We start from the raw sequence: 55,106 nt of genomic DNA on the forward strand, positions 1-55,106 counted from the left end.
ATTCGAACGTCCGACCCTCAGATTCGTAGTCTGATGCTCTATCCAGCTGAGCTACGGGCGCGTTGGAGAGGCGCCAATAGGAGTGCTTCGCGCTGCCGTCAACGCCTATATCGCCTTCTCGCGCAAGAATGTGGATAAGGCGGCGGCAAGCGGATAATCGAGCGGCGGCATCGCCAGTTCCGGGATCGCTTCGGTGGCATACCAGCCCAGCGCCTCTGCCTCATGAGCCTGCGGCTCTCCCTGCCAATGCGCGCAGGCATAAAGCAGTATGACGATAGCGCGCGCGCCCTGCCCTGCCTGAGACGTGACTCCGGGGCCGCTGGCGAAGCCCACGCTCGACAGGGAAGATGGCGAGACTTTCACGCCCAGTTCTTCTTCCAGTTCACGGACGGCAGCGTGCTCCGGGGTCTCGCCGGGCTCGACCTTGCCGCCCGGGAATTCCCAGAGGCCGCCATGCATGGCCGCGAGAGGCCGTTGCTGCATCAGGATCCGCCCATCACCGCGGACAAGGGCCACGGCGACGACCAGCAGGGGTGTCAGAGAATTTTCCAGTGAAAGGCCCTCCTTTAGGAACTCTTTAACGCTGATAGCCTAATAAAGGTCATGATCGGGGGTACTGCAAGTAATCATGCCAATATCATCCATCATGATTCGCCTTATCAAAGATAAAATCGGCGCAACTGCCGTAGAGTACGGACTCATCCTCGCGATGATCGTGCTCGCCATACTTGTTGCGCTCAACAGTCTCGCATCGGAAACGATCGCACTGTGGAGCAATGTTTCAGACAAGTCCGCAGCTGCTATCTCAGGCGAGTAATCATCTTTCTCGTTTAAGTTTTTTTCAACACTTCCGGGTTAGAAAGCAACCTGTCCAAAGCGCCGAAGCGAGTGCCTTACCGGTCGAAACGGGGGCGGGGCGGACCGGGTACACAAGTTTGCATTCATTCAGGAGACACCAGATGAAGTTTCTCGCCAAGCTGCGCCGCAACGAAGAAGGCGCCACCGCAATCGAATACGGCCTCATCGCCGCCCTCATCGCCGTCGCCGCGATCGCCGCCATGCAGGGCCTCGGCACGCAGCTGACCAACACGTTCAACACCACGTCGACCACGCTGGAAACGGCTAACGAAGCTGCAGCTCCGGCTGGTGGCGGCAACGGCAGCTAATAAGAGCCAACGCTAAACCAACTCTTGAAGGGCGGCAGGGAAACCTGCCGCCCTTTCCTTATGGCTGGAATGAATAGATCTCGGCATCAAAGAAAAACGTCATCCTGAACTCGTTTCAGGATCCATTTCTGACCATCGACGGCCGCTCGATTGGCAATATACCTCCCGAAAAAACCAAAGACGAGGCGCGCAACCAACAAGCGCCACCCTCAATAAGTGACCAGCTTCACCTTCTGCCCCGGCACCAGCCGCGCGCCGCTCTCCAGCCCGTTCAGCACCAGAAACCGCTCCACCGCCGCATCGGTATAGGCCATGCGCGCCGCCAGCGACTGCACGGTGTCGCCAGCCTTTACAGTCACCACCGCCAGGCGGCGCGGCCTGACCTGTCCGGCATCGGCAGCCGAGATCCGCCGCAGGCTCTTGAACATCGGGTTGAACACTCCCGCCCCGCCGACGCGCGTGATCGTCAGGAAGTGATAGGCCTTGCCGCCGCCGAAATCGTAAGCAAACACCGCCACATCGACCGGCCCGCTGGAGGCCTGCACCCGCGCCACCCCATAAGCGGCGGAAAGACCGTTCACGGTGGTGCGCTCGATGCTGGACGGCGCGATTCGCGCCTGGCCCGATTCGGTCAGGCTGGAAAACACCGTCTGGATATAGGCATCCAGCCCGGTGCCGAGCGGCCCGCCGGCAAACTGCGCCTTGCCCGAATCACCGTTGATCGAAACCGCCTGCGTCCCGTTCACCAGATAGAATCCGTCAGGCGCCTGAAACGCCAGCCGCAGATCGGGATGGGTGAAACGGCTGCCCTCGATGATGCCCTGCTTCGGATCGTCGCCGTAGACGAGACCGTCGATTCGCGTGAGGAAAGCATCGCGATTGGTCGTGCCGGTCGCGCCGGAGCCTGCCTGGGCCAGAGCATCGCGCACGCGCGAGGCGGGATCGGGGTGCGTGGATGCCCATTGCGGCACCTGATTCGAAGTCCCGCGCAGCTGCGCCTCCAGCGCGTTCTGCCGTGCCAGCGAATCGAGGACTGTCGCCATCGCCCGCGGATCGTAACCCGCACGCTTGAGGTAGGTGATGCCGAGACGATCGGCCTCCAGCTCCTGTCCCCGCGAATACTTCAGGGTCAGCATCTGCGAGCCCTGCGACGCCAACTGCTGGCCAAGCCGTCCGAAAGCACTGTCTCCCAGCAGGACGCCGGACAGGAGTGATCCCAGCACCCCGAGGATCTGGTTGCGCGAGGCGGCTTCCTGGCGCTTGGCGGAGTGCCGCGCGGCAACGTGGCCCACTTCGTGCCCGAGCACGCCTGCCAGTTCCGCCTCGTTGTTCATCAGCGCGGTCAGTTGGCGCGTGACGTAGATATAGCCGCCGGGAATCGCGAAGGCATTGTTCACCGGCGAGTTCAGCAGTGTGACGGTGAAGTCCCCCTTCGCGTTGGAAAGGCCGGACTGGATTGCGATGGTCTTGCCGACCTGCTCGACATAGCTTGCCTGCGGCCCCGTCACCCCGCCGCCGAATTCGGCGAGCAGTTCGGGATGCGCCTTGGCGCCTTCCGCCTTGTCGGCACGGCTGATCGCATTCACCGTTGCCGGTCTGGCGGCCGCCGCCACGGCAATTCCCGTGGAACTCGGCGCCAGCGCCAGCAGCACCGCGCCCAGCGCAGTGGCGGCAAAGGCGGGCGCGCGGCGATCTCGGGCTGCGGCATTGTCAGGCATGAACTTCCCCTCGAACGATACTATTGCAACGGAAGGCACCGCGCTCGGTTCCCCCCGGAACCCCACCTCAACCTCGTGCCAGCGGATGCCGTGCGTTGACGAGGGCCACCAGCCGGGCGCTGTCCACATGGGTGTAGATCTGGGTCGTGGCGATATCGGCATGGCCGAGCAGCATCTGCAGCACCCGCAAGTCCGCGCCGCCTTGCAGCAGATGCGTAGCGAAGGCATGGCGCAGCACATGCGGCGAGACCCGCGTCGGATCGATCTCCGCCCGCACTGCGAGGGCCCGCAGCAACTGGAACAGGCGGACGCGGGTAAGATGGCCGCTCTCCCCGCTCGACGGAAACAGGAATTTCGAACTTCCCCGGCGCACCGCCAGCCAGCGCGACAGCACCGACCGCGCCCGCCCGCTCACCGGCACCATGCGCTGCTGCCCGCCCTTCCCGGTGACATGCAGGAACGGCGCGTCGCGCGGTACCGCCGCCAGCGGCAGGGAGACGAGTTCCGTTGCGCGCAGGCCCGATCCATAGAGAAGTTCCAGCAGGGTCAGCAGCCGCACCGCGTCCGATCGCTCTCCCGCCGCTTCGGCTTCGGCGGTGGACAGGAAGCGCTCCACTTCCTCATGCGAAAGCAGTCTCGGCAGCGGGCGCCGGGTCCTCGGCTTGGGCAGCGCGCCGGAAGGGTCGTCAGCACGCACCCCTTCATCGACAAGGAAACCGTAGAACTGCCGCAGCGCCGAGCAACGCCGGGCAAGGCTGGATGCCGCCAGCGTGCTCCAGGCATCCCCCAGCGCCGCGAGCGAATCGCCGTCGGCAGCGGCCAGATCGCCCAGTTCCTCCTGCGCGGCTGCCAGATCGCGGCGATAGGCCGCCAGGGTATTGGCCGCCGCGCCGCGCTCGGCCGCCAGCATCGCCAGGAAGCGTTCGGCGTGGCCCTCGCCCGCCATGACCCGATCAGGCCCGCGCCACGGCTTCCGCGGCGATCATCCGCGCTTCCGCCTCAAGCCCGACCGTGCGGAGCGCCGAAACGATGTGATAGAGATAGCGCGGCGTCATGCGCTGCCAGCTGCTTCCCTGCATGCCGAGACCCGCGAGCAGCGCCACGCTCGCAGCATCGCCCGCCGTAGCTGCCCTGTCGATCGCCGTGGTGAAGTGGCTGCTGCTGTCGAGTTGCAGGCCCCATTCGCCGGAATAACGCGAGGATGTGCCTTCATCGATACGGCCAAGACCCGCCAGGCCGGCCACCAGGAAGGCGCTCTTGCGTTTGTTCGGGCTGTCGTCGGCACTGTAATAGGTGTCCACCGCACCCGAATCGACCGCACGGATACGCCCCGGCGCCGCGACCGTGAGCAGGCCCCAGCCTTCGCTGCCCGATGCCACGATCGGCGACCAGGCCAGTGCATTGGTGTCGTAGCCCGCCGAGAGCATCGAGGCGATCAGCGCTGCGGCATCGCCTTCCAGATCCTTGCTCGGCGCGATGCGCGCGGCCGCAGCGGCGGTCAGCACCTGCCGCGCGTAACCGGCATCGCCGCCGTTGGCACCGCTCCACAGGCTCTGCATGGCGGAAAGCCGCGCCGCCGGTGCCTCCAGGGTATAGGCATCGCGAAGGCTCTCGGCCCGCTTCTGCCAGTCGCCGGTAACGTCGGGATCGGCGTAGACCTGCGCATAGAGATCGACCATGGCCGCGTTGGAGAGCACCCCGCTGGCCCCCGCGCGGTCGGAAGCCGCCGCGCGGCGGTCAAGCCCGACCATCGGCGCCAGAGCGGTGATGGAATCGTACATCCGGCCCGATGCCGACATGGCGCCCGACATCGCGCTTTCCGGCGGCGTAAGCCCGACGCCGATCGCCAGGCCATAGCGCCAGGGCGTCATCGTATCGACGTCGTTCCACTCGATCGTCACCGCCTTGCGCGAACGGCCCGCCGCGCCGGCGTACTTCTGCGCGAGCAGCGAATCGATGCGCGCCATCTTGCCGCTTACCCGCGCCTTCTCCAGCCGCGAGAGCGCCGCCGCGCCGCTGCCGCGAAACGCATCGCAGATGGACTGCGCAGCCCCCCATTCAGCACCGGCACCCTGCACGCCCTGGATCGAGAGCACGGGGCACATGCCGGTGAAATCGGCCGTGCGCTGGTAGATGTCGAAGGCTTCGCGCGTTAGTTCCGGGGTGAAGTTCGAGATGTCGAGGCCCTGGATCAGCGCGCGGGCGGCGTCGGTCTCGCCCATGCGGATCAGCAGGCCGACGCGCAGCGCCAGGAATTGCTGCGGGCTCATGCCGGCAGGCGCCTGAAGGCGCGAAGCCAGCGCGCGGCGCAGCAGGATATGCCCCCAGCGCGAAACCAGCGCGCCGCGATTGGCGGCGATCGCGGTTTGCACCAGATAGGGATTCTGCACCGAGAGCGAGGTGACGGACATTCCGCCCTCGGTCTCGTCCATCAGGCCGATCTGTTCCATGGAACGGCGCGCGCCCGAAGGCATGTCGAGATTGAGCTTGTCGGTCAGCAACTGCTCGAAGGCTTCGGGCGACATGCCCTGAAGCTCCTCCAGCGTCGGCATGCGGGTGAGCGTGCTCTTGCCGCTGGCGTCCGTGGTCATGAAGGAATCGGCACCGAACACCGGTACCTGCTCCATGGGCAGGCTCTGCACCACCGGCGTGGAGACCGAGCGCGGCGCACTCGCAGCGGGGGAGGCCGACGAAGGGGCGGCCGAACTGGGCGCGTTTGGCCGGCTGGGCGGGGCTGCGGGCGTCGGCGTCGCGGCGGGACGCGCGGGCTCGTCGAACATCTTGGGCAGGAGCGATTCGGGCGCGTCCTGCGCCACCGCCCAGGCCGATGTCAGCCCGAACGCGGCGCCCGCCAGCAGATGCCAGGTCCTCATGCGCAAGTTCATTGCGGCAACTCCGGGACCGCAACCGGCTGGACGATGTCTCTCACGGGCGAGCGACCGCCGTCCATCCAGGCGCAAACGCCCGTCAGGACAACCAGCAGAAGGACCACCGGTGCGACGATGGAAACGGCAGCCACGCCCGATAACTTGCGCCTGCGTTTTTGTATCGTCACTCGCCTTCCTTCACCGATGCTTGCGCTGCGACCTAGCGCAACTATAGGCGATGGAGCAATGGACGTTCAACAGACCCGGTTTTCCGCGCAGGAAATTGCCGCGCTCGCGCGGCGCATCGATCGCCCCATCGTGCTGGTCGGGATGATGGGCGTGGGGAAATCGAGCGTGGGCAAGCGCCTGGCGACTCTTCTGGACTGCCCTTTCGTGGACGCCGACGAGGAAATCGAACGCTCCGCCCAGATGTCGATCCCCGAGATCTTCCAGACTTACGGCGAGGCCTATTTCCGCGACGGAGAGCGCCGCGTGATCTCCCGCCTCATCGATTCCGGGATGGAGCGGTGCGTGATCGCGACCGGCGGCGGCGCCTTCTGCAACGAAGTGACGCGGCAACTGATTCTGGACAAGGCCATCACGGTATGGCTCGACAGCGAAGTCGATACCCTGGTCGAACGCACGGCGCGAAAGGACAATCGCCCCCTGCTGCAAGGGGGTGACCCGAAGGACATCCTGTCCCGCCTGCGGGATGACCGGCGACCACACTATTCGCTCGCGCCCATCCATGTGATGAGCCACAGCGGACCGCACGTCCAGACGATCAACAAGGTGCTCCAGGGAATTTCGCAATGGCTGTAATCCCCGTCGATATCGCAGGCCGCCCCTACGAAGTGCGCGTCGGCGCCGGGCTGCTCGCCGAACTCGTCCCGAACTGCCGCGGCCTGCTGCGCAAGCGCGGCGTGCCGATCATTACCGACAGCCATGTCCATGCGGCCTGGGGCGAAGTGGTTGAGGCCTCGCTGCGCGATAACGGGCATGAACCGCACTGGCGGATCCTGCCGCCCGGCGAAGCCACCAAGTCATGGGACGAACTGGCCGCGACGGTGAACTGGCTGCTCGAACTTGGCGTCGAACGCGGCGACAGCGTGATTGCGCTGGGCGGCGGCGTGATCGGCGATCTCACGGGCTTCTGCGCCTCGGTGCTCAAGCGCGGATGCAAATTCGTCCAGGTGCCCACGACGCTTCTGGCCCAGGTCGATTCCAGTGTCGGCGGCAAGACCGCGATCAATACGCCCGCAGGCAAGAACCTGGTCGGCGCCTTCCACCAGCCCTCGCTGGTGCTGGCCGACCTTTCGGCGCTGGAAACGCTTCCCGAGCGCGATCTGCTGGCGGGCTATGCCGAAGTGGTGAAGTACGGTCTGATCGACGATGCCGACTTCTTCGCCTGGTGCGATACCAATGCCGCAGCGATGATCGCGGGCGACAGCCAGCTTCGCGAATATGCGGTGGCCCACTCCGTAGCCAGCAAGGCGCGCATCGTGGCGGAGGACGAGTTCGAAACGACCGGGAAGCGCGCCCTGCTCAACCTCGGCCATACTTTCGGGCATGCGCTTGAGGCCGAAACCGGCTTTTCCGCGCGCCTGCTGCATGGCGAGGGCGTCGCGCTCGGCATGGTGCTGGCGGCGCGCTATTCGGCACGCCGAGGCCTGATGCCGCAGGCCAGCGCCGAGCATGTCGCGCGCCATATCGGCGAAATCGGGCTGCCCGCGGGGCTCGCCGCGCTGGAAATCGACTGTGACGGACGTGCGCTGGTCGAACACATGCTGCACGACAAGAAGATGGATGCCGGCACCCTGCCCTTCCTGCTGATGAAGGGTATCGGCCAGACCTATCTCGACAAGAACGTCTCGCTCGATGACGTAGCGGCGTTCCTCGACGAAGAACTGGCCAGAACGAACTGATATCGCGGAAACTTCGTCGTCCCGTGCCCTACGCGGGGTGAGCGCAAGCAGCCGGGGAAACCGCAAGAGCCCTGTCACGTTCCATAGTTCCTCCCCTACGAGAGGAACAGGCGCCGATCGTTCGACCTTCACAGGTCCGGGGGCGTACGGGAAGGCGACAGGTCGATCGGGTCTGTCGCCTTTTCCGCGTTTGCCAAAAGGGCTTAAAGCCCGTCAGCCCTTACAAACCTTTGCCTGACGTGACATTACCGTGACGCGCCACTATGGTGCGCGTCGTAATAACAAAAATACCGGGCCGTCGCAGAAATCAGGATCATCATGACAGTTGCCGAAGCTACTCCCGAACTCGATTTCCCGGAGGAAATCGAGCGAAACGACCGCGCGTTCCTGGGCCACCCCAAGGGCCTAGGCTATCTTTCCTTCGTCGAAGGTTGCGAGCGCTTCTCGTACTATTCCATGCAGACGCTGCTCGTGCTCTACATGGTCAAGTATCTGCTCCTGCCCGAGAATATCGGCAATGTCGTGGGTCTTTCGTGGCTGCGCGGCTGGCACTATTCGGGCCTGGAAGGGCAGCCGCTCGCGTCGGCGATCTTCGGCGACTATACCTCGCTCGTCTATCTCACCCCGATTTTGGGCGGCATCGTCGCCGACCGCTGGCTCGGCCGCAAGGCCACGCTGATCGCAGGCGCGGTGGTAATGTCGCTCGGCCACTTCCTGATGGCGTTCGAGGGGATGTTCCTCTTCGCGCTGATCTCGCTGGTGGTGGGTGTCGGCCTGTTCAAGGGCAATATCGCCAGCCAGGTGGGCGAACTCTACAAGCCGGGCGACCTGCGCCGCGCGATGGCGTTCCAGATCTTCTATATCGCCATCAACGTCTCGGTCATCGCCGCACCGCTGGTGGCGGGCACGCTGGGCGAGAAGGTGGGCTGGCACTACGGTTTCGGCACGGCCGGCGTGGTCATGGTGCTGGGTCTGATCATCTACCTCAAGGCCGGACACTGGCTCCCGGCCGACAATCGCGCGGCCAAGGGCGACAAGACCCCGCGCGCGCCGCTCACCCGCTCGGACTGGCCGCGCCTCGGCGCGCTGGCCGTGCTGGTCCCGGTGCTCGCCGTCGCGATGATGACCAACCAGGAAATCTTCAACGCCTATCTCGTCTGGGCGGACGACAAGTTCCAGCTGACCTTCTTCGGAGACACCCTGCCCACCAGTTGGATGATAACCCTGGATGCCACGCTGAGCTTCTCGATGCTGGTGGCCGTGGCCGCGTTCTGGAAGTGGTACTCGGCCCGCACCGGCCGTGAGCCGGACGAACTGGGCAAGATGATCATCGGTTCGGTCTTCGCCATCTGCGGCGGCATGTGCCTGGTGATCGCCGCGGCCACTGCCGGAAATGCCAAGATCGGCCTGTTCTGGCCGGTGATGTTCCACTTGTTCAACTCGATCGGCTTTGCGCACATCATGCCGGTCAGCCTTGCGCTGTTCACCAAGATCGCGCCCCGCGCGCTCAACGCCACGGTCGTGGGGATCTACTACCTCGCCTTCTTCGGCGCCAACAAGGTGGTGGGCGTGGTCGGCGGATGGTATTCGTCGATGGATACCGTCTCGTTCTGGCTGCTTCACGTCGGTGCCGCTGCCGTCGGCCTGATCGCCTTCGCGGCCTTCAAGATCCTGTTGGGCAAGACGCTGGCGGGTGAGCCGAACCCCGGCTGATCGGATCGGCATAAAGCCAACAAACCTAGTCGTCCCCGCGCATGCGAGGACGACTAGGTTTGAAATTGCAGAGTTGGAGGGACAGACCCCTCAGCCGAACACGGCGACCGACTGCATCCCCGCAATCACCGGCCTGCCCGCAGCATTCCACTGGAGAATCTGCTCGCTGGCGCCGCCATGGCGCGCGAACTCGCTTGTGGAGCGCAGCAGCCACCAGCCGTCCTCGGTCGTCGGCGCGGGTTCCAGCATGTTGACGTGCCAGTGCATCGAACTGATCGGCACGCGGAAACCCAGCAGCGGCAGTACCGCCGTCGGCAAGGCATCGCCGACCAGCACCGCTTCCAGAGCCGGGTCCAACCCCTCACGCCCCTTGAGCCGCACCCACCAGCACAGATCCGCCTCGCCCAGTTCGGACTTCGGCAAGGCAAAGCGCGCGTCGAAATTGCGCTTCAGGAATTCGGGCGCAACCTCCATCGGCACCGGCCTGGCATCCGCGACAGGGCTCACGCCTTCCGGCATCGGATAATCCGCAATGTCCGCCGCACTTTCGATCTGGCGCATGAACACGAAGCTGGCGCTGAAACCAGCACCCTTCTCGTTCGACAATTCCGCCGCAACCCAGGTGGCATTGCGCCCCTTGCGCACGATCCGCGCCCGTGCTTCGACACGCCCCGCCAGCGGGGCAATCATGGCGAACTGACCCGAACGCAACGGCGGCAATTCGGGATCGACCCGCTGCGCCGCCGCCAGCGACAGCGCCGACGTCAGCCCGCCGTAAGCGGTGCGGCCCTGAAGCCAGTCCTCTGTAATCTCGAAAGCGAAACCACCCTCGATCTCTTCGGCGGCGGCAAGCAGCGCGGCAAAACCCGTCATCAGAACAACCTCGAACCGTTGGGAACGCGGCTGTCCGGCGCGAAAAGGACTACCCGCCCCTCTTCGTCCGCAAAGCCGAGCGTCAATGCTTCGGACAGTGCCTTGCCGATCTGCCGCGCGGGAAAGTTCACGACCGCCGCCACCTGCCGGCCGATCAAGTCCTCCGGTGTGTAGAGCGCGGCGACCTGCCCCACGCTCTTGCGCTCGCCGATGCCGGGGCCGAAATCGATCCGCAGCTTGAGGCTCGGCTTGCGCGCTCCTTCGTAGACTTCCGCAGCGACAATGGTGCCGACGCGGATGTCCACTTTCAGGAAGTCGTCGAAGGTTATCTGTTCGGCCGCAGGTGCGGCGGGGTCGTGATCCAGATGCATCTTTTCCATTTCGAGGATCATGGGCGCCACCGCAAGCCGTCCGTCACTTCATCAGGACGAGTTCTTCCGACATCGTCGGGTGAACGGCGACAGTGGCGTCGAAGTCCGCCTTGGTCAGCCCGGCCTTGATGGCGATCGCAGCGGCCTGGATGATTTCCGGCGCGTCGGGGCCGATCATGTGCAGGCCGACGACTTTCCCGGTCGTGCCCTCGCAGACCATCTTGTAGAGCGACCGCTCGTTACGGTGCGCGACGACGTTCTTCATGGGGCGGAAATCGCTCGTGTAGATCTCCACCGAGCCAAGCTGCTGGCGCGCCTGGGCCTCGGTCATGCCGACCGCGCCGATCGGCGGATGGCTGAATACCGCAGAGGGAATGCAGGAATAGTCCACCGTCGTCGGTTTGTCGCCGAACACCGTATCCGCAAAGGCTTGCCCTTCGCGGATCGCCACCGGCGTAAGCTGCACCCGGTTGGTAACATCGCCCACGGCATAGATGTGATCGACATTGGTCTTCGAATGTTCGTCGACCCGGATCGCGTTCTTGTCGTCCAGTTCTACGCCGACGCTATCCAGACCAAGCCCTTCGACATTGGGCACGCGGCCCGTGGCGAAGAGCACGCAATCGACCTCGAGCGGTTCGTGGCCCGTCATGGATACGGTGAGCGAGCCATCCGCATTCTTTTCGATCCCTTGGAAGTCGGCGTTGAAGCGGAAGTCGATGCCCTTGGTCAGGGAGATCTGGAGCAGGCGGTCGCGCATGGATTCGTCATATCCGCGCAGGAGCTGGTCCGAGCGGTTGATCAGCGTCACCTTCGAGCCGAACTGGTGGAAGATGCCCGCGAACTCGTTGGCGATATATCCCGCGCCCGCGATCAGGATGCGCCTGGGCAGCGCATCGAGGTGGAATGCCTCGTTCGACGTGATGCCGTGCTCGTGGCCCGGGCAGGACGGGATCAGCGGCCGCGCGCCGGTGGCGATGAGGATGACTTTCGCCGTCTTCTTCGCCCCGCTGGCAAGGGTGATCTCGTGCGGGCCGGTGATCGTGGCACGCTCGTGGAAGATCTCGACCTTGTTGTTCTCCAGCGTCTGCGTGTAGATCCCGTTGAGGCGATCGACGTCGCCCAGCACGTTATCGCGCAGCTTCACCCAGTCGAACGTCGCCTCGGGAATGTCCCAGCCGAACTGCTTGGCGTCTTCCAGATCCTCGGCGAAATGGGCGCCGTAGACGAGCATCTTCTTCGGCACGCAGCCGCGGATCACGCAGGTGCCGCCGACCCGGTACTCCTCAGCCACGGCCACGCGGGCGCCGTGGGCAGCGGCGATCCGGCTGGCGCGCACACCGCCCGATCCTGCGCCGATGGTGAAGAGGTCGTAGTCGAATTCTGACATGCACTTGGCTCCTGCTGCGCCGGCGATCGTCCGGGGCACGGGGCATATGGGGCAGGTCGCAGCCGATTGCCAACCGCGTCTTCCATAACGGACCGTCGAAACCGCTGCCCCGCCTACCGCAGACGCATTGTCAACCGAACAAGTTGAGTTTACAGGAGTCGCATAGAATGCCGCTCCCCTACAGGACAGCCTGCGACGGCGGACCCGAAACGCCTCCATCGGGAGAAGAGAGAATGGCAAAGACGAATCGAGAACCGAGCGCCCCCGCGCAAGAGCCGCTCATCCTGCTGATCCCCGGCCTCGACGGCAGCGGCCCGGGCCACTGGCAGCGCCGCTGGGCCGAAGAGATCGACAATGCCCAGATGGTCGACCTCGGCCTATGGGAAAAACCGCATCGCAACACCTGGATCAACCGCCTGAACCATTCGGTGCAGCGCGCCGGGCGGCCGGTCGTGCTGGTGGCGCACAGCCTCGGCTGCCTCCTGACCGCCTGGTGGGCCAAGTTCGAGCAGCCGGGCTTCTACTCGCCGGTCGTGGGCGCCCTGCTGGTCGCGCCGCCGGAAGTGGATTTCTTCCCGCGCGACGACCGGCTGAACGGCTTCGCCCCGACGCCCAGCGACGCACTGCCCTTCCCCTCGATCCTGGTGGCCAGCCGCAACGATCCGTGGATCGGCTTCCCCACCGCCCGCCTGCTGGCGCGGCAATGGGGCAGCGAGTTCGTGGACGCCGGCGAGACGGGCCACATCAATGCGGATTCGAAGCTGGGAAGCTGGGAAGACGGCAAACGACTGCTGCGCCGACTGTCCGGCGCCGCCATCCCCCCGGAAAACCTTGCCTGCCCAGTACCGGGCGAGTGGCCGGAAGGCCTGGAACAGCGCTCCTGAGCGGAGCGCCCTTTTTGCGAAGCCCCTGAAAGGCCGGGGCAGGTTCAACACCTGCCCCGGCCTCTTTTTCAGTTGATGCCCGAAAGCTGGAGCAGCGCCTCGGTCGAGGGATCGAAGCTGGCGCCGCCCTTCTCGATCTGCTTGGCGATTTCCTTGCCCAGTTCGACGCCGAACTGGTCGAAGGGATTGATCTCCATCAGCACGGCATTGGCGAAAGTGCGGTGCTCGTGGAAAGCGACGAGCGCGCCGAAAGTCGCGGGCGAGACTTCGTCGAGCAGGATCGTCGCGGAAGGGCGATCCCCCGCATAGGCGCGGGCCGGATCTTCGCTGGCCTTGCCCGCCATCAGCGCCGCGCCCTGTGCGAAGCAGTTCGACAGCAGGATGCGGTGATGCGCCGGGTTCAGGTCGTCGCCAGGAGCGATCGCGGCGATGAAGTCCACCGGCACCAGGTTGGTGCCCTGGTGCAGCAGCTGGAACACCGCGTGCTGCGCATCGGTGCCGACGCCGCCCCAGGTGATCGGCGCGGTCGGCCCTTCGACCGGCGAGCCGTCGACTTTCACGCTCTTGCCGTTCGATTCCATCTCCAGCTGCTGGAGGTAGTCCGGCAGCAAGGCGAGGCGTTCGTCATAGGCGAAGACCGCGCGGGTCTGGCAGCCCCGCAGGCGCGTATAGTACTGGTCGGCGAAGGCCGCGCGCAGCGGCAGGTTGTCGATACCGTCGGTATCGCGGAAATGGATGTCCATGGCCGCCGCGCCGTCGAGGAATTCGGCGAAGTCCGGCCAGCCGAGCGCCATGGCGACCGGGAAACCGATCGAGGACCACAGCGAATAGCGGCCGCCCACGCTTTCCGAGAAGGGCAGGATGCGCGTCTCGTCCACGCCCCATTCGACCGCCTTGTCCGGCGCCGCGGTGAGCGCGACGACGCGGCCATAGGGATCTTCCACGCCGTTTTCCCGCATCCACGAAAGGACGCTTTCGGCATTGGTCATCGTCTCGATGGTGGTGAAGGTCTTGGAGGCCACCGCCAGCATCGTCGTCGCCGGATCGCACTTGGCGAAAGCCGCCTCCAGCGCGCAGCCGTCGATGTTGGAGACGACATGCACCTCCACCATGGCACCGTCACGCGCCAGCGCGTCCACGGCGAGCGCCGGGCCGAGCGCCGATCCACCGATGCCGACGTGGATCAGGTGCTTGACCTCGCCCATAGCGCCGCGGTGGATGGCCTCCACGATGGCCGCCATGCGGGCGTGATATTCGTGGGCCAGCGCAACGCTTTCCTCGTTTCCGACACCGCGCTGGGCCGTATGCTCGGCCGCGCGGCCTTCGGTGGTATTGACGATCTCGCCCGCGAACAGCGCGGCGCGGCGTCCGGCAAAGTCGGTAGCCTGCGCCAGTTCCTCGAAAGCGGCGATATGGGCGGCATCGAGGTGGGTCTTCGACCAGTCGAACCGGATCGCGCCGGGGCTGGTCTCGTCACCCAGCTCCAGGCGACTGGCCAGCAGGTCGAGACGGGCCGGGTCGGCTTCGAAGAGTTCGGCAAGCGTCGGTTTGGGCAATCCTTTCAGCTTGTTCCATACCGCTTCGCTCATGCCATGGTTCCTTTGTTCAGGTTGGGGGTCCGTCTTATGCCCAGCAGGTCGCAGAAGGCCAAGTGTCATTCTTGCGTCCGTGAAAGGCAAGGAGATGACATTTTTGGTCGATGCGGATAGCCGTTTGCGCGGTATCTCACTTGACGGATGGCCCGCCGCACAACAAGGGTTCGAGCCATGAGCGACATCGAAACCGCGACTTCCCGCCCCACCCCGGACACTTCCGTCCCTTCTTCCTCCGGCCCCGCCTCAGGCGCCCCCGGAAAGAAGGATGCCAAGAAGGATGCCAAGAAGGATGAAGGCTTCTTCTCCTTTATCCTCTGGCTGGTGCTGGGCGTCGTGGTGCTGCGCAGCTTCATCATCTCGCCCTTCAACATTCCCAGCGAGTCCATGCTGCCGCGCCTGCTGAACGGCGATTACCTGTTCGCTTCGAAGTGGTCCTACGGCTATTCGAAGTACTCGCTGCCCTTCAGCCTGCCGCTGATCCCCGGCCGCATCTTCGCCGGCCAGCCCGAGCGCGGCGACGTGGTGATCTTCAAGGCACCTCCGGGCAACGATATCGACTACATCAAGCGCGTGATCGGCCTTCCGGGCGACGAAGTGCAGGTGAAGGGCGGACAGGTCTGGCTCAACGGCAAGGCCGTGCCGCGCGTGAAGCAGCCCGATTTCGTGCTGCCCGTCACGGCGAACACCCATTGCTATGCGCCGGAATTCGAAGGCAAGGATGCCCAGGGCGGCGCCGTCTGCAACTACCCGCAGTTCCGCGAGACCCTGCCCAATGGCAAGAGCTACAACGTGCTCGACCTCGGCCAGACCCCGCAGGACGATACCGGCGTCTACATCGTCCCCGAAGGCCACATGTTCCTGATGGGCGACAACCGCGACAATTCGCTCGACAGCCGCTTCCCCGCGATCGAGGGCCAGGGCATCGGCATCGTCCCGCAGGACAACCTGGTGGGCAAGGCCGCGGTGATGATGTTCTCCACCGACGGCGACGCCGAATGGCTCAAGCCCTGGACCTGGTTCACCGCCGCCCGCTGGAGCCGGATCGGGAGCGTGATCTGAGTGCTTGAAGCAAACGACCGCGCCTTCCTCGCCGAAATCTCGGGTGCCGCGCCTGCGGACGAGGCACTCTGGCTCTCCGCCCTCACCCACGGCAGCACCGGCGAAAAGCGCAACTACGAACGACTGGAATTCCTCGGCGACCGGGTCCTCGGGCTCTCGGTCGCCGAATGGCTGTTCGAGAACAGCGAGGAAGCGGAAGGCCGCCTTTCGCAGCGCCTCAACGCGCTCGTCAGCCGCCAGACTTGTGCCCAGGTCGCGCGCCGGATCGAACTCGGCCCGCACATGCGCCTCGGCAAGCAGGCGCGCGACGACGGCGGGCTCGATAGCGACAATATCCTGGGCGACGTGATGGAAGCGCTGATCGGCGCCTGCTTCACCGAGCGTGGCTTCGAGGCCGCGCGCGCGATGGTGCGCAAGCTCTGGGCCGAACCGATGCAGGGCAAGGCGGGCAAGCGCAAGCATCCCAAGTCCGCATTGCAGGAATGGGCCGCGGGCAACCGCCGCCGCATGCCGGAATACAAGCTGGTCGAGCGCTCCGGCCCCGATCATGCCTCGCAGTTCACCGTCGAAGTGGCGATCCACAACGTCGGCGCGGCGCGGGCCACGGCCAATTCCAAGCAGGACGCAGAGACTCGCGCTGCCGAGGAATTCATGAGAAAATTCGGGTAGGATCGCGTTCTCGCCCGCCCGGATGAGCGGGTGCCTTCGCTGACACAAATTCGGTTCGCGCGTGTTATGGCGTGGACCGGCCTGAAAAAATGCAGATTTCAGGCGCAAAGGCCTGACCAAAGGAACTGAAATGACGGAAAAATGCGGACTCGTCGCCGTGATCGGCGCGCCAAACGCAGGCAAGTCCACGCTGGTCAACGCGCTGGTCGGGCAGAAAGTGGCGATCACCTCGGCCAAGGCCCAGACCACGCGTGCGCGCCTGCTGGGCATCGCGCTGGCCGATGAGGTCCAGATCATCCTGGCCGATACCCCCGGCATCTTCGCGCCCCGCCGCCGTCTCGACCGCGCGATGGTCGCCGCCGCCTGGGAAGGCGCGCAGGAAGCGGACGCGGTTCTGCTGGTGGTCGATCCGATCAAGAAGCGCCGCCACGAACTGGAGCCCCTGCTGGAGGCCTTGGCCACCCGGCCGGAGCGCAAGATCCTGGTGATCAACAAGGTCGATGCCGGGGCCAAGGAGCCGCTGCTGGTGCTGGCGCAGGAGCTTACCGGCAAAGTCCAGTTCGACGAGGTGTTCTTCGTCTCGGCGCTCTCGGGCGACGGCGTTCCCGAGCTCAAGGCCCATCTCGCCGGCCTCATGCCGGAAGGCCCCTGGCACTATCCCGAGGATCAGGTGTCCGACGCCAGCGAACGCCTGCTGGCCTGCGAAATCACGCGCGAACAGCTCTACAAGCAGCTCCACGAGGAACTGCCCTATGACGCCGCCGTCCGCCCGGAGGCTTACGAGCAGCGCAAGGACGGTTCGGTGGAGATCCGCCAGCAGATCGTCGTCATGCGCGACAACCAGCGCGCCATCGTGCTGGGCAAGGGCGGCTCCAAGATCAAGGCGATCGGCGAGGCCGCGCGCAAGGAACTGGCCGAAGTGCTCGGCCAGAAGGTCCACCTCTTCCTTCACGTCAAGGTCGAGGAAAACTGGGCCGAAGCCCGCGACCTCTATGAGGAAATGGGGCTGGACTGGGTCAAGTGATGGCACGTTTCACGCTGGCGGCAAGCGCTGCCGCCGTCATGATATCCGGGGGAGCCATATTCGCGACCGGCACCGCACAGGCGCGGGCCGCCGAAAGCGAGCCTGTGGTCGCGCCTGTAGTCGCTATCGAGGAAAGCCTCGTCGGACAGCGCTACGTGGCGATCGGTTCCTCCTTCGCGGCAGGACCGATGCTGCCGCCTGCCAAGTCCGGCGCGCCTGCCCGCTGCGGCCAGAGCATGAACAACTACCCGACGCTTCTGGCCGAACGCTTCGGGATGATCCTGACCGACCGCACCTGCTCCGGGGCCACGACCAACAACGTGCTCGGCCCCTGGGGCGAAATCGCGCCGCAGATCAATGCCGTCACGCCCCAGACCCGGCTGGTCACGGTGACGATCGGCGGGAACGATCTCAATTACATCGGCAATCTCTTCACGGCGACCTGCCTCTATCGCGCCAGCCAGATGCCTGCGGGCAGCAAGCGGGCCGCCTGCGGCGCCGTGAAAGTCCCCAGCGAAGTCGACTACGCGCGCGACGAGATGCAGATGATGGAGATCGCCCGCCGCATCCGCACGGTGGCGCCGCGCACGCGGCTGGTCTTCGTCCAGTATCTGACGCCCTTGCCCCAGGCAGGCGGGCTCTGCGCGGTCACGCCGATCAGCGAGGAACACGCCGCCGTGGTCCGCCGCACCGGCCAGCGACTGTCGGAAATCACCGCCCGCGTCGCGCAGGCCTACAATGCCACCGTCGTCGGCATGGACCTGTCCTCCGCCGCCCATACGCCGTGCGACCCGCTGCCCTGGATGATCGGCTCGCCGGAAGGCTACGACGGCAGCCAGGGCCTGCAATGGCATCTCAATTTCGCAGGCATGCAGGCCACTGCCAACGACATCGCCTGGTCGCTGACCCGCAGCGGCGTAAGGGCCCCCAAGCCGACACTGACCCTGCAGCCGCAGAACGTTCCCGCGCCTGCCCCCGTCATCGCGCCGCCGCCGCCCCGCGCGGCCACCACGCCCGCAGCAGCCACGGCCAAGCCGAACGGCTCCAAAGCTACAGGCGCCGGCACATCCAGACCGAAACGCTGAGATCGCGGGCATCGGACAAGTCCGGTGCCCGCCAACCTTTCGAACTGAGCCTCGCGTGCAGCGAGTCTCCAAACCGCAACTTTGCCGCTCCATGACCCGCGACTGAAAGCACCTGCCCCGGGCGTCCCGAAGGCTGGGGACGCATAAGGGTCGAAGTCATGTCAGCAATCGTGCGGCCTCTGGCGGCACCCACCGCGTTCAGGCCCGCAATCGCCTCGCTGCCCCTCTACCTGCTGTCCGCCCTCGCGCTTCGCCTGCTCATGCTCGGCAAACCCGCATTCCAGTCCGACGAACAGTTCTATTTGCTGGTGGGCCAGCGCATGGCCCAGGGGGCGCTGCCGTTTGTCGATATCTGGGATCGCAAGCCCTATGGGCTGTTCCTGATCTATCGCGGCTTCCACGCCCTGCCCATCGATCCGGTGCTCGGCTATCAACTGGCCGGGCTTGTCTTCTCGGTACTCACGGCAATCCTGATCGAGCGAATGGCGCGGGCGATAGCGCCGCCTAACGCAGCCCGAACGGCAGGACTGGCCTACCTGCTCTATCAGCCGGTTTTCAACGTCGCGCTCGGCCAGTCGCCGGTGTTCTACAACCTTCCCATGGCGATGGCGGCCCTGCTGGTCCTGAAGGCTTTCGCGCGGGCCGAAGACCCCGCCCTGTTCAGGCGAGGCCTCGCCGCCATGGCGCTGATCGGCCTCGCCCTGCAGATCAAGTACAGTGCGGTCTTCGAGGGCATGTGGTTCGGGCTCATGCTCCTGGCAAGAGCCCGGGCGGATCGCTGGCCGCTGCCCCGCCTTACGGCAAGCGGACTGGCCTGGTGCCTGGCAGCGATGACACCGACGCTGATCGTCTGGGCCGGCTACGCGATCGCCGGACACGGCGATGCCTTCGTGCAGGCGAATTTCCTCTCGATCTTCGGCCGCACCGTCGATCAGGCCGATGCCTTCACGCAGCTCGCCAAGGAGTGCCTGGCGCTCATTCCCTTCGCTCTTGCCATCGGACTTGCCCCCCGCCGTGTGACGCCCGTGACGGGAGAGCATCCGGGAATGCTGCGGGGCTTGCGCATCTGGGCGCTGGTTGCGGTGCTCGGCTTCCTGGCCTTCGGCACATGGTACGATCACTACCTCGGCCCGGTTCTGGTGCCGCTATGCGTGCTTGCAGCCCCGGCCCTTGGACGCCGCGCGCGCGGCGAGCGGTGGTATGGTCGGCTACTGCTCGGTTTCGGACTGCTCGGCGCCGTCGTCGTTCCGGCCCTGCAAGTGCGCGAACGCGGCACGGCGAGCGATTTCGCGGTCGCCAGTGCCGCCGTGGCCCGCGAACTTCACGGCCGCTGCCTCTACGTCTACGAAGGCGACAGCGCGCTCTACAGGACGACGAACGCCTGCATACCGACGCGCTTCGCCTATCCCAGCCATCTCAACGCCATGAACGAGGCCGCAGCCCTGGGCGTGGATCCGGCCTGGGAAGTGCGGCGCATTCTGGCGAGCCGCCCGGGCGTGATCGTGATGGCGGAATCGAGCCGCCCCAACCTGCCCAATCTCGCGACCAAGTCTCTGATGAAGAGCGCCCTCGCCCGCTCTTACCAGCGATACGAGGGCGTCACCATCGGTACGAGGAAATTCGGCCTCTACCGCCTCAAACCCTGAGCCTCAGCGCGCCTTGGCGATCGCGAAACCGTGCTGGCGCGCGGCATCCTTGGTCGACTCCTCGGTGCGGTTGAGCGCCTTGGCGATTTCCTTCAAACCCTTGCCCTTGCCCGCAAGGGTCTGGAGCTTCTGAAGCTCCTCGGGCTTCCAGGGCTGCTTGTGCTTGGCGATCTTGTCGCTCATCAGGGTAACTCCTTGGTCGCCGTCTTTCCGAACTGGAAATGGGCCGTAAATGTCTGAACATAAGACGTCGCCTGGCCGCTCGCCGCCTCGACGATCGGCAACTTGCCAGCCAGCACTTTCATGCAGACCGTGGCGACGTAGCTGTTGGGCTTGCCATCCGGGGCTTCGCAGCGCTGCACACTGCCGTCCGGCGCAACCAGCGCGTTGACGGCAATGGCGAAAGGTTCGTTTCGTCCATCCTGCCGAGCCCGCAAGGTAAGCGACATATCCGGGGCAAGACGCGCCGACGGCGTGATGCCCGGACCACCCGCCTCAAGACGCCGGAAGTTGAGCACGGCGCGATAACGCCCATAGACAGGCACCCCATCGACCGAAGCGGCATGCGCAAAACGAACGCGCTTCGCATTGTCGCAAAGCTGTGCCAGCACGCGTTGTTCCCCGCCCGACGCACCTCCCGCGCAGGATACTACCCTGCCTTCGGGATCGACCGTCAGGAGCAGGCTCTTGAACCCGCTCCGGCGCGGATCGATCATGCCGATCGCCTGCCCCATCTGCCTGACATCGTCGATGTCGAAGGCCGGTGCAACCAATGCACCGGCCAGCACGACAGTTGCCGGCATCACGAAGCGGCCTTGGCGGCAGCCTTCTTCACCGGGGTCTTCTTTGCCGCAGCCTTCTTCGCAGGCGCCTTCTTCGCAGGCGCCTTCTTCGCCGCAGGCTTCTCATCCCCGTCCGCCTTGGCGGCGGCCTTCTTGACAGGCGCCTTCTTGGCAGCCGCTTTCTTTGCCGGCGCCTTCTTCTTGGCCGGTCCCTTGGCGGCCTTCTCGTCGATCAGCGTGATCGCCTGCTCGGCCGTCAGGTCTTCAGGCTTCTGGTCGCGCGGCAACGTGGCGTTGGTGGTGCCGTCGGTGACATAGGGGCCATAGCGGCCCGCCAGCACCTTGATTTCGCCGCCGGAGGTCGGATGGGCGCCCAGCACCTTGATCGGCTCTGCCTTGGCCCTTGCCGCACCGCCGCGATTGGCGGCATCGGCCAGCATCGAGACCGCCGCATTCATGCCGGTATCGAAGACTTCGGCCGTATTGCGCAGGCGCGCATACTTGCCGTCATGTGCCAGATAAGGACCGTAACGGCCGATGCTGGCGGTGATGTCCTTGCCACTTTCGGGATGCTGGCCGACCGTGCGCGGCAGGCCGAGCAGCTTGATCGCCCACTCCAGCGTCAGCTCGTCGATATCCTTCGGGATGGAGGCACGCTTGGCCTCCTTGCCCTCGCCGAGCTGGATGTAAGGACCGAACCGACCCGTGCGGCGCACGATCTCGAGGCCGGTCTCAGGGTCCTGACCCAGCGATTCGTCATCGCCACCATCAGCGCTGCCGCCGGGCTGCGCGAACTTGCGGGTGAACTTGCACTCGGGATAGTTCGAGCAGGCAACGAAAGCGCCGTAGCGCCCGCCGCGCAGCGACAGACGGCCCTCGCCGCACTTGGGGCAGAGGCGCGGGTCGGTGCCGTCCGCCTTGGGCGGGAACAGGTAGTCGGAGAGGAATTCATCGAGCGCCTCGGTCACTTCCGAGGGCTTCTTCTCCATGACCTCGTCGGACTTCAGCTTGAAATCGCGCCAGAAGGCTTCGAGCAACGCCTTCCATTCCTGGCGGCCACCGGACACGTCGTCCAGCTCGTCTTCCATGCCGGCCGTGAACTCATAGGCCACGTAACGCGGGAAGAAGCGTTCGAGGAACGATGTGAGAAGTCGGCCCGATTCCTCTGCAAAGAAACGGTTCTTCTCGGTGCGGACATAGTTGCGGTCCTTGATGACCTGGATCGTCGCCGCATAAGTCGACGGACGGCCGATGCCGAGTTCTTCCAGACGCTTGACGAGGCTGGCTTCGGAGAAGCGCGGCGGCGGCTGGGTGAAGTGCTGCTCGGCGGTGACGTCCTTCTTGGCGGGCATGTCGCCCGACTTCATGAAGGGCAGCAGGCCGCCGTCGTCATCGTCCGACTTGTTGTCCTGCCCTTCCTCGTAGACGGCGAGGAAGCCGGGGAACTTCACCACCTGGCCCGAGGCGCGCAGCTCGTGCTGGCCGGTGCCGTCGCGCAAGGTGACGGTGGTGCGCTCCAGCGCGGCGGAGGCCATCTGGCTGGCCATCGCGCGCTTGAAGATCAGGTCGTAGAGACGCCCTTCGTCACCCGAACCGTAGCGGTCCTTGGTGAAGTCGGTCGGGCGGATCGCCTCGTGGGCTTCCTGCGCGTTCTTCGCCTTGGTCTGGTAGACGCGCGGCTGCTCGGGCAGGTAGTGGCCCGAGAAGCGGTCGGTGATCGCAGCGCGCGCGGCCGAGATCGCGCTCGGATCCATCTGCACGCCGTCGGTACGCATGTAGGTGATCGCGCCCGCTTCGTAGAGGGTCTGCGCGACGCGCATGGTCTGGCTGGCCGAGAAACCCAGCTTGCGCGCGGCCTCCTGCTGGAGCGTCGAGGTGGTGAACGGCGGCTGCGGATTGCGCTTGTGTGGCTTGGTCTCGACCGATTCCACCTTGAAGGCGCCGCTTTCGACGGCGGCCTTGGCGCGCATCGCCGTGCCTTCCTCGCCAATGCTCAGCCGGTCGAGCTTCTTGCCCTCGAAGGCGACGAGCTTGGCCGTGAAGTCGGTGCCGTCATGCGCCATCTGCGCCGCGACGGACCAGTATTCCTGCGGCTTGAAAGCCTCGATCTCACGCTCGCGATCGACGATCAGGCGCAGCGCCACCGACTGCACGCGGCCCGCCGACTTGGCGCCCGGCAGCTTGCGCCAGAGCACCGGAGAAAGCGTGAAGCCGAACAGATAGTCCAGCGCACGACGGGCGAGGTAGGCGTCGATCAGGTCCTGATCCAGCTCGCGCGGCTGGGTCATCGCCTTGGTGACGGTGTCCTTGGTGATGGCGTTGAAGGTAACGCGCTGCACGTCCTTGGGCAGCACGCGGCGCTTCGCCAGGAGTTCGCGCACGTGCCAGGAAATGGCCTCGCCCTCGCGATCAGGGTCAGTCGCCAGGATCAGGCGGTCGGCCCCCTTCGCGGCGTCGGCGATCGCCTTCACCTGCTTCTGCTTGTCGCCGTAAAGCTCCCAGTCCATCTCGAAGCCCTCGTCCGGGCGGACGGAGCCGTCCTTCGGCGGAAGGTCGCGGACATGGCCGTAGCTGGCGAGAACCTTGTAGTCCTTGCCGAGGTACTTCTCGATGGTTTTCGCCTTCGCCGGCGATTCTACGATGACTAGCTGCATTCTTTCAGACTCTGTGCCCCATGAGACGTGGCTGCGTACACGTGCCCTACGCGTGCGCATATACGTGTACGCATAGGGTGGGAAGCGATTGGGGCACTCGTCAAGCGCGGAAGATGTGGCATCTTCATTTCAGTTCGTAACTTTTCGCCGCATGGCGCCTGCATTGGGCCTCAGGCCAGACTTACCCTGCCGCCCGCATGGCGCAGCAACCTGCCGCCGATCTCGAGTTCCAACAGCGCCATCTGCACCGAAGGCGCATCGGCACCGGACTGGCGAATCAATTCGTCCACCGCGACGGGGGCGGTGGTCAGCAGGTTGGCGACAGGGAGCACGGTGCTTCCGGTACTCTCTTCGCCTTCCACGCGCGGCGCAGGCTTATGGCCTCCGAAGACAGAAACGAAGCGCGATCCGGGAGAGCCGTCGAAGCCGGACAGCAGCTCCACGACGTCGTCCACCGATTGCACGAGCACCGCTCCGTCACGAATGAGCTGGTTGCAGCCGTGCGACCGCGGATCGAGCGGCGAGCCGGGAACCGCCATGACCTCCCGCCCCATTTCCCCGGCCAGCCGCGCGGTGATGAGCGAGCCGGACCTTGGCGCGGCCTCCACCACCAGCGTCCCGGCGGCAAGGCCGGCGATGATGCGGTTGCGGGTGGGAAAATGGCGTGCAAGCGGCTCGGTTCCCGGCGGCTGCTCGGCCAGCAGCAGTCCTTCCACCGCGACCCGTTCCTGCAGGGCGGCGTGCTCCGGCGGATAGGCGATGTCGATACCGCTGGCGATCACGCCGATGGTCCGTCCGCTATCCGGTCCTGCGGCCAATGCCCCGGCATGCGCCACGCCGTCGATGCCGCGCGCCAGACCAGAAACCACCGTAAACCCCGCGCAGGCGAGCCCATGGGCAAAGTCGCGGGCCAACTTCACGGCCCCCGCCGAAGCGTTGCGCGCGCCGACCACGGCCGCGGCCGGGCGCCCTAGCAGCACGGGGTCGCCCCGGAATGTCAGGATCGGCGGCGCACCCTCACAATGGGCGAGCAAGGTGGGATAATCAGGCGAATCGTGAAAGAGATAGCGCGCCCCGGCCTTGCGAGTCTCCGCGATCTCCGCCTGCACCTTGCGCTCGGATGCAGCCTCGTAGGGCCGTCCGCTGCGACCCGCCAGATCGGGCAGCGCGTCGATGGCGGCGCGTGCTTCGCCGAAGCGCGCGAGAAGCTGTATGTAGGTAACCGGGCCGATATTCGGCGAGCGCAGAAGCCGGATCCGCGCGAAGGCTTCCTCCTGCGAAAGCGGCATGCCGCCCTCCGCCGAAAGTTCCGCCTCTGCGCGCCCCCCGCTGGCGGTCACGGCTTCTTGCCGCTCCCCACTTTGGGTTCCGTTCCCGCGCGCAGGCGGGCCAGGTTCTCGCGGTGCTGGAACACCACGATCGCGGCGATCACCGCGAGCACCCCTGCGGGCTCACCGTGCCCCAGGAGGAGCGCCGCAAGCGGCGCGACGACGGCCGCGGTCATCCCCGCCACCGAGGAAATCCGCACCGTCAGCAGCAGCCCGATCCAGGTGACCGCATAGGCAAGGCCGACCGGCCAGGCGAGACCGAAGGCGATGCCCGCCGTAGTGGCAACGCCCTTGCCGCCCTTGAAGCCTAGCCAGACCGGGAAACAATGGCCGAGAAAGGCGCCAAGCGCCGCCAGCCAGGTCCATTCGGGCAGGAAATGGGCGGCGATCAGCACGGCGGCCAGGCCCTTGAGCAAGTCCAGCAGCAGCGTTGCCGCGGCAAGACCCTTGCGCCCGGTGCGCAGCACATTGGTGGCGCCGATGTTGCCGGAACCGATCGATCGCAAGTCGCCCGCACCGGCAAGGCGCGTGATCAGGAGACCGAAAGGCACGGAGCCGAGGGCATAGCCCAGCAAAAGGGCAAGAATCCAATCCATCCCCGCTTCTTAGAGCCTGTTTGGAAATCCGCCAGAGCCGCAATCGAGGTCGATGCTGGGGATGTCGCCATTCTGGAGCATTCTTCGCGACTTGCGCGGAATGCGCGCCACCGCTCGGCCTTTGAATATGCTGGCGGCTTTGAATATTGCCCTTTGCTGCTCCGACTGGTTAACAGGGCGCAAGATCCAGGAAAAAGCGATGTCCTCCCCACTCCCCCAAGCGCCCTTTTCCACGGCTCCGGTCGATCCTTCGGCGCCGATCCTGCTTTTCGATTCGGGCGTGGGCGGCCTCACCGTCCTGGGCGAACTGCGCAAGGTTCTGCCGCAGGCGCCGGTGATCTATGCCGCCGACATGGCCGGACTGCCCTATGGCACCAAGACCGAGGCGCAAGTGACGGCCCGCGTCGCCGGGCTGCTCGGCCGCATGACCGAACGCTTCGCCCCGCGCCTCGTCTGCATCGCCTGCAATACCGCCTCCACGATCGCGCTGGGCATGGTGCGCGAAGTGCTGGAAGTGCCCGTGGTCGGCACCGTTCCTGCCATCAAGCCCGCCGCCGCCATGACGCGCAGCGGCGTCATCGGCCTGCTCGGCACCCAGGCAACGATCCGGCAGGCCTATGTCGACCGCCTGGAGCACGAATTCGCAGGCGACAAGCGCCTGCTCCGCTATGGCGGGCCGGGCCTGGTAGAAGCCGCAGAGGCCAAGCTGCGCGGCGAGCGGGTCGATCCCGCCGCCGTGATCCGCGCGGCCGAGGCGCTGCGGGCCATGCCGGGCGGCGAGAATATCGACACGGTCGTCCTCGCCTGCACCCACTTCCCGCTGCTCGAGGACGAACTGGCAGAGGCCTTCGGACCCGGCGTGCGCTTCGTCCACGGCGCCGAGGGCATCGCCCGGCGCATCGCCCATCTTACCGAGGGGCAGGAATACGCTCGCCAGCAGCCCGACCGCGCGCTATTCACCGGACCGGGAGAATTCCCCGGGGCGTACGGCGAAGCGCTGGCGCGTTACGGGTTGCCTGAAGGCGGAAGGTTTTGACACCACGATTCAATCTGCTTCTTCTCATTCTGTTGCTGCTCGTCGGCGTACCGCTCTACTGGTTCCAGTTCGACAGCAGCGCGCCCGGCGCAAAGCCCCTGCCGCTCACGATGTCGCGCCTGCGCGAACTGGCCGGGAGCATTCCGGGGGAAGCCCCCCACGAACTGCGCCAGGAAGTTCTGGGCTATCGTTCGGTACTCTACAACCGGATCGCCGCCGGTAGCGGCCTTCGCCCGATCCGCCTGGCCGTCCGCGCCTTCGAACTGGTCGTTCCCGGACATCCGCCGATCCTGATCGATGCCGGAACCACCCCGGCGGAAGCGCGCGAACGCGATCTCCATGACTTCGATTTCGCCGCGCAGCAACGCGTGGACCGGAGCGCGCAAGGCGCCGCGCTGAAACTCCTGCTGCTGGACCGCCCGCTCCACCGCGGCAATACCGCGCTGACCTCGCCGCTAGCCGCCGCCCTGCCCGACCTTGGCGGCGGCGAACCGCGCGCGGTGGCGCCGGGCATCGTCGCGATCCCGCTGGAAGGCATGCCGGACCGGGCGATGATGGTCTACACGCGGCTCGCGGACGGCCGCGAGTTCCTGTTCACCGGAGACGTCGCCACGGTGGACGCCAACTGGCTGGACGCCCGCCCACCCGCCCGCACTTTCGCCACGCTTGCCAAGGCGGACGAGCGCCGCCTGACGGTATCCTGGCTGAAGACCATCAAGGCGCTGAAACGCGCCGCCCCGACGATGATCATCGTCGCAGGTCACGAACCCCGCGATGTGCCGGGCATTGCAAGCGGATTTGCAAAAGATCGATCACAGTCCGCAGGACAAGCGACTGGTCATGTCCCCGGTGATCATGTATTTGCCCGCAGCAACGGGTAACAGCCCAAGGACAGACAGTCCCCCAAAGGCGAACGCAGGAAGTGCCCAGGTGAACTACGAACACATTTTCGATCAGGCGATCGAGCGCCTCCACTCGGAAGGCCGCTACCGCGTCTTCATCGACATCCTGCGCAACAAGGGCGCCTATCCGAACGCCCGCTGCTTCGCGGGCCACAACGGCCCCAAGCCGATCACCGTGTGGTGTTCCAACGACTATCTTGCCATGGGCCAGCACCCCAAGGTGATCGAAGCCATGGAAGAGGCGCTGCACGACGTCGGCGCCGGTTCCGGCGGCACGCGCAATATCGGCGGCAATACCCACTACCACATCGAACTCGAAAGCGAGCTTGCCGACCTGCACGGCAAGGAAGGCGCGTTGCTGTTCACTTCGGGCTACGTCTCGAACGACGCCACGCTTTCCACTCTCGCCAAGCTGCTGCCGGGCTGCGTGATCTTCTCGGACGAGTTGAACCACGCCTCGATGATCGCGGGCATCCGCAATTCGGGCTGCGAGAAGCGGGTATGGCGCCACAACGACCTCGAACATCTCGAGGAACTGCTGGCCCAGACCGATCCCGCCCTGCCCAAGCTGGTCGCCTTCGAATCCGTCTATTCGATGGATGGAGACGTCGCCCCGATCCACGCGATCTGCGACCTTGCCGAAAAGTACAACGCCCTCACCTATATCGACGAAGTCCACGCCGTGGGCATGTACGGCCCGCGCGGCGGCGGCATTACCGACCGTGACGAGGCCGCGCACCGCATCGACATCATCGAGGGCACGCTGGGCAAGGCTTTCGGCGTGATGGGCGGCTATATCGCCGCCGACCAGAAGATCATCGACTGCATCCGCTCCTATGCGCCCGGCTTCATCTTCACCACCTCGCTGTCGCCGGTGCTGGTGGCAGGCGTGCTCGCTTCGGTGAAGCACCTCAAGAGCTCCAGCGCCGAGCGCGAGGGCCAGCAGCGCTCTGCCGCGATGATGAAGCAGATGTTCCGCGATGCGGGCCTGCCGGTGATGGATTCGACCACGCACATCGTGCCGCTGATGGTTGGCGATCCGGTCAGGGCCAAGAAGATCAGCGACATCCTGCTCGCCGAATACGGTGCCTATGTGCAGCCGATCAATTTCCCCACCGTACCGCGCGGCACCGAACGCCTGCGCTTCACCCCGGGGCCGGCCCATACCGAGGCGATGATGCGCAATCTCACCGAAGCGCTCGTCGAGATCTGGGAACGGCTGGAAATGCGCCTCGCCGCCTGAGTCTTTTGCGTCCGAGCATTTCGCGGGCGCAAAAAATTCTTTCGAAAAGGGCTCCCCGCCAAGGCGGTGGAGCCCTTTTCATTTGCCGTGCCGTCCCCACGTTCACCCGGTCGCCTCCCCTCCCCCGCGACAACGATCAAAAGGACTTCCATGGCCAAGCTGTTCGAGCCGATCACCATCGGCAACCTCACCCTTGCCAATCGCATCGTCATCGCCCCGATGTGCCAGTATTCGGCGGAAGACGGGCGGATGACCGACTGGCATGCCATGCACCTCGGCAATCTCGCCCAATCCGGCGCGGGCATCCTCACCATCGAGGCCACTGCCGTCGCTCCCGAAGGCCGCATTTCCTACGCCGACGTCGGCCTCTGGGACGATGAGACCGAAACCGCCATGGGCAAAGTGCTGGAATCGGTGCGCCGCTGGTCGGACATGCCTATCGCCATCCAGCTTGGCCACGCAGGACGCAAGGCCAGCACCGCCAAGCCCTGGGACGGCGGCGGACAGATCGCACCCTACGCAGAGAATGGCTGGCAGACGGTATCCGCCTCCGCCTTGCCCTTCCTTGCCCATGAGAACGCGCCCCAGGCGCTCGACAAGGCCGGTCTCGACCGCATTCGCGATGCTTTCGCCGATGCCGCCCGCCGCGCAGCCCGGCTCGGCATCGACGCCGTCCAGATCCACGGCGCCCACGGCTACCTGCTCCACCAGTTCCTCTCCCCGCTCTCCAACCGGCGCGAGGACGAATATGGCGGCAGCCTCGAAAACCGCATGCGCTTCCCGCTGGAAGTCTACGACGCCGTGCGCGCGGCTTTCCCTGCCGACAAGCCGGTGACGATGCGCGTCTCGGGCACCGACTGGGTCGAGGGCGGCTGGGACATCGAGCAGACCGTGGCCTTCGCCAAGGCACTGGAGGCACGCGGCTGCGCGGCCTATCACGTCTCCAGCGGCGGACTGGACGCCGGGCAGAAGATCCCCGTCGGCCCGAACTACCAGGTTCCGCTCGCCCGCAAGGTCAAGGAAGCCGTATCGATGCCGGTGATCGCCGTGGGCCTCATCACCGAGCCCGAACAGGCCGAGGCGATCGTCGCCACCGGCGAGGCAGACATGATCGGCCTTGCCCGCACCGTGCTCTACGATCCCCGCTGGCCCTGGCACGCCGCCGCCGCGCTGGGCGCGACGGTCAAGGCCGCGCCGCAGTTCCTGCGCTGCCAGCCGCGCGTCTACAAGGACCTCTTCGTCCAGGCCTGAGGCTGATCGCGTCGTCCCGGATCAAGTCCGGGACGACGGTTTCGAATACGAAAAAGCCCGCCGGAACCGAAGTTCCAGCGGGCCTTTTTATAATCGCTTCGATCAGATCAGCGCAGCGAAACCACGTTGTCCGACACGCGCGGGTCCTTGCGCTCGCCGGTGTAGAGGCTCGCCATCGGCTCGTCCGAGACGTTCAGCACTTCGCCGGTACCGAAGCCGTTGAAGGCCGTGCGCATCGCCGCACCATAGGCACCGAGCATGCCCACTTCGATCCAGTCGCCCGCCTTGATGTCGGCGGGAAGCATGAACGGGCCTTCCATGAAGTCGGCATCGTCGCAAGTCGGGCCGTAGAACGAGAAGCCCTGAAGCTCTTCGGAACGCTCGCCGCCGACCGCCATCTCGCGCGAGATGCACTTCACCGGGAAACGCCAGGCCACGTGCGCCGCATCGTAGAGTGCGCCATAGGCACCCTCGTTGATGTAGAGTTCGTCGCCGCGACGCTTCTCGACCTTGACGATCATCGAGCTGTACTCGGCCGACAGCGCACGACCGGGCTCGCACCACAGTTCGGCGTTATAGGCGATCGGCAGGGCTTCGAAGTGACGGTGGATCACCTGGAAGTAATCTTCCAGCGGCGGAGGTTCCATGCCCGGATAGACCGAGGGGAAACCGCCGCCAACGTCGATCATGTCGATGACGACACCGGCATCGGCGATCGCCGCGCGGGCACGCTCCAGCGCCTGGACATAGGCGAAAGGCGTCATCGCCTGCGAACCGACATGGAAGCACACGCCCAGCCAGTCCGCCACCTGACGGGTGGCCTGGAGCAGTTCGCCCGCATCTGCCAGATCCACGCCGAACTTCGAGGCCAGGCTCAACTCCGAATATTCGGAAGAAACGCGCAGACGCACGCAGAGGCGCAGGTCCGTGGCGCGGTTGCCTTCGGTATCGGTGGTGGCATCGAGGATCTTCTCGACTTCCTCGATGGTGTCGAGGCTGAAGGTGCGCACGCCGTGTTCGAAATAGGCTTCGCGGATCGCGCTGGCCGTCTTGACCGGGTGCATGAAGCACAGGGTCGCGTCGGGCAGAGCGGCGCGGACCATGCGGACTTCGCCGATCGAGGCGACGTCGTAATGGGTGATGCCGTTCGCCCAGAGGATCTTGATGAGATCCGGCGAGGGATTCGCCTTCACGGCATAGAGCGCCTTGCCCGGAAACTTCGTGGCGAAGAAACGGGCGGCGCGCGCAGCAGCGTGCGGGCGGTTCAGGATAACGGGTTCGTCGGGCGCGATTGCGCGCGCTACGGCCGGTGCGTCAAGAAATTCGAGCAACTCAAGGGACCCCCAAACGGAATTGTTAAAGACAAAAGCTGCCTTGCGGTTTGGAAGTCCCCATGGGGCAGCGAGGGGCGGGATATAGGACCCCCAAGCTGAATCGCAAGTGAAAAAAGGCCTGTTTCACAGAAACGTCACAAAGGGAGATCGCTTGAAGGCTCATGCTGTCTCTCCGTTCAATTTTACCAAGATATTCCAATATCTTGATCCGCACGACCTACTGCCGCCCGGTGAAACGCAATCACCACGGGCGACACGGTTTTCACGGTTACAATGCGCGGCGGCGCCCTGCCGTTTCGTGCGATTCGACCCTGAAGGGACCGAATGGGGCAATCGCGGGACGTATCGAGCCGTCACGCGCCGTTTGCCCCATCGAATCCGGCGCGCCGATCAGCTCAGGCGGCCGCGGAAATCCTCGTAATCGAAGCGGCGAATGCATTCGAGCGAGTCGGTTTCCGAATCCCACAGCCAGATCGACGGCAGCGGCACGCCGTTGAAGGTCGTGGTCTTGACCATCGAGTAATGCGCTTGGTCGAGAAACGCGAAGCGCGCGCCCGGTTCGGCATCCACCGGCAGGATGTAATCGCCGATGACATCCCCCGCGAGGCAGGACGGCCCGCCAAGACGCACGGGTTCGCCTTCGCCTTCCTCCTTTTCACCCAGCATGGCCGGGCGATAGGGCGCCTCGATCACGTCGGGCATGTGGCAGGTCGCCGAAACGTCCACGATCGCCACCGGCATGCCGTTGAACGACGTGTCGAGCACCGAACCGACGAGGATCCCGGCGTCGAGCGCAACCGCCTCGCCCGGTTCGATGTAGACTTCGGCGCCGGTGTCTTCCTGAAGATCGATCAGGAATTCCACGAGTTCGTCGCGCTGATAGTCGGCGCGGGTGATGTGGTGCCCGCCGCCCAGGTTGATCCACTTGAACTGGCCGAAGAACGGCTCGAGATAATCGAAAGCCTTGTCCCAGGTGCGGCGCAGTGGTTCGAAGTCCTGCTCGCACAGGGTGTGCATGTGGATGCCGTCGATCATCTCGACGTGCTCTTCGGTCAGCTGGTTGATCGGGAAGCCAAGCCGCGAGTGCGGGGCGCAGGGATCGTACTTGGGCACTTCGCCTTCTGCATGCATCGGATTGACGCGCAGGCCGATGTCGAAAGCCTCGCCGCGCGCGCGGGCCGCCTCGATCTGCGCCCAGAAGCGTTCGATCTGCATCGGCGAATTGAAGATCACATGATCCGAGAGGCGCAGGATCTCGTCGAGGTCCTGTTCCTTGTAGGCGGCGCAATAGGTCGCGATCTCGCCGTCGTAGAACTCGCTGGCAAGGCGCGCCTCCCACAGGCCCGAGGTGCATACGCCGTCGAGATATTCGCCCACGATCGGCGCGGTGGACCACATGGAAAACGCCTTCAGCGCAGACAGCACCTTGGCGCCCGATCGCTCGCCGATGTCGGCAAGGATGCGAAGGTTGTCGCGCAACTTCGCGGCATCGACCACGAAGCTGGGGCTGTCGACGCGCGACAGGTCGAAGTGGGCAAAGGCTCCCGGATCGCCGGCGCGGGTTTCCATGTTCGTTCAATCCTTTTCGGATGGCTCGCGAAGGGAGCCGAATTTGCACATGACACTGGCAGATGGCCTCGGCCAAGCCCAGCTTCAAGAACGTGTCAGCCGAACGGCCCCTTGAAGATGAACCACGCCCCTGCCCCGACCAGTGCGAAGCCGACGATCTCGTTCAGGCCCGGTTTCTGCCCGAACAGCGCCCAGGCCACCAGCACGAAGGCGGTCAGCGACATGGCCTCCTGAAGGACCTTGAGCTGCCCCAGCGAATAGACCTGGCTGCCGATGCGGTTCGCGGGCACGGCCAGGCAATATTCGAAGAAGGCGATGCCCCAGCTCATGGCGATCGCCACCCACAGCGCCTTGCCCGGCATCTTGAGATGCAGGTACCAGGCCGTGTTCATGAAGAGATTTGAGCCCGCGAGCATGGCCACGGGCGCTACGAAAGTCCAGTTCATGGCCGCTCAATCGACGCAGATCGCGGCGACGGCCTTGCCGTTCCTGACTTCGGCATAGCAGCCGTAGAGCCTGTCGTCGGCCTGGCAGGTGCCGCTGGCCGCCTTGTCGGGAGAGACCGCACCCGCGCTGCCGACGCATTTGCCCTGGCACTGGGCGGAATCGGTACATTGCTTGCCCGCATCGGCATAGGCATGGACGCATTGCTCCATGCCCAGCCTGCCACGGCGCTGCACGGTGCCGCCTTCAGCCTCGCAGGCTGCGCGATCCGCGGGAGCCATGTCGCGGCTGTAGCTCTGGTCCTGGCCTTTTTCGCCGCCAGCGGGCGGAGTGGGAGGCTGCGGACCGTCCTGCGGCGCGCAGCCGACCAGCGCGAGCGCGCCGAAGGCCGCGACGAGGACGGTCCGCAAGCTGCGCATCAGAACGCCAGAGGTCCGTCGAGTTCCTCGACCGTCCAGGGCAGGCCATGCTGGTTGAGCATGTCCATGTAGGGGTCGGGATCGAACTGCTCCATGTTGAACACGCCCGCACCGCTCCACTTGCCGGTCAGCAGCATGGCCGCGCCGATCATCGCCGGGACGCCGGTGGTGTAGCTGACGGCTTGGTTGCCGGTTTCGGCAAAGGCATCTTCGTGATCGCAGATGTTCTTGATGTAGAACGTCTTCTCGCCCGAACCGTCCAGCGCTTCGCCGGTCGCGATGTCGCCGATGTTGGTCTTGCCCTTGGTGGTCGAACCAAGCGAGCTGGGCTCGGGCAGCACGGCCTTGAGGAACTGCAGCGGAATGATTTCCACGCCGTTGTAGATCACCGGATCGATGCGGGTCATGCCGACGTTCTGCAGCACGGTGAGGTGCTTGATGTACTCGTCACCGAAGGTCATCCAGAAGCGCGCGCGCTCCATTTCGGGGATGAACTTCGCGAGGCTTTCCAGTTCCTCGTGGTACATCATGTACATGTTCTTGGGGCCGACGGCTTCGAAGTCGAAGCTCTGCTTCACGCCCATCGCCGGGGTCTCGACGAATTCGCCGTTCTCCCAATGGCGGGCAGGCGCGGTGACTTCGCGGATGTTGATTTCCGGGTTGAAGTTCGTCGCGAAGGCCTGGCCGTGGTCGCCGCCATTGCAGTCGAGGATGTCGAGCGTGCGGATGGTCTTGAGCTTGTGCTTCTTGAGCCACATCGCGAAGACCGAAGTGACGCCCGGATCGAAGCCCGAACCGAGCAGCGCGGTAAGGCCCGCTTCCTTGAACTTGTCCTGGTAGGCCCACTGCCAGTGATACTCGAACTTGGCCACGTCCTTGGGCTCGTAGTTCGCGGTGTCCATGTAGTTCACGCCCGTCGCCAGGCACGCGTCCATGATCGCGAGGTCCTGGTAGGGCAGCGCGAGATTGACGACGAGCTTGGGGCCGATCGAGCGGATCAGTTCGCTGGTCGCGGCCACATCGTCGGCGTCGATCGCATAAGTGCTGATCGAGACGCCGGTGCGCTGCTTGACCGATTCGGCAATCGCCTCGCACTTGGAAACCGTGCGGCTGGCGAGGTGAATGTCCGAGAAGATGTCGGGATTCATCGCCATCTTGTGGACCGCGACAGAACCGACGCCGCCTGCGCCGATCACCAGAACCTTGCTCACCAATCTGTCTCCTTAACGCGATAATCGCGAACTGCCGCATATAGAGGCCCTGTGTGACAACTCAACTGTGAGGATTTTGGTCCGGTCTCACGACCGGCAAAAATGGCCGTTCGGCCATTTTTGTGCGGCACCGGCCCACGCCCCCACCCGACCTCCCATCTAGGATACACTGAATGGGAGGTCGGGTGGGGGCGTGGGCCGGTGCCGCAAGCTCGTCACGGATGTGACGAGCGCACCCGACAACAACTGTCATAATCCGCCATCGTCCCGTCATCGCCCGGTCACCCGCCAGAGGCATTGGAGCCGCACAAGTTTCATACGGCCTCGGGGGACCGCAGAACCATGTCGAATGCCCATCCCGCTTCCAAGCTTATCGAAGGCGCCGTCGTCCGACAGGAGACGAAGGCGGGCGCCCGCCTGCTCGACAAGGCTTTTGCCCTCGCTTTCAAGGGGCTGGTCTATGCGCAGATCTGGGAAGACCCGGTCGCCGACATGGAGGCGCTCCAGATCGGTCCCGACAGCCGGATCATCACGATCGCCAGCGGCAGCTGCAACGCACTGTCCTATCTCACCGCCGATCCCGCCGCGATCACTTGCGTCGATCTCAACACCGCGCATATCGCGCTCGGCCGCCTGAAGATCGCCGCGATCCGCAACCTCACCGACTATGCCGACTTGCGCCGATTCATCGCCGAGGCCGACCAGCCCGGCAATGTCGCGACCTACCGCGACCGGCTTGCCCCCCACCTCGACGAGGCGACCCGCCGCTACTGGGAAGGCCGCGACCTCGTCGGTCGCCGCCGGATCAAGGGTTTCGCGCGGGGCATCTACAAGCAGGGGCTGCTCGGCCATTTCATCGGCGCCGCCCATGTCCTCGCCAAGCTCTACAAGATCGACCCCAGCGAGATCCTCGGCGCCGAGACGCTGGAGGAACAGCGCCGCGTGTTCGACGAACGCTTCGCCCCGATCTTCGAACGCAAACTGGTACGCTGGCTGACCGACCAGCCTGCCTCGTTGTTCGGTCTGGGCATTCCGCCCGCGCAGTACGACGCTCTGGCGGGCGGCAACCGTATGGCCGACGTGCTGCGCGCGAGGCTCGAAAAGCTCGCCTGCCATTTCCCGTTGGATGACAACTACTTCGCCTGGCAGGCCTTCGGGCGCGGCTATGGCCGCCAGGCCAAGGCGCCATTGCCGCCCTATCTGCAGGAAGGCAACGTGCCCCAGGTGCGCGAGCGCCTGGGCCGCCTCACCTTGCGTCATGCCAACTTCACGCAGGTTCTCAAGGAAAGCGCGGAAGCCTCGCTGGACCGCTACATCCTGCTCGACGCGCAGGACTGGATGAGCGACGCGCAGCTTACCGAACTCTGGAGCGAGATCACCCGCACCGCCCGCCCCGGTTCGCGCGTGCTGTTCCGAACCGCTGCCGAACCGACCCTGCTCCCCGGCCGCGTGCCCGAGGACATCCTCGCCCGCTGGGACTATCGCGAGGCGGAATCGCTGGCGGCGACCCGCGCGGATCGTTCGTCGATCTACGGCGGCGTCCACCTCTACGTGCTGCGCTGAGGCCCTGCGATGACCGGCACCGCCGCCGCGCAGGACCATGCCGCACTGATGGACAAAGTCTATCGCGGCCAGCGCCACATCTACGACTTCACGCGCAAGTACTACCTCTTCGGCCGCGACCGGCTGATCCGGGACCTCGATGCAGCCCCCGGCATGGCGGTGCTGGAGGTCGGCTGCGGCACGGGGCGCAACCTCGAACTGATCGCCGCGGCCTGGCCGGGCGTGGCCTGCCACGGTTTCGACATCTCCACGGAAATGCTCAAGAGCGCCGCGGCGCGGCTTGGCGAGAGCACACGGCTTGCACAAGGCGACGCAACGCGGTTCGATTCGAACGCCCTGTTCGGCTGCGAAGGTTTCGACCGGGTCGTGCTGTCCTATACGCTTTCCATGATCCCCGGCTGGCAGGCCGCGCTGAAACAGGCAGCCGCGGCTCTGAACCCGGATGGCGTGCTCCATGCCGTCGATTTCGGCGACCTCTCCGGCCTCCCCTTCCCCTTGCGCAGCGCCTTGCGAGCCTGGCTGGCGAAATTCCACGTCAGTCCCCGGCTCGACCTGCCCTCGGTCGCCGCCCGCCTTGCCGAGGAACAGGGCCTGCGGCTGGAAGTAAAGTGTGGGCCGCTCGGCTACTATCAGATGGTGCGCCTCTACCGCTGAACCTCGGGAGCGAATTGGAGCACGACCCGGTTCAGTATGGGCCGATCATGCTCTATGGCCCTGCGCATGAGCCAGATTTCCGATTATCGCCCCACCGCCCAAGGCGTGGCCGTCGCCGCCCGCAAGGTCGCGGAGATCCTGCCTAGGACGCCGCTTCTGCCGCTCGAGGTCGAAGGCCGCACGATCTGGTGCAAGGCCGAAAGCCTCCAGCCCGTCGGCGCCTTCAAGATTCGCGGCGCCTGGCATCGCCTGACCGCACTCACCGATGCGGAGCGCGCGCGCGGCGTCGTCGGCGTATCCAGCGGCAACCATGCCCAGGGCGTCGCCTGGGCCGCCCGGCGACTGGGAATTGCCGCCAAGATCGTCATGCCGGTGGACGCCCCTGCGGTGAAACTGGCCAATACCCGCGCGCTGGGCGCAGAAGTCGTGCTCTACGACCGCCCCGGCGGCGAGGATCGCGATGAAGTCGCCCGGAGACTCTGCAGCGAAAGTGGCGCCACGCTGGTCCATGCCTATGGCGACCCGTGGATCATCGAGGGCCAGGGCAGCACCGGCACGGAAATCGCGGCGCAGATGGAGGAACGCGGGATCGGCGCGCCCGACCTCGTGGTCACGCCCTGCGGCGGCGGCGGCCTTACCGCTGGACTGGCGCTGGCCCTTCCCAAGGCCGCCATCGTTCCGGTGGAGCCGGAGGGCTGGGACGATGTCTGCCGCAGCCTCGAAGCGGGGGAAATCAGGCGCGTCTCGCCGGACGCCCCGCCGACTGCCTGCGACGCGCTCCAGACCCCCGCGACCTGGCCGATCAATTTCGAGATCCTGAAGGCCCGCTGCCCGTTCGGCCTGATCGCGACGCCCTCGGAAATCCGCGCAGCTCAGCGCCTGGCCTTCGCAAAGCTGCGCCTCGTGATCGAGCCGGGCGGCGCCGCCGCGCTGGCCGCCGTGCTGGCCGGAAAAGTGGAACTGACGGATCGGACCGCCGTGGTGCTGTCCGGCGGCAATACCGATGCGGAAGCCTTCGCAAAGGTGCTGCTTGCGCCATCCCAGGACAGTTTCAACTGAAAGTATATCTGGATCGCCCTCCCGGACTGCACTAATCTTTCGCGGATAAGAAAGTCTGCTTCGGGAGTGCGATCATGGAAAGCCATCGCGCGTCATATTCGGTTTCGTCCCTGCGCTGGGGCTTTGCCGCGCTGGAGACGCTGCTCGTCCTGATTACCTTCGCCGCACTGACGGACAACCTTCTCGATGCCGACTGGGGCCTTAGCTGGTCGACATTCTTCGTCGGCCTGATCGGCAGCGTCTGGGCCCTGGTGATCTATCAGCTGATTGCCGCGCAAATGTCCGGGAAAACCGACTGATCCTGAGCTGGGCCGGCGCCGCTGGGAAATGCCCTCTTGGGCATTCTCCCAACACCCTCTAAAGCCGGCTCATGGATTTCGACGACCAGCTCCGCCGCTATTTCGGCACCGACGACCTTACGACCATCGCCCCCGCCACGCTGGAAACCGGCATAGACCGGATGCGCGTCGATCTGGGCATGGAGAAAGACCGCAATCGCCGCTTCGCCTTGTGGTCCCTGCTCTATCTCTTCAACGCCTCGCCCGATCTGGACGTGGCCTTCGAGGATGAGGACGACCGCAATGCCGCGCGGGACTTCATGGACATGATGACGCAGGCCCAAGGCCCGGGCTGATCCCGCGCCCTCCCGTCAGGCGCGCTCGAAGTAGCTCGCCAGTTCGACGTGGGTGGACCAGCGGAACTGGCCGATCGGGCGCAGTTCCACCAGCCTGAAACCGGCCTCCACCAGACGCGCCGCGTCGCGCGACCAGCTTGATGGGTTGCACGAGATATAGACCACCCGGTTCACGGTGGAATCGGCAATGCAGTCCACCTGCTCGCGCGCACCGGCACGGGGCGGATCGAGCACGACCGCCTGGAACTTGCTCAGTTCGTCGGCCTGGAGCGGATTGCGGAACAAGTCGCGGTGCGCGCTGAACACCGGCAACTGCGCACGGTCGGCTGCCGCCTTGCACGCGAAATGCGCATCGCGCGCCGCTTCGGCGGCATAGACGCGCGTCTGCGGCCCGGCCAAGGCAAGCGCGAACGTGCCGAGACCCGAGAACAGGTCGGCAACCGTCGCCGCGCCTGCCAGCCATTCCCGCGCGGCCTCGACCAGCGCCTCTTCGCCATCGACGGTGGCCTGAAGGAACGAGCCCGGCGGGAAAGGCACTTGTACCCCGCCCAGCGTGACCGTGACCGGAACCGGCTCCCACACCGTCTCGAATCCGTAGCCGCCGTCCATGGTCAGGCGCGCAAGCCCGTGCTCGCGCGAGAAGTCCAGCATCGCTTCAGTGGCCGCCAGCCCTTCGGCGGTGAGACCCTTGACCCCGAGATCGACGCCCTGGTCGGTCAGGGTCATCTCGATGTCGGCCGCCATGCGGGCCTGCTGATGCTTGGCGGGCTTGCCCGGACGGCCGCCCTTCTTCGCGGGCGCCGCCTTGCCCATGGTGATCAGCAGCTTGCGCAGAGGACCAAGCACGGCGAACAGTTCAGCCGCCATGACCGGACACTCTTCCAGTTCGACCAGCCGGTGCGATTTCGCCTCGCGGTAGCCGATGACCACGCGCCCGCCCGAACTTTCCGCGCGCAGCGATACGCGGCGGCGCGCGCCCGGCGGCGAGAGGTGGGGCGCTGCGATCTGCTCGGCCCCAAGCTCCTGCGAGGCCGAAGCATTGGCCACCCGCCCCTCGACGAAGGCGGTAAGGCTTTCCTCGTCCAGTTGCTGAAGCTGGCAGCCGCCGCAGCGTCCGAAATGGGTGCAGGCGGCCTGAATGTGGTGCGGCCCCCATTCGAGCGTGCCGTCCTCATGCAGCAGGTCGCCCGGCGCCGCGCCCCAGGCGAAGCGGCCGCTCGCGGTTATGCCGTCGCCCTTGGAGGCGATTCTCAGGATTTCTTCGGTTCCGGTAGTCACAGGCAGGCCGCTAGCGCAGCCGGGACCATTTGTCCAAGCTGACCGGCAGTGAAGGCAGGCGGCGCGCGTCTTGCCGCTTCTCCGTGGAGCCACACGCCCTCGCAGGCGGCGGCGAATCCATCTGCGCCTGCAGCTAAGCGGCTGGCGATGCATCCGGCCAGCACATCGCCGGTCCCCGCCGTGGAAAGCCACGAACTGGCGCGCGGCGCGCAGGCCAGTCTGCCGTCGGGGGCCGCGATCACGGTATCCGGCCCCTTGGCGACGACGATCATGCCCCCGGCGGCAGCCAGCGCCAGCGCTCGCTCGGGCTTGCTGCCGCTGCCGTCGCATCCGAAAGCCCGCTCCAGCGCGAGAAGCTCGCCTTCGTGCGGCGTCACCACGGTCGCCCCCTTGCGCTCGGCCAGCAGGCGCGGACCGAGCAGGACGAGCGCATCGGCATCGACCACCGCAGGCACGGCATCGGCCAGCGCCACCGCCAGCCTCTCGCGCGCCGCCGTATCGCGTCCCAGCCCCGGCCCCACCAGCACGGCCGTATTGCGATCATCCGTGAGCACGTCGATCAGCGGGCCCTGATCCACGACAAGGTCAGCCGGAACGTTGCGCTTGCTCTCGGCAAACAGCTTCACGTAGCCCGCGCCCGCCCCTTGCGCCGCCAGTCCGGCGAGAACCGCCGCGCCGGGCATCACGCCGCCGACGACAGCCAGCAGTCCGCGCCGGTACTTGTGGGCATCGGCGTCAGGCGCCGAAAGCCTCGGTCTGGAGACGGCGATGGCGGCGCTCTCCACCGGCCCGACACCGATCGGCACCAGCCGCAAGGTGCCCATCCTGGCCGTGGAAGGCATCAGGAAATGCGCGTATTTCCATGCACCCAAGGCGATCGTGAGGTCATAGAGCGGCAGGACCTCATTCAGCACCATGCCCGTATCGGACTGGACGCCACTCGGCAGGTCAACGGCCACCCGGTGATGATGCGCCGCCGCGAGCCTGCTCAGAAGCGCGAAATCTTCAGCCGAGAGGGGGCGGGTCAATCCGCTGCCGTAAAGGCAATCCACGAAGACGTCGCCTTCGGCCGCACCGTCGGGTCCCGTTACCGTGCCGTGATAGAGCGCGCGGGCGTTCCGGGCCGCATCCGTCTGCGGCTCGCTCGCCGCAACGACGGTGACATGGCCGCCCCGCGCCCGGATCGTCTCGGCAATCACATAGCCGTCGCCGCCGTTGTTGCCGGGGCCGCAGAGCACGGTGACCTTGCGCCCGGCGCAGATCCGCCAGATCCACTCCGCCGCGCCCTGCCCTGCTGTCCGCATCAGGGCATCGACCGAAGATCCTTGCCGGATCAGCTCCGCTTCCGCCTCGCGCATCTGCGCGGCGGTGAGAATCTGGTTATCCTGTGGGCTCTGGCTGGGGCGCATCGGGCTTCCTCGTAGCGGGGAACAAGTAGCGGTCCGCCCCGAGGCTGACGTCGAGCCGGTCACCGTCCAGCCTTGTTACCGCCACTTGCGCCCCATCCGCAACCGCCAGGCCGCTACCGTCGGTCATGACCGCGAAGCGCCGGAAGCCGCCATCGGGATGATGGACCACCAGCACGAGCCGCCCCTGCTCTTCCGCCCGCTCCACCGCGCAGACCGGCTTCAACTCCGCCGAACCGGCAACGGCACAGGCGATCCGCTCGCCGCCTTCCGCCTGTTCGGGGGCCTTATCGCCTGCCGAGCAAGCCGCCAGGGCAAGGAAGGGCAAAGCGATGCAGAGTTTCATGGCCATGGTGCCTTGTTACCGGGGCCATGGGCCACAAGCCAACGCCATGTGCGAGGCAGACCAAAATGGGACATCCTCGTCGTCCCGGACTTGATCCGGGACGACGGCTGCCTCTACCTCCCAATCAACGCCGCTTGAGCTGCGTAACGTCGCGCACGGCGCCCTTGGCGGCGCTGGTGGTCATCGCCGCATAGGCCTGAAGCGCCGCCGAAACCTTGCGCGGGCGCGGGTGGACCGGCGACCATGCATCGGCACCGCGTGCCTCCTGCTGGGCGCGGCGATGGGCCAGCACTTCGTCCGAAACCATCAGGTTGATGGTGCGGCCGGGGATGTCGATCTCGATGGTGTCGCCGTTCTCGACAAGGCCGATGGCGCCGCCCTCTGCCGCTTCCGGCGAAGCATGGCCGATCGAGAGGCCCGACGTGCCGCCCGAGAAACGGCCGTCGGTCAGCAGCGCGCAAGCCTTTCCGAGGCCCTTCGACTTCAGGTAGCTGGTCGGGTAGAGCATTTCCTGCATGCCCGGCCCGCCGCGCGGTCCTTCGTAGCGGATGACCACGACGTCGCCCGCGCCGACCTGCCCGCCGAGAATCCCGGCAACGGCAGCATCCTGCGATTCGTAGACTCGCGCGGTGCCAGTGAACTTCAGGATGCTGTCATCCACGCCCGCCGTCTTCACGATGCAGCCGTCCAGCGCGATATTGCCGTAGAGCACCGCAAGGCCGCCATCCTGGCTGAACGCATGTTCCTTGCTGCGGATCACGCCGTTCTCGCGGTCGAGATCGAGTTCTTCCCAGCGGCGGCTCTGGCTGAACGCGGTCTGCGTGGGCACGCCGCCCGGCGCGGCCTTGAAGAATTCCTGCACCGAAGGCGCATTGGTGCGCGAGATGTCCCAATGGTTCAGCGCATCGCCCAGGGTCCGCGCGTGGACGGTCGGCAGGTCGGTATGCAGCAGGCCCGCGCGGTCGAGCTGGCCGAGGATCGCCATGATGCCGCCGGCGCGGTGAACGTCCTCCATGTGGACGTCGTTCTTCGCGGGCGCGACCTTGGACAGGCACGGCACCTTGCGGCTGAGGCGATCAATGTCCTCCATCGTGAAGTCAACCCCGGCCTCGACGGCGGCAGCCAGCAGGTGGAGCACGGTGTTCGTCGAACCGCCCATGGCGATATCGAGGCTCATGGCATTCTCGAACGCCCCGAAGCTGGCGATCGAACGCGGCAGGACGCTCTCGTCCTCCTGCTCGTAATAACGGCGGCAGAGATCGACCACGAGGCGGCCCGCTTCGAGGAACAGGCGCTGGCGGTCGGAGTGCGTCGCCAGGGTCGAACCGTTGCCCGGCAGCGAGAGGCCCAGGGCCTCGGTCAGGCAGTTCATCGAATTGGCGGTGAACATGCCCGAGCAGGAACCGCAAGTCGGGCAGGCCGAACGTTCGATCGCCTGGACTTCCTCGTCGGTATAGCTCTCGTCGGCGGCGGCGACCATGGCGTCGACCAGATCGAGCGCCTGCTCCTTGCCGCGCAGCACGACCTTGCCCGCTTCCATCGGACCACCCGAGACGAAGACCACCGGAATGTTGATGCGCATGGCGGCCATCAGCATGCCCGGCGTGATCTTGTCGCAGTTGGAGATGCAGACCATGGCATCGGCGCAATGGGCATTGACCATGTATTCCACGCTGTCCGCGATCAGGTCGCGGCTGGGCAGCGAATAGAGCATGCCGTCATGGCCCATGGCGATGCCGTCATCGACCGCGATGGTGTTGAATTCCTTGGCAACGCCGCCTGCTGCCTCGATCTCGCGCGCAACCATCTGGCCCAGGTCCTTGAGGTGGACGTGGCCGGGCACAAACTGCGTGAACGAGTTCACCACGGCGATGATCGGCTTGCCGAAGTCCCCGTCCTTCATGCCCGTCGCGCGCCAGAGGCCACGCGCGCCCGCCATGTTGCGGCCGTGGGTGGAAGTGCGGGAACGATAGGCGGGCATTGTGCGAACTCCGGGACTGGTCATGGGTGCGGACGCTGCGAAAAGCGCCCTCTCGCCGCGCCCCTACGCCATGTCCATGACTTTTGCGAGGCATAAAATTTCCCGAAATGCGCTTTTTGCTTTTCGGATCGTGCGAGATTAGTCGGAAGGCCGCGCGCCGTAACGATTGTCGCCAAGTGAGCCGGAGCGGGCCAGCAGCAGGATCAGCACGCCCAAGGTGCCAAGGTAGCAGAGGTTGTTCAGGAACAGCAGGGCGAAGAGCCGCGTATCGAAGCCGGGGTCGGCAAAGAGCACCGGCATTTGCGAGAACCCGAACAGCAGGAACGGCAAGGGCAGCAGCCCCCATGCCCCGGAGCGCCCGGTATCGTGGAGCCGCCTGACGAGCGCGGCGGCGATCAGCACGATCAGCAGGGCCATGGCACCTTCGAGCACCGCCACGAACGGCCCCATATCGGGCATGAGTTCGGGATGATGCCCCTCTATGGCGATCTCGTAATGGCCCTGAGCCGACGTGCCTAGGCCCGACGTAATCGTGGCCTGTTCGGGATGCTCCAGCGCGAACTTGCGCATCTTCGCCATGGAGGCGAGCGTCATCGGCATCACCGCCACAAAACCGCCGACAGCCGCCAGTCCTACGACCACGCCCGCCCAGGGCCAGAACCGCGCGCGCGTCTCCCGGCCGGAGAATTTCGCCATCCGCACAAGGTGATAACCGATCATGCTGCCCCTGATCAAGCTTGGGGGAGACTATCGCCGCGACCGGAAAACGACAAGCTGGCAGGAATTCAGCCCAGTTGCGCGACCACGCCCCGGCACAACCGCGTCATGCGATCGGCCCAGAGCGCTTGCCCGGCCGCATCGGCGATCTGGTCCTGACGGATCTCGATGCTGAGATAGGCGCGGCCATGGGCCTCGGCATGCCGGTTCATCGAGGAATTGAGGATCCGTCCCGAATAAGGCTCCTGATCGCCCACGGTCAGCCCTTCGGCTTCGAGCATCGGGATCGCGATGCGGGCAGCGCGGTCGTCCTCGTTGTAGAGAATGCCGATCTCCCAGGGACGCGGCTTGTCGCATGTCGCAAGGCCCGGCGTGAAGCTGTGGAGCGAGACGATCAGGGCTGGCGGCGCGCGGTCCAGCAGGCTTTCCAGCGCCGCGTGATAGGGATCGAAATACTCGGCGACCCGCGCGGCACGGCCTTCGTCGCCGATCATGTTGCCGGGGATCGCGTAGCCGTCCGAGACCACGGGAAACATGCCGGGCATGCCGATGTCGCGATTGAGATCGCAGACCAGCCTGCTGATTCCGGCGAGCCAGGCCGAGGTCCCCGCCGCCACCATCCGCTCCGCCACGGCGGCAACGCCGATGTCGATCGCGATATGCTGGTTCATCAGCTCTTCGGGAATGCCGAGATCGATGCCTTCGGGCACATGGTTGGAGGCATGATCGGCGATCACCAGGACCCCGCCCTCGACCGGCGTGCCCAGCAGTCTGTAAACCTCGGTCGTCATGGCATGAGTGCTCAACGCAGTTTCCCGGATAGCTGCCACCAGTCGGCATGATCGGCGGCCAGTGTAGCAGCGGCGCGGCTTAAGGCTTCCTGACTCTCGTAGAGCGCAAAGCACGTCGCGCCCGAGCCGGACATGCGGGCCAGGAACGGCCCAGTGTCCCGAAGCGCAGCCAGAACATCCGCGATTGCAGGGCATATGGCGATGGCCGGCGCTTCCAGATCGTTGCGGCCGGAGAGCGCGATCTCCCGGAGCGTTCCTTGCGGCATGGCCCCGCGATCCTGCCCGTCCCAAGCCGCGAACACCGGGCCGGTCGGCAGCGGCAGGCGCGGGTTTACCAGCAGGACAGGACAGTGCTGGAGGTCGTTCTCGGCCACTTCGGCAAGCTCGGTGCCCGTGCCGGTGCCGATGCAGGGGCGCGAGAGCACACAGGCAGGCACGTCCGCGCCCAGCCTTGCGGCGCGCGCGTGCCAGTCCTCCGGCAGACCGTGCGCGCGCTCGACCATGCGAAACACCGCCCCGGCATCCGCCGAGCCGCCACCGAGCCCCGCCGCCACCGGCAGGCGCTTTTCAAGATCGACCGCCCAGCCCCGCCCGTGCGGGAGTGCCGTCAGCGCCTTGGCCACGATGTTGCCGAAGGGATCGTCGATCTTCGCAGCGAACTCGCCGCGGGTGGAGAGCCGGTCGGCCTCGGCGGGAACGGCCGTCAGCTCGTCCCCGGCATCGACGAAGGCGAACAGCGTTTCGAGTTCGTGATAGCCGTCCTCCCGCCGCCTGCGGACGTGGAGCGCGAGATTGATCTTGGCATAGGCGGTTTCGGAAATCATCGCACCGTCCATGGCGCGCGGCACGCGGAGAGGCAAGCCGCACCTTGGCCTCTGCGCTTCTGACGCACTGTGACCTCGACACGGACCCCCGTCATCCTGAACTTGCTTAGCTTCGCTGGCCTACGGCTCAGGATCCATTGCGCAGCCTGCGCAGAGCCTCGAACAGCGCGCCGCCAGTGCCGCTGGTGAAACGACGATTCGGCGCAGAAGGCCCGATGGATCCTGAGCCGTAGGCCAGCGAAGCTAAACGAGTTCAGGATGACGAGCGGAATTACGGGAGGTTACGCAAAAAGGGGGAAGCATCTGCCTCCCCCCTTCGCGTTCACATATTGGGATAGTTCGGCCCGCCGCCGCCTTCCGGCGTGACCCATTCGATGTTCTGTGTCGGGTCCTTGATGTCGCAGGTCTTGCAGTGGACGCAGTTCTGCGCGTTGATCTGGAGCTTCATGCCTGAACCGTCCGGATCGACGAATTCGTAGACCCCCGCCGGGCAGTAGCGCGATTCCGGCCCGGCATAGAGTGGCAGGTTGATCGCGGTCGGAACCGTGGGATCCTTGAGCTTCAGATGGACCGGCTGGTCTTCCTCGTGGTTGGTGAACGAGTAGGACACGCTGGTCAGGCGGTCGAAGCTGATCACGCCATCGGGCTTGGGATAGGCGATCGGCTGGTAGAGATCGGCGCGCTGGAGCGTCGAGGCATCGGTGTGATGCTTCATCGGCTTGGCGAGGCCGAAACCGAACAGCGTGCGCAGCCACATGTCGGCGCCCGCCAGCACCGTGCCGATCTCGCCACCCCACTTGGCGACCATCGGCTCGGCGTTCTGGACGAGCTTCAGTTCCTTGGCGATCCAGCTTTCGCGCACGGCGGTATCGTATTCGCCCAGCGTGTCCTGCTCGCGGCCCGCCTTGATCGCCGAAGCGATCGCCTCGGCCGCCAGCATGCCGCTCTTCATCGCGGTATGGGTGCCCTTGATGCGCGGCACGTTGACGAAGCCCGCCGAGCAGCCTGCCAGCACGCCGCCGGGGAAGGCCAGCATCGGCACCGATTGCCAGCCGCCCTCGTTGATCGCGCGCGCGCCGTAAGCGACGCGCTTGCCGCCTTCCAGGATCGCGCGGATGTCCGGGTGCTGCTTCCAGCGCTGGAATTCCTCGAAAGGATAGACGTAGGGATTCTTGTAATCGAGCGCGGTCACGAAGCCGAGCGCCACCTGGTTGTTGGCCTGGTGGTAGAGGAAGCCGCCACCCCAGCTGTCGGTCTCGCTCATCGGCCAGCCCTGGGTGTGGATCACCCGGCCGGGGACGTGCTTGTCGGGATCGATGTCCCAGAGTTCCTTGATGCCGAGGCCGTAGATCTGCGGCTGGCAATCCGCTTCCAGGTTGTACTGCGCCTTCAGACGCTTGGTCAGGTGGCCACGCGCGCCTTCGCAGAATACGGTGTACTTGCCCAGCAGGTTCATGCCGGGCTGGAAATCGCCCTTGGGATTGCCCTCGCGGTCGACGCCCATGTCGCCGGTCTGCACGCCGATGACGGCGCCCTTGTCGTCGTAGAGGATCTCGGCGGCGGGGAACCCGGGGAAGATCTCGATCTCCAGCGCCTCGGCCTGTTCGGCCAGCCAGCGGCAGAGATTGCCCAGCGAACCGGTATAGTTGCCGTCGTTGGACATGAACGGCGGCATCACCAGATGCGGCAGGGAGAACTTCTTCTTCTTGGTGAGGTGCCAGTGCCAGTTGTCGGTCACCGGAGTCTCGGCCAGCGGGCAGCCGTCCTCGCGCCAGCTGGGCAGCAGTTCGTCCAGCGCCTTGGGATCGATCGTCGCGCCCGAAAGGATGTGTGCCCCGATCTCCGAGCCCTTCTCCAGCACGCAGACCGCAAGCTCGGAATCGAGCTGCTTCAATCGGATCGCCGTCGCCAGACCCGCGGGCCCACCGCCCACGATGACGACGTCATACGGCATCTCTTCGCGTTCAATCATGTCCACCCGTCAGGCCCCTGGCTTTAGTCGCTCGATTAATTTTCTCGAATTGCCTTGATTGGTGGAAGCCGAGAGGTCAAGACCCACGCGATGGATCAGGCTCCAAATCGGCAATTTCTGGACGATATCACGGGTGCGCTTGGCTGGTGGCGCGAAGCGGGGGTCGATTTCGACTTCCTGGACGCGCCCCGCCAATGGATCGTGCCCGAGGATGAGCAGGACGAAAACGGCGAGCGTCTGCCGCCGCGCCGCCGCCCGGCGGTGGAGGAAAACGCGCCTCCGCCCATGCCGACGCGAATCGATCCCGCGCTTCTGCCTGCGGACCTTTCGGCATTTCGCGAATGGTGGATGCGCGAATCGCTGCTGGACGACAGCGACCCCAGCGGCCGTATCGCCCTGCGCGGCGAAGCGGGCGCCAAGCTCATGATCGTGGTCGAGACCCCAGAAGCGCAGGACAGCGACGAACTGCTGACCGGGCCGCAGGGCAAGCTGCTGGACGCCATGCTGGCCGCCTTCGGAACCGAGCGCGAGCAGGTCTACCTCGCCAGCGCCCTGCCACGCCACGATCCGGTGCCGGACTGGCGCCTGGCCGCTGAGCGCGGGGTGGGCGATGCGCTGGCCCGGCACGTTAACCTTGTCTCTCCGCAGCGACTCGTCGTGCTTGGCGGCAACGTCCTGTCGCTCATCGGCCACGAATCACCGCAACGCGCTGCCGTTTTAAGACAATTTCATCATGAAGGACGGGATATACCGCTTCTGGCCGGGTGGGGACTCGCCGCGCTGATGCAACAACCGCGCGCGAAGGCGAGCTTCTGGAACGCTTGGCTTGAGTGGACGAAAGTCGAAAACGGATAAATCGAATTAACCGTGCCGGAAGGTTCAGAGTCCTAATGGACCGTGCCCCCGGTGAGCGGGTCGCACGATGCGGGGAACGAACTTGAAACGATCTGGCATGGAGAGAAACCGCAAGGGAGCATGGCGCACCAGCGCAGCACTTGCCGTTCTCGCCGTCATGTCCGCCGCTGGCGCAAGCCCGGCATCGGCCAACAGCGCCGCCGTGGAATATTTCCGCACGCGCGCGGACAATACCGCGGTACCCTCGCTGCTCAGCCAGGACGACCGCGCCTTCTACAAGCAGGCTTTCGACGCCGTCGATTCCAAGGACTGGGCATCCGTGCAGCGCATGCTGACCGATCGCCCGGACGGCCCGCTGCACCAGCAGCTTCGCGCCGCCTACTACCTGGCCTCGGGATCGCCGAAGATCGAGCTTCCGGCCCTGCAGTCCTGGCTGGCCCAGGGCACCGAGCTGCCCGGCGCCGACCAGATCAGCCGTCTTGCCCTGAAGCGCGGCGCGCTCAGCGTTCCCTCGCTTCCCTCGGAGCAGCAGTTCGCCCGCCTGCCGACCATGGCCAAGCGCGTGCGCCCCTCCTCGATCGACGACGGATCGATGCCGGCGATGATCGCCAGCGGCATCAACGACCGCATCAAGGCCGACGATCCCTCCGGCGCGCGCCTCCTGCTGGACGGCATCGATGCCGGCCTCAGCCCTTCCGCCCGCGCCGAATGGCGGCAGAAGGTGGCCTGGAGCTTCTACATCGAAAACCAGGACGCGCAGGCCTACCAGCTTGCGCAGCTTGCCGCGATGGGCACCGGCCCCTGGGTCGGAGAGGCATGGTGGACCGCAGGCCTCGCCGCCTGGCGCCTGGGCGATTGCGACGGCGCCGCCGATGCCTTCGACAAGACCGCCAAGTCCTCGGAAAATTCCGAGCTGACCAGCGCCGCCCATTACTGGCGCAGCCGCGCGCTGGTGCGCTGCCGCAAGCCCGAGCAGGCCTCCGCCGCGCTGCGCCTTGCCGCCGCGCGGGACGAGACGCTCTACGGCATGCTCGCCGCCGAGCAGCTCGGCATGAAGCTGCCCGAACAGCATGCCGCCGCCGACTTCACGCAGAACGACTGGCAGCTGCTGCGCACCAACAGCAATATCCGCACCGCCGTGGAACTGACCGAAATCGGCAAGGACAGCCTTGCCGACGAAGTGCTGCGCCATCAGGCGCGGATCGGAACGCCCGGCCAATATGCCTCGATCAGCCGCCTCGCGCGCGATCTCGGCTTGCCTTCGACCCAGCTGTGGATGGCGTATAACGCCCCCTTCGGCGGCAAGCCCGAACCGGCAAGCCGCTTCCCGACCCCGAAGTGGACGCCCGTGGGCGGATGGAAGGTCGATCCGGCCCTCGTCTACGCCCATGCCCTTCAGGAATCGATCTTCCAGACCAGCGTCGTCAGCCCCGCCGGGGCGCGCGGCCTGATGCAGATCATGCCCGCCGCCGCGCGCGACCATGCCTCTTCGCTGGGCGTCGTCGGCAATGCCGGGGACCTCAACAAGCCCGAAGTGAACCTCGCCTTCGGCCAGCGTCACCTGGAGATGCTGAAGAACGATTCGGGCACGCAGGGCCTGCTGCCCAAGGTCATGGCCGCCTACAATGCCGGCCCGCTACCGGTGCGCCGCTGGAATTCGGAAGTGAACTGCCAGGGCGATCCGCTGCTCTGGATCGAATCGCTGCCTTACTGGGAAACGCGCGGCTACGTGAACATCGTCCTGCGCAACTACTGGATGTACGAGCGTCAGGCCGGCGGCCAGTCGGAAAGCCGGATGGCGCTGGCACAGGATATGTGGCCGACTTTCCCCGGCCTTGGCGGCTCGCAGGCGGTTCGCATGGCGTCGAATGGAGCCATTCTGCGTGGCCATTGATCCCGAGCGCGTCTTCAAGCCGATCAATATCGCCGTACTGACCGTTTCGGACACCCGCGTGCCCGAAACGGACACTTCGGGCGACATCCTGGTCCAGCGCATCCGCGATGCCGGACATGTCCTGGCGGATCGTGCGATCGAACGGGACGATGCCGAAGTGATCGCGGCAAGGTTGAACGCCTGGATCGACGACCCGAAAGTGGACGCCGTTGTCTCCACCGGCGGCACCGGCCTTACCGGCCGCGACGTCACGCCCGAAGCCATCGACCGGGTGAAGGAGCGCGACATTCCGGGATTCGGCGAGCTGTTCCGCTGGCTTTCCTACAAGACCATCGGCACCTCCACGGTCCAGTCCCGCGCCTGCGCCGCTGTCTCGCGCGGGACCTATATCTTCGCCCTGCCCGGCTCGAACGGCGCGGTGAAAGATGGCTGGGACGGCATCCTTGCCGAACAGCTCGACAGCCGGAACCGGCCCTGCAACTTCGTGGAACTGATGCCGAGGCTCAGGGAGAAGTAGGCGCGGCGCTGGGCTGCCCTGGCATCCACACGCTTGCCAAGCCGCTTACCCGGTCCGCCACTACCCACCTTTCGTCAGGGGTGGAAAGCCAATCAGCGGAAAATCGGCAACTTAGCGGCCTCGTCATCGCTGAGCGCGATGCCGAAAGTGCCGCGCAGCAAGGCGGCATAGTCCGCTGCGGTTTCGATCTGCCGAACCTCGCTCACTCCGTCACGGCTGCATGTGAACTGGCGATCGCTGAGCGAGGCGAACCCGCCCTCCAGCACTACGCTGGCGACGCAGACGGTGGTGAAGCGCGTGGCCGGACGGGTCGAAGTCCAGTGGCTGGACATCTCCAGGTCGTCCTGCGCCACGTCGCTCAGATCGAAGACATATTGCGGCTGCCAGTCGCCATGCGGTGCCGCGCGGCCATCGGTGGCGCTGGCCGGCCCTGCCCGCTCCAGACGCCATTCTCCGCCCAGCGATCCCCGCTCTCCGCTGCGCAGAAGACGATGCCATGCCCCGTCCGAGGTCTGGACTTGCGCGCCGTCTTCCAGCGGCAGGGGCGGGACGTAGCTACCCCCGAACCCGGCATCGGCGATCCAGGCCTCGCCGCCGAGATTAACCAGCAGCAGCGTATGGGTTCGCGGTGGCACCACGCCTTCGCCCAGCCCCAGCAGGACCCGCGCCAGCAAGGGCCGATTGACCAGTCCGAGCGCGCCAAGCGCATCGGAAAACAGACGGTTCTGCTCGAAGCAATAGCCCCCGCGCCCGCGCGTCACCAGCTTGTCGAAGACGCTCGCGCTGTCGATGCGAATGCCCTCCCCCAGCAGGATCGCCAGGTTCTCAAAGCCGATCGAGCGGCGATGGGCCATCTGGAGCGTCGCCAGCCCCTCGGGCGAAAGTGCCGGATGGCCCGTCAGACCGATGCGAGCGAGATAGCGATCGAGATCCATGGGAGCCTCTCTGCCGGGCCTGTCCCTGCGGGCAAGCCTGTGGATAACCTGTTCGAAACCTGGGGGCTGCCTGTGGAGCGGCTGTGGGCCAGGCGTGGAAAGACTGTGGACGACCGCTTCGGGATCAGCCCTGCGCCGCGGTCATCGCCTCGTGGAATGCCTTCACCGCCGCGACTTCGTCTCCGTTCCAGACCGCGCCGGAAACCGCCAGAAAGTCCGCGCCTGCCTTGACCAGCGCGCCGCAGTTCTCCGGCGTGATCCCGCCGATGGCCACGCAGGGAATCTCGAAGATCGCCTGCCACCATTCGAGCAGGTCCAGCCCGGCCATGTGCTTCACCTGCTTGGTGGTGGTCGGGAAGAAGGCGCCGAAGGCCACGTAGTCGGCACCGGCCTCGCCCGCGTCCATCGCCAGGTGGCGGCTGTCATGGCAGGTCACGCCGATCTGGGCATCGCGGCCGAGCGCATTGCGGGCTTCCTCCACGGTGCCGTCTTCCTGGCCGATGTGGACGCCGTCGGCACCGAGGCGCTTGGCGAGACTGATCGAATCGTTGACGATGAAGGCCGTGCCGCGATCGGCGCAGATCTTCTGGAGCGGTTCCGCCAGCCGCGCCGCTTCATGCTGGTCGAGATCCTTGACCCGGAACTGGAACGCAGCGACCGGGGCTGCTTCCAGCGCGCGCGCCAGACGTTCGGGAAATTCGCCTCCCACTTCGAGCGGCGAGATCAGGTAGAGCTGCGTCGGTTCGCGTTCGATTTCTTCCATGCCAGCGGCCCTAGAGCATTTTCCGGCCGGGCGAAATCTCCTGACAGCCATGAAAATGGGGCAAACGAAGATAAATCGATGCCCGGGAAAGGGCTTCGTCATTCTGCCAAATCGGGTAGTTAGGGGCAAACCGGGTAGTTAGGGGAAGGTTCAGCCGCGATGCGGTCTGTTGCCACCATCGGTTAGTCCCGGCCGGAAACTATGTGAGGATCATGAGACGACGCGCCTTATCGACCGCCCTATCGCTCGTAACGGCTCTCGTCGCGCTTTCGGCCTGCCGCATCATCCCGGAATCGCCGCAAGGCCGCGCAGCGCCGCTGCCCGCGCCTGCCGAGACGAGTCCCACGGCACCGGCACCGGACATGCCCGGCCCCGATCCCCAGACGCTGCCTGACCAGCAAGTGCCTGATCGACTCCCGTCGCCGGCAGGTACGCAGCCGCCCACCGATTTCTACACGCCGCAGGCATCGGCCCAGCCACCTGCCCCCGCCGGGCCTTACAGCGGCCCGCCTCTGGCCTATACCCGGATCGGCGAGACCATCTATGTCGACGGCCCGCGCGTGACGCCGCTCGCCCTGCTGGAAGACAGCCGCTGCGCCGAGGGCACCCAGTGCGTCTGGGCCGGACGGCTGCGCGTCCGGGTGCGCGTGGACCTCGGCTCAGGTCCGCGCGAAATGGAAATGACGCTTGGCCAGCCGGTCCAGGTTGCCGACGGTCAGCTCGATCTGCTGGATGCCCTGCCACGGCCGGTGGCGGGCAGCAAACCGGCACCTTTCGCCTATCAGTTCGGATTCCGCTTCATGGGCGGCCTCTGAGCAACAAGAAAGGGCGGCGCCTTGCGGCACCGCCCTTCCATCAAAGCGAAACCCGGCAGGGATCAGGCGGCTGCGGCTGCATCCACCTTCTGGGTCGAACCCTTGTAGATCTCGTCGATCGCATCACCGAGGGCGGCGTCGAACTCGGCATCGCTCATCTGCGAACGCAGGTCCTGCAGCAGCGCGCGGCTGAAGCTGGCAATGATGCCCTTGTTGCGGGCCAGTTCCACGCAGGCTTCGGGACGCTCGTAACCGCCCGAGAGCGCCACCACGCGCAGCACCTTGGGGTGCGAGACGAGCGGGTCGAACGTGCCCGGCACGATCGGCAGCGAGAGCTTGAGCATGACGCGCGTGCCTTCCGGCAGGGCATCGAGGTTCTTGAGGATCTCGGCCAGGAGCAGCTTGTCGCACTCGGCGCGCGTCTCGCTCTTGATGTTTACCTCGGGCTCGATGATCGGCATCATGCCGTGCGAGAGCACCTGGCGGCCGATCTCGAACTGCTGCGCGACGACGGCAGCGATACCTTCGGCATTGGCCGAGTTGATCACCGAACGCTCCTTGGTGCCGTAGACGCCCAGGGCCTTCGACCGTTCGAGCAGGGCATCGAGCGTCGGCATCGGCTTCATCATCTGAACGCCGTTGGCTTCGTCCTCAAGGCCCTTGTCGATCTTGATGAAGGGCACCACGCCCTTGGCGATCAGGGCCTGCGGGGTGGGCACGCCGTTCACCTGCCCGTCCATCGTGCGCTCGAACAGGATCGCGCCGATCACCTTGTCCCCGGTGAATGCAGGCGATGCGATGATGCGGGCGCGCATCTGGTGGATCAGGCCGAACATTTCCTCTTCGGTCGACCAGGCGCCTTCCTCGATGCCGTAGCCCTTGAGCGCCTTCGGGGTCGAACCGCCGCTCTGGTCGAGCGCGGCGATGAAACCGTTCCCGTCGGCCATTTTGGCCGTCATCTCTGAAAATTCCATGGTTTTTCTCCTCCTAAGTTGTGTCAGCAACCTGAAACGGGCTTATTCTGCGAGGCTCCGTTTCGCAACTGCGGCAAAAGGCTATCCGTCGGTTGGGTGATCCGTTCCGACGACACGCGCCTGCTTGCGGCGGCGCAGCATGTCGGAAAGCAGGGTGCGCGCGGGAACGTCTATCCAGCGCACGCAGAACCATGCGACGGCAAGGCAGGTTCCCAGAAAGACGAAGGCCATCAGCACTTCGTCGTATTGCAGGTCGTCCTTGAAATAGCGCATCGGTTCGATCAGCGCCCAGTGGACGGCATAGAGCGCGAAGGACACCTCGCCCACGAACCAGGCCGCCGGAGCCAGCCTGCGAGACGGCTCCACGCGCGATC

At 65.7% G+C, this 55,106-nt stretch carries 55 protein-coding genes (1 of these 55 running past the window's edge); 24 read left to right on the forward strand and 31 right to left on the reverse strand.

The features are described from left to right. Positions 1–105 precede the first annotated feature (105 nt). A complete protein-coding gene (locus NTCA1_RS21595) occupies positions 106–483 on the reverse strand; it encodes an NUDIX domain-containing protein (protein WP_236549511.1) in 378 nt (125 codons plus the stop codon). A 163-nt stretch (positions 484–646) separates the two neighbouring features. Here NTCA1_RS21595 and NTCA1_RS21600 point away from each other — a divergent pair, with 163 nt between their 5' ends. Together NTCA1_RS21600 and NTCA1_RS21605 are read left to right on the forward strand one after the other, a co-directional pair. Beyond that, positions 647–817 (forward strand): Flp family type IVb pilin, encoded by a 171-nt coding sequence (locus tag NTCA1_RS21600; RefSeq protein WP_236549512.1) that lies wholly within the window; start codon positions 647–649, stop codon positions 815–817. Between the two features lie 142 nt (positions 818–959). Next, a complete protein-coding gene (locus tag NTCA1_RS21605; RefSeq protein WP_159831804.1) occupies positions 960–1,166 on the forward strand; it encodes a Flp family type IVb pilin in 207 nt (68 codons plus the stop codon). A 209-nt stretch (positions 1,167–1,375) separates the two neighbouring features. On the opposite strand, the gene NTCA1_RS21610 is transcribed toward NTCA1_RS21605, so the two are convergent. From NTCA1_RS21610 to NTCA1_RS21625, 4 genes are all read right to left on the reverse strand, one after another. Next, positions 1,376–2,884: a M48 family metalloprotease gene (locus NTCA1_RS21610; RefSeq protein ID WP_159831805.1), complete on the reverse strand. Its 1,509-nt coding sequence runs from the start codon at positions 2,882–2,884 to the stop codon at positions 1,376–1,378. A 67-nt stretch (positions 2,885–2,951) separates the two neighbouring features. After that, on the reverse strand, positions 2,952–3,830 hold the full coding sequence (locus NTCA1_RS21615) for a tyrosine recombinase (RefSeq protein ID WP_159831806.1): 879 nt from the start codon (positions 3,828–3,830) through the stop codon (positions 2,952–2,954). Between the two features lie 7 nt (positions 3,831–3,837). After that, on the reverse strand, positions 3,838–5,757 hold the full coding sequence (locus NTCA1_RS21620) for a hypothetical protein (protein WP_159831807.1): 1,920 nt from the start codon (positions 5,755–5,757) through the stop codon (positions 3,838–3,840). A gap of 8 nt (positions 5,758–5,765) precedes the next feature. Next, positions 5,766–5,939, reverse strand: a complete 174-nt coding sequence (locus NTCA1_RS21625; RefSeq protein ID WP_159831808.1) for a hypothetical protein — start codon at positions 5,937–5,939, stop codon at positions 5,766–5,768. A gap of 58 nt (positions 5,940–5,997) precedes the next feature. Here NTCA1_RS21625 and NTCA1_RS21630 point away from each other — a divergent pair, with 58 nt between their 5' ends. The 3 genes from NTCA1_RS21630 (at position 5,998) to NTCA1_RS21640 (ending at position 9,389) form a co-directional block, all read left to right on the forward strand. Then, positions 5,998–6,573: a shikimate kinase gene (locus NTCA1_RS21630; protein WP_086492751.1), complete on the forward strand. Its 576-nt coding sequence runs from the start codon at positions 5,998–6,000 to the stop codon at positions 6,571–6,573. Next, positions 6,564–7,676 (forward strand): 3-dehydroquinate synthase, encoded by a 1,113-nt coding sequence (gene aroB / locus NTCA1_RS21635; protein ID WP_159831809.1) that lies wholly within the window; start codon positions 6,564–6,566, stop codon positions 7,674–7,676. The genes NTCA1_RS21630 and aroB overlap by 10 nt, the downstream gene beginning before the upstream one ends. 318 nt (positions 7,677–7,994) lie before the next feature. Next, complete coding sequence (locus NTCA1_RS21640) at positions 7,995–9,389, forward strand: peptide MFS transporter (RefSeq protein WP_159831810.1); 1,395 nt, start codon at positions 7,995–7,997, stop codon at positions 9,387–9,389. Positions 9,390–9,479: 90 nt separating this feature from the next. Here NTCA1_RS21640 and NTCA1_RS21645 read toward each other — a convergent pair whose 3' ends face one another. Genes NTCA1_RS21645 through gor form a run of 3 tightly spaced genes read right to left on the reverse strand, consistent with a single transcriptional unit; the run spans position 9,480 to position 12,023 of the window. Continuing rightward, positions 9,480–10,262, reverse strand: coding sequence for a thioesterase family protein (locus NTCA1_RS21645; protein ID WP_159831811.1), 783 nt, complete (start codon positions 10,260–10,262; stop codon positions 9,480–9,482). Then, complete coding sequence (locus tag NTCA1_RS21650) at positions 10,262–10,633, reverse strand: tRNA-binding protein (protein ID WP_159831849.1); 372 nt, start codon at positions 10,631–10,633, stop codon at positions 10,262–10,264. The genes NTCA1_RS21645 and NTCA1_RS21650 overlap by 1 nt, the downstream gene beginning before the upstream one ends. 43 nt (positions 10,634–10,676) lie before the next feature. Beyond that, positions 10,677–12,023 (reverse strand): glutathione-disulfide reductase, encoded by a 1,347-nt coding sequence (gene gor / locus NTCA1_RS21655; protein WP_133083825.1) that lies wholly within the window; start codon positions 12,021–12,023, stop codon positions 10,677–10,679. A gap of 233 nt (positions 12,024–12,256) precedes the next feature. Between gor and NTCA1_RS21660 the strand changes: the two genes are divergently transcribed. After that, positions 12,257–12,907, forward strand: a complete 651-nt coding sequence (locus tag NTCA1_RS21660) for an alpha/beta hydrolase (protein ID WP_159831812.1) — start codon at positions 12,257–12,259, stop codon at positions 12,905–12,907. A 68-nt stretch (positions 12,908–12,975) separates the two neighbouring features. Here NTCA1_RS21660 and pgi read toward each other — a convergent pair whose 3' ends face one another. Then, positions 12,976–14,496: a glucose-6-phosphate isomerase gene (gene pgi / locus NTCA1_RS21665; protein WP_159831813.1), complete on the reverse strand. Its 1,521-nt coding sequence runs from the start codon at positions 14,494–14,496 to the stop codon at positions 12,976–12,978. 177 nt (positions 14,497–14,673) lie between these two features. Between pgi and lepB the strand changes: the two genes are divergently transcribed. The 5 genes from lepB (at position 14,674) to NTCA1_RS21690 (ending at position 19,985) form a co-directional block, all read left to right on the forward strand. Continuing rightward, positions 14,674–15,561: a signal peptidase I gene (gene lepB, locus NTCA1_RS21670; RefSeq protein ID WP_159831814.1), complete on the forward strand. Its 888-nt coding sequence runs from the start codon at positions 14,674–14,676 to the stop codon at positions 15,559–15,561. Beyond that, positions 15,562–16,230, forward strand: a complete 669-nt coding sequence (rnc, locus tag NTCA1_RS21675) for a ribonuclease III (protein WP_159831815.1) — start codon at positions 15,562–15,564, stop codon at positions 16,228–16,230. A gap of 130 nt (positions 16,231–16,360) precedes the next feature. Next, positions 16,361–17,254 carry a GTPase Era gene (gene era / locus NTCA1_RS21680; RefSeq protein WP_086492742.1) on the forward strand — a complete coding sequence of 298 codons (894 nt, stop codon included), beginning with the start codon at positions 16,361–16,363 and terminating at the stop codon, positions 17,252–17,254. Then, complete coding sequence (locus tag NTCA1_RS21685; RefSeq protein ID WP_236549513.1) at positions 17,254–18,339, forward strand: SGNH/GDSL hydrolase family protein; 1,086 nt, start codon at positions 17,254–17,256, stop codon at positions 18,337–18,339. Before era ends, NTCA1_RS21685 begins: the two co-directional genes overlap by 1 nt. A 158-nt stretch (positions 18,340–18,497) precedes the next feature. Next, entirely contained in the window at positions 18,498–19,985 is a 1,488-nt protein-coding gene (locus NTCA1_RS21690; RefSeq protein WP_159831816.1) for a glycosyltransferase family 39 protein, read from the forward strand. Positions 19,986–19,988: 3 nt separating this feature from the next. Here the strand turns inward: NTCA1_RS21690 and NTCA1_RS21695 are convergent, their stop codons facing one another. From NTCA1_RS21695 to plsY, 5 genes are all read right to left on the reverse strand, one after another. Continuing rightward, positions 19,989–20,168, reverse strand: a complete 180-nt coding sequence (locus NTCA1_RS21695; RefSeq protein ID WP_086492740.1) for a hypothetical protein — start codon at positions 20,166–20,168, stop codon at positions 19,989–19,991. Then, positions 20,168–20,788 carry a hypothetical protein gene (locus NTCA1_RS21700; RefSeq protein WP_159831817.1) on the reverse strand — a complete coding sequence of 207 codons (621 nt, stop codon included), beginning with the start codon at positions 20,786–20,788 and terminating at the stop codon, positions 20,168–20,170. Before NTCA1_RS21700 ends, NTCA1_RS21695 begins: the two co-directional genes overlap by 1 nt. Further along, positions 20,788–23,421, reverse strand: coding sequence for a type I DNA topoisomerase (topA, locus tag NTCA1_RS21705; protein WP_159831818.1), 2,634 nt, complete (start codon positions 23,419–23,421; stop codon positions 20,788–20,790). Before topA ends, NTCA1_RS21700 begins: the two co-directional genes overlap by 1 nt. A 170-nt stretch (positions 23,422–23,591) precedes the next feature. After that, on the reverse strand, positions 23,592–24,710 hold the full coding sequence (gene dprA / locus NTCA1_RS21710) for a DNA-processing protein DprA (RefSeq protein WP_159831851.1): 1,119 nt from the start codon (positions 24,708–24,710) through the stop codon (positions 23,592–23,594). A 47-nt stretch (positions 24,711–24,757) separates the two neighbouring features. Further along, entirely contained in the window at positions 24,758–25,345 is a 588-nt protein-coding gene (plsY, locus tag NTCA1_RS21715; RefSeq protein ID WP_086492737.1) for a glycerol-3-phosphate 1-O-acyltransferase PlsY, read from the reverse strand. 199 nt (positions 25,346–25,544) lie between these two features. Between plsY and murI the strand changes: the two genes are divergently transcribed. The 4 genes from murI to NTCA1_RS21735 all read left to right on the forward strand — a co-directional run bounded on the left by murI (position 25,545) and on the right by NTCA1_RS21735 (position 29,777). After that, on the forward strand, positions 25,545–26,381 hold the full coding sequence (gene murI / locus NTCA1_RS21720; RefSeq protein ID WP_159831819.1) for a glutamate racemase: 837 nt from the start codon (positions 25,545–25,547) through the stop codon (positions 26,379–26,381). Beyond that, entirely contained in the window at positions 26,378–27,262 is an 885-nt protein-coding gene (locus tag NTCA1_RS21725) for a hypothetical protein (protein WP_201282563.1), read from the forward strand. Before murI ends, NTCA1_RS21725 begins: the two co-directional genes overlap by 4 nt. 49 nt (positions 27,263–27,311) lie before the next feature. Continuing rightward, positions 27,312–28,526, forward strand: a complete 1,215-nt coding sequence (gene hemA / locus NTCA1_RS21730) for a 5-aminolevulinate synthase (protein WP_086492736.1) — start codon at positions 27,312–27,314, stop codon at positions 28,524–28,526. A gap of 150 nt (positions 28,527–28,676) precedes the next feature. Further along, positions 28,677–29,777, forward strand: coding sequence for an NADH:flavin oxidoreductase/NADH oxidase (locus NTCA1_RS21735; RefSeq protein WP_159831820.1), 1,101 nt, complete (start codon positions 28,677–28,679; stop codon positions 29,775–29,777). Positions 29,778–29,884: 107 nt separating this feature from the next. Here NTCA1_RS21735 and NTCA1_RS21740 read toward each other — a convergent pair whose 3' ends face one another. The 5 genes from NTCA1_RS21740 to NTCA1_RS21760 all read right to left on the reverse strand — a co-directional run bounded on the left by NTCA1_RS21740 (position 29,885) and on the right by NTCA1_RS21760 (position 34,754). Further along, positions 29,885–31,108, reverse strand: a complete 1,224-nt coding sequence (locus NTCA1_RS21740) for a type III PLP-dependent enzyme (RefSeq protein WP_086492734.1) — start codon at positions 31,106–31,108, stop codon at positions 29,885–29,887. Positions 31,109–31,501: 393 nt separating this feature from the next. Then, positions 31,502–32,680, reverse strand: coding sequence for a carboxynorspermidine decarboxylase (locus NTCA1_RS21745; protein WP_133083814.1), 1,179 nt, complete (start codon positions 32,678–32,680; stop codon positions 31,502–31,504). 95 nt (positions 32,681–32,775) lie between these two features. After that, positions 32,776–33,126: a DMT family protein gene (locus NTCA1_RS21750; RefSeq protein WP_086492732.1), complete on the reverse strand. Its 351-nt coding sequence runs from the start codon at positions 33,124–33,126 to the stop codon at positions 32,776–32,778. 6 nt (positions 33,127–33,132) lie between these two features. Next, a complete protein-coding gene (locus NTCA1_RS21755; RefSeq protein WP_086492731.1) occupies positions 33,133–33,543 on the reverse strand; it encodes a hypothetical protein in 411 nt (136 codons plus the stop codon). Next, a complete protein-coding gene (locus tag NTCA1_RS21760) occupies positions 33,543–34,754 on the reverse strand; it encodes a saccharopine dehydrogenase family protein (protein WP_086492730.1) in 1,212 nt (403 codons plus the stop codon). Before NTCA1_RS21760 ends, NTCA1_RS21755 begins: the two co-directional genes overlap by 1 nt. A gap of 342 nt (positions 34,755–35,096) precedes the next feature. On the opposite strand from NTCA1_RS21760, the gene NTCA1_RS21765 reads away from it, so the two are divergent. The 5 genes from NTCA1_RS21765 (at position 35,097) to NTCA1_RS21785 (ending at position 38,664) form a co-directional block, all read left to right on the forward strand. Beyond that, complete coding sequence (locus NTCA1_RS21765) at positions 35,097–36,317, forward strand: DUF3419 family protein (protein WP_086492729.1); 1,221 nt, start codon at positions 35,097–35,099, stop codon at positions 36,315–36,317. A gap of 9 nt (positions 36,318–36,326) precedes the next feature. Beyond that, a complete protein-coding gene (locus tag NTCA1_RS21770) occupies positions 36,327–36,971 on the forward strand; it encodes a class I SAM-dependent methyltransferase (protein ID WP_159831821.1) in 645 nt (214 codons plus the stop codon). Positions 36,972–37,037: 66 nt separating this feature from the next. Continuing rightward, the gene (locus NTCA1_RS21775) at positions 37,038–38,030 is read left to right on the forward strand and encodes a threonine/serine dehydratase (RefSeq protein ID WP_201282564.1); all 993 of its coding nucleotides are present in this window, start codon (positions 37,038–37,040) and stop codon (positions 38,028–38,030) included. A 74-nt stretch (positions 38,031–38,104) separates the two neighbouring features. After that, complete coding sequence (locus NTCA1_RS21780) at positions 38,105–38,329, forward strand: hypothetical protein (protein ID WP_159831823.1); 225 nt, start codon at positions 38,105–38,107, stop codon at positions 38,327–38,329. A 71-nt stretch (positions 38,330–38,400) separates the two neighbouring features. Further along, complete coding sequence (locus NTCA1_RS21785) at positions 38,401–38,664, forward strand: hypothetical protein (RefSeq protein ID WP_159831824.1); 264 nt, start codon at positions 38,401–38,403, stop codon at positions 38,662–38,664. A gap of 15 nt (positions 38,665–38,679) precedes the next feature. On the opposite strand, the gene NTCA1_RS21790 is transcribed toward NTCA1_RS21785, so the two are convergent. The 8 genes from NTCA1_RS21790 to NTCA1_RS21825 all read right to left on the reverse strand — a co-directional run bounded on the left by NTCA1_RS21790 (position 38,680) and on the right by NTCA1_RS21825 (position 47,979). Continuing rightward, a complete protein-coding gene (locus NTCA1_RS21790; RefSeq protein WP_236549514.1) occupies positions 38,680–39,942 on the reverse strand; it encodes a class I SAM-dependent RNA methyltransferase in 1,263 nt (420 codons plus the stop codon). Next, positions 39,939–41,351 carry an NAD(P)H-hydrate epimerase gene (locus NTCA1_RS21795; RefSeq protein WP_159831826.1) on the reverse strand — a complete coding sequence of 471 codons (1,413 nt, stop codon included), beginning with the start codon at positions 41,349–41,351 and terminating at the stop codon, positions 39,939–39,941. The genes NTCA1_RS21790 and NTCA1_RS21795 overlap by 4 nt, the downstream gene beginning before the upstream one ends. Then, positions 41,323–41,694: a hypothetical protein gene (locus NTCA1_RS21800; protein ID WP_236549515.1), complete on the reverse strand. Its 372-nt coding sequence runs from the start codon at positions 41,692–41,694 to the stop codon at positions 41,323–41,325. Before NTCA1_RS21800 ends, NTCA1_RS21795 begins: the two co-directional genes overlap by 29 nt. A gap of 124 nt (positions 41,695–41,818) precedes the next feature. Next, complete coding sequence (gene ilvD, locus NTCA1_RS21805) at positions 41,819–43,675, reverse strand: dihydroxy-acid dehydratase (RefSeq protein ID WP_159831828.1); 1,857 nt, start codon at positions 43,673–43,675, stop codon at positions 41,819–41,821. Between the two features lie 138 nt (positions 43,676–43,813). Continuing rightward, positions 43,814–44,395 (reverse strand): DUF805 domain-containing protein, encoded by a 582-nt coding sequence (locus NTCA1_RS21810; RefSeq protein ID WP_236549516.1) that lies wholly within the window; start codon positions 44,393–44,395, stop codon positions 43,814–43,816. Positions 44,396–44,460: 65 nt separating this feature from the next. Continuing rightward, complete coding sequence (locus NTCA1_RS21815; protein ID WP_159831829.1) at positions 44,461–45,183, reverse strand: N-formylglutamate amidohydrolase; 723 nt, start codon at positions 45,181–45,183, stop codon at positions 44,461–44,463. Positions 45,184–45,194: 11 nt separating this feature from the next. Continuing rightward, complete coding sequence (locus NTCA1_RS21820; protein WP_159831853.1) at positions 45,195–46,007, reverse strand: 4-(cytidine 5'-diphospho)-2-C-methyl-D-erythritol kinase; 813 nt, start codon at positions 46,005–46,007, stop codon at positions 45,195–45,197. Between the two features lie 322 nt (positions 46,008–46,329). Continuing rightward, positions 46,330–47,979: an electron transfer flavoprotein-ubiquinone oxidoreductase gene (locus NTCA1_RS21825; protein WP_159831854.1), complete on the reverse strand. Its 1,650-nt coding sequence runs from the start codon at positions 47,977–47,979 to the stop codon at positions 46,330–46,332. A gap of 90 nt (positions 47,980–48,069) precedes the next feature. Here NTCA1_RS21825 and NTCA1_RS21830 point away from each other — a divergent pair, with 90 nt between their 5' ends. From NTCA1_RS21830 to moaB, 3 genes are all read left to right on the forward strand, one after another. Further along, entirely contained in the window at positions 48,070–48,834 is a 765-nt protein-coding gene (locus NTCA1_RS21830) for a uracil-DNA glycosylase family protein (protein WP_159831830.1), read from the forward strand. 97 nt (positions 48,835–48,931) lie between these two features. Beyond that, positions 48,932–50,728, forward strand: coding sequence for a lytic transglycosylase domain-containing protein (locus NTCA1_RS21835; protein WP_159831831.1), 1,797 nt, complete (start codon positions 48,932–48,934; stop codon positions 50,726–50,728). Continuing rightward, positions 50,718–51,245 (forward strand): molybdenum cofactor biosynthesis protein B, encoded by a 528-nt coding sequence (gene moaB / locus NTCA1_RS21840; protein WP_133083800.1) that lies wholly within the window; start codon positions 50,718–50,720, stop codon positions 51,243–51,245. Before NTCA1_RS21835 ends, moaB begins: the two co-directional genes overlap by 11 nt. A 92-nt stretch (positions 51,246–51,337) precedes the next feature. Here the strand turns inward: moaB and NTCA1_RS21845 are convergent, their stop codons facing one another. Both NTCA1_RS21845 and thiE read right to left on the reverse strand, forming a co-directional pair. After that, complete coding sequence (locus tag NTCA1_RS21845) at positions 51,338–52,180, reverse strand: arylamine N-acetyltransferase (RefSeq protein ID WP_159831832.1); 843 nt, start codon at positions 52,178–52,180, stop codon at positions 51,338–51,340. Between the two features lie 124 nt (positions 52,181–52,304). After that, positions 52,305–52,943 carry a thiamine phosphate synthase gene (gene thiE, locus NTCA1_RS21850; protein WP_086493585.1) on the reverse strand — a complete coding sequence of 213 codons (639 nt, stop codon included), beginning with the start codon at positions 52,941–52,943 and terminating at the stop codon, positions 52,305–52,307. Between the two features lie 212 nt (positions 52,944–53,155). Between thiE and NTCA1_RS21855 the strand changes: the two genes are divergently transcribed. Continuing rightward, positions 53,156–53,758 carry a hypothetical protein gene (locus tag NTCA1_RS21855; RefSeq protein ID WP_159831833.1) on the forward strand — a complete coding sequence of 201 codons (603 nt, stop codon included), beginning with the start codon at positions 53,156–53,158 and terminating at the stop codon, positions 53,756–53,758. Between the two features lie 62 nt (positions 53,759–53,820). On the opposite strand, the gene NTCA1_RS21860 is transcribed toward NTCA1_RS21855, so the two are convergent. After that, positions 53,821–54,732: a fructose bisphosphate aldolase gene (locus tag NTCA1_RS21860; protein ID WP_159831834.1), complete on the reverse strand. Its 912-nt coding sequence runs from the start codon at positions 54,730–54,732 to the stop codon at positions 53,821–53,823. Positions 54,733–54,813: 81 nt separating this feature from the next. After that, positions 54,814–55,106, reverse strand: the 3' portion of a protein-coding gene (locus tag NTCA1_RS21865) for an acyltransferase (protein ID WP_159831835.1). 793 nt of this gene lie beyond the right edge of the window; 293 of the gene's 1,086 nt are visible here — the last part of the coding sequence; its start codon lies beyond the right edge, outside the window; the stop codon is at positions 54,814–54,816.

Source organism: Novosphingobium sp. TCA1 (genome assembly GCF_009811895.1).
GTDB classification, from domain to species: Bacteria; Pseudomonadota; Alphaproteobacteria; order Sphingomonadales; family Sphingomonadaceae; genus Novosphingobium; species Novosphingobium panipatense_A.

What these genes read in the sequence shown, in the direction of transcription:
- NTCA1_RS21640 (WP_159831810.1), top strand. Translation starts at nt 7,995, where the DNA reads ATGACAGTTGCCGAAGCTACTCCCGAACTCGATTTCCCGGAGGAAATC.
- NTCA1_RS21630 (WP_086492751.1), top strand. Translation starts at nt 5,998, where the DNA reads ATGGACGTTCAACAGACCCGGTTTTCCGCGCAGGAAATTGCCGCGCTC.
- NTCA1_RS21750 (WP_086492732.1), bottom strand. Translation starts at nt 33,126, where the DNA reads ATGAACTGGACTTTCGTAGCGCCCGTGGCCATGCTCGCGGGCTCAAAT.
- NTCA1_RS21845 (WP_159831832.1), bottom strand. Translation starts at nt 52,180, where the DNA reads ATGGATCTCGATCGCTATCTCGCTCGCATCGGTCTGACGGGCCATCCG.
- NTCA1_RS21775 (WP_201282564.1), top strand. Translation starts at nt 37,038, where the DNA reads ATGAGCCAGATTTCCGATTATCGCCCCACCGCCCAAGGCGTGGCCGTC.
- murI (WP_159831819.1), top strand. Translation starts at nt 25,545, where the DNA reads ATGTCCTCCCCACTCCCCCAAGCGCCCTTTTCCACGGCTCCGGTCGAT.
- NTCA1_RS21660 (WP_159831812.1), top strand. Translation starts at nt 12,257, where the DNA reads ATGGCAAAGACGAATCGAGAACCGAGCGCCCCCGCGCAAGAGCCGCTC.
- NTCA1_RS21785 (WP_159831824.1), top strand. Translation starts at nt 38,401, where the DNA reads ATGGATTTCGACGACCAGCTCCGCCGCTATTTCGGCACCGACGACCTT.
- dprA (WP_159831851.1), bottom strand. Translation starts at nt 24,710, where the DNA reads ATGCCGCTTTCGCAGGAGGAAGCCTTCGCGCGGATCCGGCTTCTGCGC.
- NTCA1_RS21800 (WP_236549515.1), bottom strand. Translation starts at nt 41,694, where the DNA reads ATGAAACTCTGCATCGCTTTGCCCTTCCTTGCCCTGGCGGCTTGCTCG.
- NTCA1_RS21855 (WP_159831833.1), top strand. Translation starts at nt 53,156, where the DNA reads ATGAGACGACGCGCCTTATCGACCGCCCTATCGCTCGTAACGGCTCTC.
- NTCA1_RS21860 (WP_159831834.1), bottom strand. Translation starts at nt 54,732, where the DNA reads ATGGAATTTTCAGAGATGACGGCCAAAATGGCCGACGGGAACGGTTTC.
- NTCA1_RS21810 (WP_236549516.1), bottom strand. Translation starts at nt 44,395, where the DNA reads ATGATCGGTTATCACCTTGTGCGGATGGCGAAATTCTCCGGCCGGGAG.
- era (WP_086492742.1), top strand. Translation starts at nt 16,361, where the DNA reads ATGACGGAAAAATGCGGACTCGTCGCCGTGATCGGCGCGCCAAACGCA.
- NTCA1_RS21770 (WP_159831821.1), top strand. Translation starts at nt 36,327, where the DNA reads ATGACCGGCACCGCCGCCGCGCAGGACCATGCCGCACTGATGGACAAA.
- NTCA1_RS21780 (WP_159831823.1), top strand. Translation starts at nt 38,105, where the DNA reads ATGGAAAGCCATCGCGCGTCATATTCGGTTTCGTCCCTGCGCTGGGGC.
- NTCA1_RS21700 (WP_159831817.1), bottom strand. Translation starts at nt 20,788, where the DNA reads ATGCCGGCAACTGTCGTGCTGGCCGGTGCATTGGTTGCACCGGCCTTC.
- NTCA1_RS21650 (WP_159831849.1), bottom strand. Translation starts at nt 10,633, where the DNA reads ATGCATCTGGATCACGACCCCGCCGCACCTGCGGCCGAACAGATAACC.
- NTCA1_RS21595 (WP_236549511.1), bottom strand. Translation starts at nt 483, where the DNA reads ATGCAGCAACGGCCTCTCGCGGCCATGCATGGCGGCCTCTGGGAATTC.
- thiE (WP_086493585.1), bottom strand. Translation starts at nt 52,943, where the DNA reads ATGGAAGAAATCGAACGCGAACCGACGCAGCTCTACCTGATCTCGCCG.
- NTCA1_RS21685 (WP_236549513.1), top strand. Translation starts at nt 17,254, where the DNA reads ATGGCACGTTTCACGCTGGCGGCAAGCGCTGCCGCCGTCATGATATCC.
- NTCA1_RS21600 (WP_236549512.1), top strand. Translation starts at nt 647, where the DNA reads ATGATTCGCCTTATCAAAGATAAAATCGGCGCAACTGCCGTAGAGTAC.
- NTCA1_RS21620 (WP_159831807.1), bottom strand. Translation starts at nt 5,757, where the DNA reads ATGAGGACCTGGCATCTGCTGGCGGGCGCCGCGTTCGGGCTGACATCG.
- NTCA1_RS21765 (WP_086492729.1), top strand. Translation starts at nt 35,097, where the DNA reads ATGTCGAATGCCCATCCCGCTTCCAAGCTTATCGAAGGCGCCGTCGTC.
- NTCA1_RS21735 (WP_159831820.1), top strand. Translation starts at nt 28,677, where the DNA reads ATGGCCAAGCTGTTCGAGCCGATCACCATCGGCAACCTCACCCTTGCC.
- NTCA1_RS21795 (WP_159831826.1), bottom strand. Translation starts at nt 41,351, where the DNA reads ATGCGCCCCAGCCAGAGCCCACAGGATAACCAGATTCTCACCGCCGCG.
- aroB (WP_159831809.1), top strand. Translation starts at nt 6,564, where the DNA reads ATGGCTGTAATCCCCGTCGATATCGCAGGCCGCCCCTACGAAGTGCGC.
- plsY (WP_086492737.1), bottom strand. Translation starts at nt 25,345, where the DNA reads ATGGATTGGATTCTTGCCCTTTTGCTGGGCTATGCCCTCGGCTCCGTG.
- NTCA1_RS21820 (WP_159831853.1), bottom strand. Translation starts at nt 46,007, where the DNA reads ATGATTTCCGAAACCGCCTATGCCAAGATCAATCTCGCGCTCCACGTC.
- NTCA1_RS21830 (WP_159831830.1), top strand. Translation starts at nt 48,070, where the DNA reads ATGGATCAGGCTCCAAATCGGCAATTTCTGGACGATATCACGGGTGCG.
- NTCA1_RS21645 (WP_159831811.1), bottom strand. Translation starts at nt 10,262, where the DNA reads ATGACGGGTTTTGCCGCGCTGCTTGCCGCCGCCGAAGAGATCGAGGGT.
- topA (WP_159831818.1), bottom strand. Translation starts at nt 23,421, where the DNA reads ATGCAGCTAGTCATCGTAGAATCGCCGGCGAAGGCGAAAACCATCGAG.
- NTCA1_RS21605 (WP_159831804.1), top strand. Translation starts at nt 960, where the DNA reads ATGAAGTTTCTCGCCAAGCTGCGCCGCAACGAAGAAGGCGCCACCGCA.
- NTCA1_RS21745 (WP_133083814.1), bottom strand. Translation starts at nt 32,680, where the DNA reads ATGGAAACCCGCGCCGGCGATCCGGGAGCCTTTGCCCACTTCGACCTG.
- NTCA1_RS21695 (WP_086492740.1), bottom strand. Translation starts at nt 20,168, where the DNA reads ATGAGCGACAAGATCGCCAAGCACAAGCAGCCCTGGAAGCCCGAGGAG.
- ilvD (WP_159831828.1), bottom strand. Translation starts at nt 43,675, where the DNA reads ATGCCCGCCTATCGTTCCCGCACTTCCACCCACGGCCGCAACATGGCG.
- NTCA1_RS21825 (WP_159831854.1), bottom strand. Translation starts at nt 47,979, where the DNA reads ATGATTGAACGCGAAGAGATGCCGTATGACGTCGTCATCGTGGGCGGT.
- NTCA1_RS21835 (WP_159831831.1), top strand. Translation starts at nt 48,932, where the DNA reads ATGGAGAGAAACCGCAAGGGAGCATGGCGCACCAGCGCAGCACTTGCC.
- lepB (WP_159831814.1), top strand. Translation starts at nt 14,674, where the DNA reads ATGAGCGACATCGAAACCGCGACTTCCCGCCCCACCCCGGACACTTCC.
- gor (WP_133083825.1), bottom strand. Translation starts at nt 12,023, where the DNA reads ATGTCAGAATTCGACTACGACCTCTTCACCATCGGCGCAGGATCGGGC.
- pgi (WP_159831813.1), bottom strand. Translation starts at nt 14,496, where the DNA reads ATGAGCGAAGCGGTATGGAACAAGCTGAAAGGATTGCCCAAACCGACG.
- NTCA1_RS21615 (WP_159831806.1), bottom strand. Translation starts at nt 3,830, where the DNA reads ATGGCGGGCGAGGGCCACGCCGAACGCTTCCTGGCGATGCTGGCGGCC.
- NTCA1_RS21690 (WP_159831816.1), top strand. Translation starts at nt 18,498, where the DNA reads ATGTCAGCAATCGTGCGGCCTCTGGCGGCACCCACCGCGTTCAGGCCC.
- NTCA1_RS21755 (WP_086492731.1), bottom strand. Translation starts at nt 33,543, where the DNA reads ATGCGCAGCTTGCGGACCGTCCTCGTCGCGGCCTTCGGCGCGCTCGCG.
- NTCA1_RS21815 (WP_159831829.1), bottom strand. Translation starts at nt 45,183, where the DNA reads ATGACGACCGAGGTTTACAGACTGCTGGGCACGCCGGTCGAGGGCGGG.
- NTCA1_RS21610 (WP_159831805.1), bottom strand. Translation starts at nt 2,884, where the DNA reads ATGCCTGACAATGCCGCAGCCCGAGATCGCCGCGCGCCCGCCTTTGCC.